Source organism: Candidatus Acidiferrales bacterium, from assembly GCA_035934015.1.
In the GTDB taxonomy this organism is placed as follows: Bacteria; Acidobacteriota; Terriglobia; order Acidiferrales; family UBA7541; genus DAHUXN01.
Window position 1 is genome coordinate 115,343 of the sequence record DASYYH010000020.1, and the last position, 57,671, is coordinate 173,013.

The window sequence follows — 57,671 nt, forward strand, 5'->3', positions numbered from 1 at the left end:
TATGCCGACTCAGCCGAGAATTTCCGTTTTCAGGTAATTGACCGCGCAAATCGCTCGCAAAGGACGCGGATTTTCGGTATAGTTGGGAATTGCGCTGAGTGAGCTGGCCCCACCTGAGCGGGTCTGCCGGGATAATTCGAAATGAGTCGCGTGATTGATAAGGTGCAGGAGTCACAAGTTCGCAAGGATTTGCCGGAGTTTCGTCCGGGAGATACGGTGCGCGTAAATGTGAAGCTGCGCGAGGGCGAGGCGGGAAAAGAAAAAGAGCGCGTGCAGCCGTTCGAGGGCGTGGTGATCAAGCGACGGGGACACACGGCGGGCGCGAGCTTCACGGTGCGGCGTGTGAGCTTTGGAATCGGCGTGGAGCGCATTTTCCCGCTGCATTCGCCGACGATTGCGTCGATTGAAGTGGTGCAGCAAGGCAATGTGCGGCGCGCGAAGCTTTATTACCTGCGCGGACTGAAGGGCAAATCGGCGCGCATCAAGCGCATGGAACGCGAAAAGCAAGCCGAGCCGGCGGAGACAAAGGCCTCGGAATAATTCAACACAATCCGATTTTCGAATGCAGGCCGCCGGAAACGATGAGGCGGCCTTTCTTTTTTTCTGGGATTTTTTTCCACAGAGCCCGGAGAGCCGGTGAATCGCGCCGCGAACGCTGTGATAGAATTCGGCGCGATGACGCGGCTGTGCTCCTCGCGATACGAACGGCTTGCGCGACAAAGCGGATGGATGCGCATCTGCGGAATCGACGAAGCCGGACGCGGATCGCTTTTCGGGCCCGTGGTGGCGGCAGCGGTGGTGCTGAATCCACGGCGGCGAATCGTCGGATTGGACGATTCGAAGAAACTGACACACGACCGGCGAACGGAACTGGCCGGCCGCATTCGCGAACACGCGCTGGCGTGGGCCGTGGCGGAAATCGAGGCCAGCCGGATCGACGCGTGGAACATTTACCAGGCGAGCCGGCAGGCGATGGTGGCGGCGGTCGAAGGAATCCGGCCGACGCCAGATTATCTGCTGGTTGATGCCATGGAATTGCCGCTGTCCATCGAACAGAAATCGCTGATCCATGGAGACGCGCGATCCGTATCGATCGCGGCCGCATCGATTCTGGCGAAAGTGGAACGCGACCGCTTGATGGATGAGTTCGACCAGATGTATCCGCAATACGGCCTCGGTTCCAACCGCGGCTATGGCACGCCGGACCATTTGGAAGCGCTGCAACGATACGGGCCGACGCCGTTGCACCGATTTTCGTTCGCGCCGGTGCGCGAAGCGACCTGCTGGGGCGCGCATGCGACGCAAGAGGCGCTGCCGCTGGCTTCGACTTCTACGGCTCCAACAAATGCGACAGAGCACAACGCTTCTTCCGCCACTTCCCTGAGCGCCGCGGCTGGCGAATAATCCGCCGAAAAATCGCTTTTCAAGCCGATAGAACTAAAGTACCAGATACTTTTTCCTTACACATTCCGCGCAATTTAGCGCGGACCCGCCGGATTCGTGTTTACTGTAGACAGGGACAATATGGACCAGCCCACCAAGCCGAATGGGAGTTCCGCGCCTTCTTCCTCGCGGGCAATGCGCGGGCGCGAGGATAGCCAGAAGACCGTCCTGCTGAGCGACATTCCAGACGCGCAAGCATTGGTCGACGAAGCCGCGGCGACAAGCGCGAAGACGAGCCTGACGACGTCGAGCCTGGCGGCGCTTTCGCAGCGCTACGACATCCTGAGCGAAGCGGGCCACGGAAATATGGGGAATGTCTACAAGGCTCGTGACCGCGAAACGGGCGAGATCGTGGCGCTGAAGCTCATCAAGCCAGAGATCGCGTCAGACCAGGCGATGATGGAGCGGTTCAAGAATGAGCTGCTCTTTGCGCGCAGAATCACGCACAAAAATGTTTGCCGCGTGTACGACTTTAACCGCATCGGCGGCGTGGCGTACACGTCGATGGAATTCGTGGAAGGCGAAAGCCTGCGGTCGGTACTGAACCGGTTCGGCGGGCTGCCAGTGCGCAAAGGGATTGATCTGGCGACGCAGATCTGCTCGGGATTGAAAGAAGCGCACGCGCAGGGGATCGTGCACCGCGACCTGAAGCCGGAAAACGTGATGATCGACAAGCAGGGCAACGTGAAGATCATGGATTTCGGCATCGCGCGTTCTATGGAAGCGGGGACGCGGCTGACGGGAGCAATGATCGGGACGCCGGCGTACATGGCGCCGGAACAGGTGGCGGGAAAGCCGGTTGACTACCGGACGGATATTTATTCCCTGGGTTTGATGCTGTACGAAATGTTCACGGGGTCGGAGACGTTTCACGCGGATACGGCCGTTGCCGTCGCTGTGAAGCAGATGCAGGAAGCGCCAAGGCCGCCGCACGAAATCGATCCGAATATTCCAGTTTTTATTGAGCGCGCAATTTTGAAGTGTCTGGAAAAAGATCCGGCAAAGAGATTTCAGTCGATTGGTGAGTTGGAGACAGCGCTGCGCGCGACGCGCGTGACCGGAGCCACTCCGGCCTCGGCCGTGGCGGCGATCCCCGTGGCCGCCGCAGTCGCGGCGACGCCGATGAGCGGGTTGGTGAAGCACTCGACGGCTGCGACCGTTGCTGTTGCAGGAACTTTGCTCGCCGCGTCACCGAAAGCCAAGAAGACATCGCCGATCGCCTGGGTGCTGGTGGGCGCGGTTCTTGTGCTGGCAACGCTCGGCGGGCTGCGTGCGATGACCGTGGTCAAGACGGCAAAGCAGATTCCCGCGCCAGAGATGGCCGCCGCGCCGACGCCCCCGGCAAAGGCTTTTGTGATTCCGCCGCGGCCAGCGCCGCAGCCGCGCGTTGCAAACGCGGCCGCCGCGGTTCATCCGAAATTGCCTGCGCAACCTCCGGCGACCCCGGTGGTTTTCCCGCATGTGGAATACGCCAATAAGCCAGCGACACACACTCCACAAAAGGAGGCGGCGACAGGGCCGATTTACATCTGGATTGGGCGATTCGAGAAGGAAGAGCGCGCGCAAAACGTTTCCAGGAGAATCGAAAGTCACGGGAATCCGGTGGTTGTGTTGCCGAAGCCGAATCCGAAGGGCGGACAATACTTCGTGGTATTCACCGGCCCCTACAACGAAAAGAAAGCCCAAAATGTGCAGCGGTGGCTTGAAAGCCAGGGATTTTTCTTTGTTCATCAAGTCCGGGCCCCAGCCGTGAATCGCCCTGAAGCCAGATGAGGAGTCAGGGGGAGACTCGAGAAGAGGCGATGAGCGATAGCGCGGGAATCGAATACGGAACGCGAAGCGATACGGGGCGCGTCCGAGAAAACAACGAAGACAGTTTGTGCGTCGCGCCGGAGCTGAATCTCTTTGTGCTTTCTGACGGCATGGGCGGGCAGGCGTCTGGGGAAGTCGCGAGCCGACTGGCGACGGAGACGATCGCGACGCACTGCCGTGACGCGGAGCAAAATCCGTCCCTGCCGCTGATTGGCGAGCGGCTGGAAGGAGTTTCCGACGCTACGAACCGGCTGGTGAGCGCCGTGCGGCTGGCGAATCGAGAGGTCCATAAGGCCGCAGAAGATAACGCGGCGCAAGCAGGAATGGGCGCGACGGTCGTGGCGCTGATGGTTCAGGGTGAACGCGTGAGCCTCGCGCACGTAGGAGACAGCCGCGCCTACCGGTTGCGCAACGGCGAGCTCGAACGGCTGACGCAGGATCATTCGTTTATTGCCGAGCAGGTGCGGCACGGATTGATGAATGAGCAGGATGCCGCGAACAGCAATCTGCAGAACGTGCTGCTGCGCGCGCTGGGCGCCGAGGCGGAGGTCGAGGTCGAGGCCAGCGAAGAAGTTCTGATGGAAGGCGACGCGATTCTGTTGTGCTCGGATGGACTCACCCACGAGCTTTCCGATGCACAGATCGCCGGGGCCCTAGGCGATACGGATGACCCACAAGAGGCAGCCGAGCGGCTGGTGGATCTGGCGAATCAGGCGGGCGGCGAAGATAACGTTACGGTGATCGTGGTGCGCAGCGCGCCAAAGTTGGTTGGGACAATTTCCAGGATTGGCAGGTGGTTCCGGGGCTCCTGAAGTAAGGATTTGAGGGAGGAAAGAAATGCCGAAACTCGTCTTGAAATTCCAAAATTCCGTGCTGAAGGAAGCGCCCGTGGGCGCAAGAGAAGTGAGCATCGGGCGCTCGCCCGATAACGGGCTGGTGATCGACAATCCGGCCGTATCGCACTATCACGCGCGCGTCTTCAACGAAGAAGGCCGGCTGATGATCGAGGATTTCGGCAGTATGAACGGAACTTTCGTGAATGGCCAGCGAGTGAAGATGGTGGCGCTGAAGCCGGGCGATTCCGTGGAGATCGGCAAGCATACGATTTTGGTGGCGGACTCGCGTGAAACGAGCGACCCATTCTTCAAAGGCGGCATGCCGCGGCCCACCGCGCCGAAAATCAATGAGACAGTGATGCTGGATACCAAGGAGCGGCGCGATTTCCTCCAGAAAGTCGCGGCCGTGGGCGAAAGCGCACAGCCGGCGCCGGCACGCGTGAAAGTGGCGACGCTCGTAGTGAAAAATGGCAAGACCAACCAGAAGGAATACACGCTGAGTGACAAACTGACGGTCATCGGCAAATCTGCGATGGCGACGGTGAAATTGAAGGCTTGGTTTGCGCCGAAAGTGGCCGCGCAGATCAATCGCCGCGAGGACAATTCCTACTATATCGGGGGTGCGGAAAAAGTGCCGACCATCAACGGCCAGCCGGTGGTCCATCCGGCGAAATTGTCTTCGGGGGACATCATCGAAGTGGCGGGAATCCAGCTCGAATTCGTTTACCGCGAATAAATGCGGAAAATCAATCTGTCCGCGTCGGCGGGGGAAATTTACAGCCGGAAAGCGCTCCTGCGGGTGTTATCGAGTTCTTATACGGCTGCACGGCAGTTCGTTGACCCCTGTTTTTCGCGTGTGCTACCGTAAATCAGCTTCGGAAAACCGGTCGAAATTTTGCCCTGAGGGGGGCGCTTCCGCGACAGGCGCGCGGGCAGGGGTATCGAAAACGCATGGCCTTGAACAAAGCCAAAGCCATGGAGTCAGCGCTGAAAGCGCTGAACCAGGGGAAAGTCGCTCAGGCGATCCAGGAATATCAGACGATCCTGCGCAGTGATCCGAACGATCAGGTCGTGCTGATGACCGTGGGCGACCTGTTCGTGCGGCAAAACAGCATGCCGCAGGCCGTGGAGTATTTCGAGCGGCTGGCACAGCTCTACCTGAACAACGGCTTCAACAGCAAAGCCATCGCGATTTACAAGAAAATCTCCAAGCTGGCCCCGAACGAAACGGGACCGCTCGAAAAACTCGCCAACCTCTATGTGCAGCAAGGAATTCTGAGCGAAGCGCGGCCCATTTTTCTGCAGCTCGCCGAAGCGCACCTGAAAGGCAATCAAACGGCAAAAGCGGTGGAGGTCCTGCGGCGACTGCTGGATGTCGAGCCGGACAATCCGCGCGTGCAACGGCGGCTGGCGGAATTGTATCTGGCGATGGGCCAGAAGAAAGAGGCGGCGGAGACGTATCTGCATTATTCGCGCTACCTCTATGAGCACGGCGACGCGGCGGAAGCGCAAAAGATGGCCGATGCGGCGTTGGCGGCAGAGCCCAACAACTCGACGGCGCTCCTGCTGAAAGCGCGGATGCTCGGGGCGGCTGGGAACCCGGACGAAGCGCTCGATGCTTTGGCGAAGCTTCCAGACGCGGATTCGAATTCCGAGATGATGACGCTGCAGGTGGATATTTGCCTGAAGGGCGGGAAGACGGATCGCGCGGTGGAATTGGTGCAAAACACAGAGCTCAAAGGGCCGGAGAAGTTCGCCCTAGCGCTGCGCGTGGCTAATGCCCTGATTGATTCCGAGGAAACCGACAAGGCTATGGAGCTCGTCGACGGATTGCGCGGACCGGCGATCTCCGAGGGGCAGCAGGAACATCTCGCGCGAGTCCTCACCACCCTTGCCGAGCGCGCGAGGGACCGAGTGGAATTGCAGGAATGGCTCGTGGATCTCTATCGCCGGACCGCGGACAACAATCTTACCGAAGCGCAGGCGCAGCTGGCCGATACGCTGGCGAATCAGGGACAATTTGCGAGGGCGGAGCAGGTCTTGAGTGAAGTCCTAGAACGCGAGCCGGATAACGAACTGGCCCGGCAACGCCTCGGACAAATCCGAAAAACGATGGGCCAAGCAGCAGGCGGGCCCGCGGAACCTGCCGTTGTGGCGCCAGTCGAGCCGTCACGCGAGCCGCTGATCGGAGCGCCTATTCCGCCTGAGGCCGTGGCGAGCGAATTGGGCCTCGACGACGAAACGCAGCGATTCATCACGCAGGCACTGACGGATGTGGATTTGTTCTCGAGCTACGGGCTTTCGCAGAAGGCCGTGCAACTGCTCGAACATATTCTCGAGCGCGTGCCGGGGCATGCGCTGACACTTGAACGTTTGCTGGACATGACCCTGGGAACAGGCAACGACCGCCGCACGGCGGAACTCGCCGCGCAACTGGAGCAGATTTACGTGCAGCGCGGCGATGCGAAGAGCGCCGAGCGTTTTACGGAGCTTCGCCGCCGGTTCCAGCGAGTCTCGGGTGTGACGGATGAAGAACTCCTTCAAGCCGTGGCCCAGACACCTGGAGCCGTTCCACCGCAAGCTGCCGAAACAACCGCGACCGAGGAACAGGCGGAGGCTCCTGTGGAATTTGCGATTCCAGGAGCCAGGGCTGAACCAGAGACTCCCGCGGCAGAAACGACGCAGCCTGCCACGCGATCCGCGGCGCCAGCGGAACACGAGATCGATCTTTCCGACGAGTGGGCGCAGATTGCGTCGTCCATAGAAACGCAACCCGCACCTGTGAATACGGCTGCACCGCCCGCGGCGGAAAACCCTCCTGCCGCACCTTCGCCGAAGGAAGTCTTTCCCGCCGCGCCGGAATCCGCCGAGACCAAGATCGCCGAATCCGAAGTGGGCGAATTCGAGCTCGAACTCCTCGAAGAGCCGGCGGCGGAAGGCCCGAAAAACGAGGCGGCGACTGAGGAAGCACCCTCAACCGAGAGTTTCCTGGATCAGCTCGTCGCGGAAGTGGAGAGCCAAGAAGCTGGGTCCGCCCAAAAGCCGGCCGCCGAGGAGAAACCGGCGCCGCCGAAACCGGAACCGAAGCCTGCTACGGCAAAGGTTGAGCCGAAGCCTGCGGCCAAACCGGAACCGAAACCTGTTTCGGCAAAGCCAGCTCCGAAGGCCACTCCGCCGCCACCTCCTCCGCCCGCTCCGCAGGTGAGCGAACCCGTCGCGGCGCACGCCGAAGGATCTGCTCCGGTTGTTGCGGGGAGCAATGCCAACGAGCTAAGCGAAGTCTTTCAGGAATTCCGAGCCGAACTCGGAGAAATGAGCGAGAAGGACGAAGAAGAGGATCTCGAGACGCACTATAATCTTGGAATCGCGTATCGCGAGATGGGCCTGCTCGACGAAGCCATTGGCGAATTCCAAAGAGTGGCCAAGGCGGTGGGCGAGGGCCGGCCGTTCCAATATGCGATGCAGTGTTCGACGCTGCTGGCGCTGACGTTCATGGACAAGCAAGAACCGAAAATTGCCGTGCTATGGTATCACCGCGCGCTGGAGATACCGGAACTCGATCCGGAAACTGTGCTCGCCTTGCGGTATGATTTAGGCATAGCCGAGGAGCAAGCTGGAAACTCCAAGGCGGCGCTGGACAGCTTTCGCCAGGTCTACGCTATGAATATCGATTACCGCGACGTGGCCGAACGGATCGCGGCGCTGCAAAAACACTGACGCCGACTTTGACCAATCGCATACTTCGCGTGCTGCTGCTGCTCCTCTGGCTCGAGCTGGGATTGCTCCTCATTGTGATTCCGTGGATGAATGTCTGGGATGCGAACTATTTTCTGAATCGCTATCCGACGCTCATTCCGATATTGCTCAGTCCGTATCTTCGCGGAGCGATTTCGGGGCTGGGTGTGGTTGACGCTGTTTTGGCGGTGGATTCGTTCCGGCACAAACGTCCCGCCATTGCGCCGCGTTCCTGATCTCTCCGAGCACAACATGATTTTGTGCTACGTCACTGACCGGCATCTCTTACATTCCGATTCGCCAACGGAGGATTTGCTTGCGTGCGTGGAACGCGCCTCGGCAGCCGGGCTCGATTGGATACAGATCCGCGAGAAGGATTTGGAAGCACGCGAGTTAATCGATTTGACGCGGCGGGCGATCACAGTGGCAAAGAATGCAGGAGCGGGGCGCGTTTTGGTGAACGACAGACTCGATGTGGCGCTAGCTGCAGGCGCGGATGGAGTTCATCTTGGCGGAGATTCGGTTTCCGCGAAGGAAATTGTGCGCTGGCGGCACGAGCAAAATACAGCGGGCGAATTTCTGATTGGTGTATCGTGCCATCGGCTGGAAGAAGCGAAAGAGGCGGAGGCGGCCGGAGCGAGCTACATTTTCTTCGGGCCGGTTTACGAAACTCCGTCGAAAGCGGCATTTGGCGCGCCGCAAGGCATTGAAAAGCTACGCGAGGTCTGTGCGAGCGCACGCATTCCTGTTCTGGCGATTGGCGGCATCACAGAAGAGAACGCCGAGGCGTGCCTGTGCGCCGGCGCGCAGGGAATCGCCGCCATTCGCCTCTTCCAGCAAGCTCCGGACCTTGCGACTGTGCGGCAGCGCGTCGTGCGACTGCGCGCTCGTTCTTAACGCTCTTCTTTTGAAATCGCGCAGTCTCTCACAGGCGCGCTGCATTAGGCGCCGAGCCACCGGCCGATGGGTTCCCAGTTTTCCACGTGGTCGCAAACAACCTTGATGACCCCCGTGATGGGGATTGCAAGCAGAAGGCCCATTGCTCCCCACAACCATCCCCAGAAAAGAAGCGCAATGGTTACGGCAACTGCATTGAGGTGAACACGCCGGCCGATAAAGGCGGGCAGCAAGTAATTTGCTGCCATAAGATGAAAGAACGCCAGCATCGCACAAATTCCGACGAATGGACCGACGGTGTGAAATTGCCTAATGCCGATGATGAGGGGCGGAAGCCAGGACATCACCAGGCCGATGTAAGGAACCATGTTGGCCAAACTAGAAACAAGAGCAGTCAGGAATGGGAAATCGAGGCCGATGACCCAGAAAAAGACCCAACTGGCGATCACGAGAATGAGCGCGACGAGCGCTGTGCCAACGACATAGCTGCGCAGCATGTTACTGACTTCGGAAAGCGCGAGTTTCACGCGCGTCCGTTCCTTCAAGGGAAACAATTCCATGGTAGCGTGCCAGATTTTTCTTTTGGCAACGAGCATGAAAAATACGAGAAAAGGAATAAAGGTCGCGACGAAAACGACGGTATAAAGTGAGCCGGCGCGCGCCAAGAGAGCATCCTGGACGGGATGCGATTCAGTGACGGCGACAACGCCTTTGGGTTCGCGCGGCGCGGGAGCGATTTCGTTGACGCGAGATTCAATCAAATTAAGCCGCTTTTCGAACGTGCCTACGACGGACCTGAGCGGCGCCCGATATTCCGGCCAGTTTGTGCCGAACTGGTCGAGGCTTCCGACCAGCAACGATCCCGCTGCAAACACGGCTGAAAATGCAAAAAGAAGAACAATCAAAGAACCGAACACACGCGGCAAGCGGAACATTTCCAGCCAGACAACTATGGAATCGAGGAAGTAGGCCGCCAGAATTGCGACAAGAAGAGTGACGACCACGCTCGAAGCGAGATAGCAAAACGCGATCACGATTCCCGCGGCAATGATGCGCGCACTCGTCGTCGCGGGACGCAGTGGCTTCTGCTCCGAATTGTTTCCGGCAATCGTTTCCGGCATTTACCCGACGATACCACAGCCGCAGGGCAAGCGAACAATGGCCAGGCCCCTGCGACGTGGCCAACCTTGCCTGGCAAGCGCCAGGTGGGCTAACTTACATGCCGTGGCTATTGCTCTTGCATTTCCGCTGCGCGCAATTTCCCAGCTTCACCTGCGCGCGGCCATCGACATCATCGTCATCGCGATTATCATTTACTACATCCTGAACCTGCTCAAAGGCACGCGCGCAGTGCAAATGGCCGTCGCGATTATGCTGCTGGTGGCGTTTTATTATGGGGCGCAGTGGGCGCGGCTGGGAATGATCGAGTGGTTGCTGACGACGCTGCTGCCCTATTTCGTTATCGCACTGATCATTCTGTTTCAGCCGGAAATTCGGCGCGCACTTTCGAGGCTGGGACGCACGCCGCTGTGGCGAGCCTTCGGCCCCTATTTTTCGCAGGGCGGAGACGACGACCTGGTGCTGGCCGCGAACTATTTTTCTCAAAACCGCATTGGTGCGCTGATCGTGCTGGAACAGGCGATTGGACTGCGAACGTATGTGGAAAGCGGGATTCCGCTGGACGCGGTCTTAAGTTACGACCTGCTGCTGGCGATTTTCCGGCCGGGCGGCCCGCTGCACGACGGAGCCGTGATCGTTTGCGGAGGACGCCTGGCCGCAGCAGCGTGTTTTTTGCCGCTTTCGCTGAATCCAACGATTTCGAACCAGCTCGGCACGCGCCATCGCGCGGCGATTGGCATCTGCGAAGAGAGCGACGCCGTCGTGCTGATTGTTTCGGAGGAAACCGGTTCGATCGGGCTGGCCACGGGCGGTACAATCGAGATGGATTTGACGGCGGAACGCCTGAGCGAAAGACTGGGCCAACTGACGAAGCGTTCGCGCCGCTTGCCGGTGCTGCCCGCGGCGGCGGAGCGCGCCACGGCGAGGAAATGAATATGCGCTGGTTCCGCAAATGGGTGTTGCACAATTGGAGCTTGAAACTCATGGCGCTACTGATTTCGTTTCTACTCTGGGCGACCTATAGCGCGGAGCCCGTGGCAGAAATTGGGTTCGCGGTGCCGATTGAATTCGTGAATGTGCCCTCGCGGATGGAAATTGCCAACGACGTGCCGACCGTGGTGCATGTTCGCGTGAGGGGACGTTCGGCACTGCTCCGGCGGCTGATCCCGCCGGACCTGGGAGTCGTCCTCGATCTTTCCGGAAGAACGGCGGGAAGCGGAATGGTGGAGCTTGACCCGCAGGAGGTCGATGCACCTTATGGTGTGCAAATCGTGCGCATCGATCCGCAGGAGCTTCGTATCCATTTGGTGCCGCGCGAAAATTCTCCGTGAACAATTCTTCGCATTTCCTGTGCTAGACTGTGAGACCCAGCGAACCTCAGAATTTTTTCGGACTCATGCCCAAAGAGCTCTTCGGCACAGACGGCATTCGCGGAATCCCCGGCAAGTATCCACTCGATGATGCGACGCTCTTTCGCGCCGGCGTGGCGCTGGGGGAGTATCTGGCAAGCCATCGCGACGCGGGCCGGCCGCTGCGCGTGCTGATCGGCATGGATACGCGAGAATCGGGTCCGGGAATGGCCGCGCGCATTGCACAAGGGCTGCGCGCCGGAGGAGCCGAGCCAGTCTCCGCGGGAATTTTGACCACGCCGGGCATCGCGTATCTTGTCCGCACGGAAGATTTTTCGGCGGGAGTGGTCATCTCCGCTTCGCACAATCCCTATCACGACAATGGTGTGAAGCTGATTTCGGCGCGGGGAATGAAATTCCCGGACGAATCTGAAGCGCAGATCGAAGCGCGCATCCTCGCGGCACAGGAAAGCAAATGCCCTGTGCCGGAAACCAAATTCGAGAAAATTTCTACGGAAGCGACCCTTCATGAGGATTATCTCGCGGCGCTGCGGACAAAGCTTTTCGGAAAAAAGGGTCTTCGCGGGATGAAAATCGTGCTGGATTGTGCGAATGGAGCAGCAAGCGCGCTGGCACCGGATCTTTTCCGCTCGCTCGGCGCCGAGGTCACGGCCATTCATAACCATCCGGATGGCCGAAACATCAATGCGGACTGCGGGTCCTTGCACCCAAAGAAGATGCAGGAAAAAACAATCGCGATGGGAGCGGATCTGGGCGTGGCGTTCGATGGCGATGCGGATCGCGCGGTATTTTCCACGGCGAGCGGGCAATACGTGGACGGAGATGGTGTCCTTTTTGCGTGTGCGCGGTACATGAGAAAGACCGCGGCGCTGAAAGGAGATGCCATCGTGGGCACATCGATGGCCAATCTGGGCCTGGAGCGAGCGCTGGAGCGCGAAGGTTTGCGGCTGGTGCGCGTGCCCGTGGGTGATCGGTACGTCCTGGAAGAAATGATTCGCAGTGGCGCGAATCTCGGCGGCGAACAATCCGGACACATCATTTTTCTTGACGATTCGAGCGCGGGCGACGGCATGCTGACGGCAGTCAAAATGGCGTCGCTTGTCTCCATCGAGGGAAAGCTGGATCAACTCGTCTGCGATTTGAAGATTTTCCCGCAGAAAATCGTGAACGTGCGAGTCGGCTCGAAGCCGCCGCTCGACTCACTTCCTGGCGTTTCGCGAGCCATCGCCGAGGCAGCGAAGGCGCTGGGCCACTCGGGGCGCGTCGTGGTGCGATATTCCGGCACGGAACCTCTGGCGCGCGTGATGATTGAAGCGGAGAGCGCGCATGACGTGGAGCGTTATTCCAATTCGATCGCTTCCGCGATCAAGTCCGCGATCGGCGCGAACTGACCACAGCATTTGGATTTTGGCATGCGCGCGGCGCGAGCGAATGGCAACGCTGACGAGATCACCTCAGCCTTCGAGGGGCCAAGTGGATGGCTCGCATTCCTCGCAGGCGACTTCGATCTGTTCGAGAGCCTTCAAAATCGCGGGAATGCCGGGCGGTTCGGTGTTTTTACCGAAGATCCATTTGGCGTAAAGCTCGCCGTAACGATCCGCCACAAAAACCGCTTGGCGTGGCAGTCCGTCAGGATCCATCGCTTCAGCGCCCAAGTAGCGGACGATTGAGCGGCCGGTGGAGTCAATTCCGGCAATGATCTCCGGAGGCAGCGCTGCGGGCAAATTCGCAGAGGGAGCCTTGGAGAATACGATCAGGCCAATGGCGTCCTTGCTCTTCCAATCAGTGGCGTGAGCGACGACGTCGTGAACGAACTTCCAGGAGCTGGGCGACTCGGCGTGGAGAAAGGCGATGACGCGATTGCGCTTTTGTTTGAAATCCCAAGACGAGATGCTGCGACCGTCGAAGGTACGGAGGGTCAAAGCCGGAATCTGATGACGAAGATCGATAGAGTTTTGCATAAATTATCCTAGGCAACATCTAAAGCTTACCATCCTCGGCCACTCGCTGAATTTGAGAAAGAAAAGCCGGTGTCCTCGAAGGAACACCGGCTTGGATTAGGTATCGAAACGAACTGGTTGCCTGGGCCCAGGGCTCAGCTGCAGCCGGAAGTGCTGCCGCAATTCTCGCATTTGTAGCAGCTTCCGTTGGGAGTCATGAGCATGCCGCACTCAGAGCAGGAAGGGGCGTCGTCAATGGCCGCACGCGGGCGAGACTTATCCGCTTCAACCGGCTTTGCGACGACCACGGGCACCTCTGGAACAGCCGCCTTCGGCGCGGGTGCATCTTCGGGCTCATCCGTCTGGACCAGATAGTCGCTGGAGATGAACTTTCCGCCGAGCCAGCGACCGATGTAGTCGATGATCGACTTCGCATAAGGAATCTGGCGATTGCCGGTGAAGCCGGAGGGTTCGAAGCGCGCGTTGACGAATTTATCGATCAGCGCCCGCAGCGGCACGCCGTATTGCAGCGCGATGGAAACAGAGAGCGCGAAGCCGTCCATGATGCCGGAGAGCGTCGAACCTTCCTTGGCCATCTTGATGAAGATCTCGCCGGGGGTTCCGTCGTCGTACATGCCGACGGTCAAGTAGCCCTCGTGGCCGCCGACGTTGAATTTGTGCGTGATGGAACGGCGCTCGTTCGGGAGCTTTTTGCGGCCTGCGCGGAAGAGCTCCTGCTGCGCAGGAATGGCGACCTCTTCCTTTTCCTTTGCCGGCGCTCCGGGCGCGGCAGCAACCGCCGCAGGCGCTTCGGTCTTCTTGCCGCCAGAGGCGGAAAGCGGCTGTGAGCGCTTGGAATTGTCACGGTAGATCGCGACAGCCTTTAATCCGAACTTCCACGATTCGATGTAGGCCTGCATCACGTCTTCCACCGTGGATTCTTCGGGCATGTTGATCGTCTTCGAGATCGCACCGGAGAGGAACGGCTGCGCAGCAGCCATCATTTTCAAATGGCCGCGCCAGGCGATGGAACGTCCGCCGCCCGCGGGAGCAAGCGAGCAATCGAACACAGGCAAATGCTCGAGCTTGAGCGCCGGCGCGCCTTCGATCGTGCCGTGATGATCGATCCAATCGACGATGAGCGACGTTTCCACGTCGGAATACCCGAGGCGCATGAGCGCCATGGGCACAGTGTTGTTGACGATCTTGATCACGCCGCCGCCGACGAGGCGCTTGTGCTTCACGAGCGCGAGGTCCGGCTCGATGCCTGTGGTATCGCAATCCATCATGAAACCGATGGTGCCTGTGGGAGCAAGAACGGAAACCTGCGAATTGCGGTAGCCGAACTTTTCGCCATGCTCGACGGCGTCGTTCCAGGATTCGCGAGCCGCGCGCAGCAACTGCGGCTGCACGTTTTCTTCCTTGATCGGGCGCAGAGAATCGCGGTGCATGCGCATCACGCCGAGCATGGGTTCGCGGTTCTTCGCGTATCCAGAGAACGCACCAAGGCGCTCGGCGACGCGCGAAGATTGCGCATAAGCCTCGCCGGTCATGAGAGCCGTCACGGCGCCGCACATATCGCGGCCCTCATCGGAGTCGTAAGGAATGCCGAGCGAAAGCAGCAGCGCGCCGAGATTCGCGTAGCCAAGGCCAAGCGGCCGGAAATCATGGGAGTTCTGCGCGATTTTTGGCGTCGGATAGCTGGCGTTGTCGACCAGAATTTCCTGAGCCGTGATGGTTACGTCCACCGCATGACGAAAACCTTCGACATCGAATTGGCCGTTCGGTCCGAGGAATTTCAATAGGTTGAGCGAGGCGAGATTGCACGCCGTGTCGTCGAGGAACATGTACTCGGAGCAGGGATTCGAAGCATTGATGCGATCCGTCGTTTTGCACGTGTGCCAGCGATTCACGGTGGTATCGTATTGCATTCCGGGATCGCCGCAATGCCACGCGGAATCAGCCATGCGCTGGAGCAAATCGCGGGCGCGGAATTTTTCCACGGGCTTGCCATCGGTGACGTTGCGCGTCCACCAGTCACGATCTTCCTCGACGGCCTGCATGAACTCGTCAGTGACGCGCACGGAATGATTGGCGTTCTGGAAAAAGATCGAACTGTAGGCTTCACCGTCAATCGCGGGATCGTAGCCTTGCTCGATGAGCACCTGCGCCTTGCGCTCCTCTTTCATCTTGCAGTCGATGAATTCGGTGACGTCCGGATGGTCAACATTGAGGATGACCATCTTCGCGGCGCGGCGCGTCTTGCCGCCGCTCTTGATTACGCCAGCGAAGGCGTCGAAGCCTTTCATGAAGCTCACGGGGCCGGACGCGATCCCGCCGCCAGAAAGAGTTTCCTTGCTGCCGCGGAGAGTCGAGAAATTTGTGCCCGTGCCCGAGCCCCATTTGAAGAGCATGCCCTCCGTCTTGGCCAGGTTCATGATGGAATCCATGCTGTCCTGCACCGAATTGATGAAGCATGCGGAACACTGCGGCTTGGCTTGCACGCCGACGTTGAACCACACGGGCGAATTGAAGGCCATTTTCTGCTCGACGAGCAGGCTGGTCAGCTCGTCGCGAAATGCGGCCTGCGAATCGGCGGAGGCAAAATAACCACCCTGCTCGCCCCAGTGGACAATTGTGTCCACGACGCGGGCGATGAGCTGCCGCACGGAGCCTTCACGCTCTGGTGTGTTGGGCTTGCCGTGAAAATATTTCGACGCGACGATGTTGGTGGCCGTTTGCGACCACGACTTGGGAACTTCGATATTCTCCTGGCGGAAGATGACCTGGCCCTTCTCGTTGCCGATTTGGGCTGTGCGACGCTCCCATTCGACGGCGTCGAACGGCGCCACCCTTCCATCCGTGAAGTAGCGATGGAATTCGAGGCCGCCGGAAACTGCCTTGCGCTCGCGCTGTTCCGTTTCCATTTTTGCCGCCGAAAAACCCGTCAAAGCCGCTCTTGCTTCCGCCATATTCTCCGCCTCCGCGCAGGCAGTGTTGCCGCTGATGTTTTTGCCGGGTCGAGAAAGGCGGTCACTCTGATTCATTATACCGCACTCCATGCACCCGGCGTTTGTTGCGCCAGCAATTCCACTAGCGCCGTGAAACTCGTCCAGAAAGAAAAGGGAAAGCTCCGCCCGCATGGTTCTACACGGCGATTGCGTTCGGGCGACTTGCCCTCTATGTCGTCGGTGATGAACCTGGGTAAGGCGCCGCAGATTTTTTTTCGGTTGCGATGATCTGCGGGCCGTACCGCTATTCCCCGAATCTGGGAGCGCAGTATTACCGGGTTGTGGAAAACGTGTCAAGGGAAAACCGCAACGACACCACAAAAAATTGTGGTTTGGGTGTCGAAGTTGTCTATAGGTGGTGGTTGCGGCGCGAACCTTCTGGCCACTAGCGTGCGCAAAGTTTCTGCGAGACGCCCAAGTGTCTCCTGCCGAACCGAACGGCTGCCTCGTTTGGCTTCGCGGAAATTACTCGTAACGCAGAGCTTCGATGGGATCGAGTTTTGCCGCTTTTATTGCCGGCCAGACGCCGAAGACCAAACCGACACCGACAGAAACGGCGATGCCGACGACAATAGCCCAAATCGGCACAACGGCCTTCATGGACGTGACGTGCGGGATAATCATGACAAGGCCGCTGAAGATCGCCACGCCGAGAACACCACCAGAGCCAGTCAACGTCATCGCTTCAAACAGAAATTGCCAGGTGATGTCGCGGCTGCGCGCACCGATGGCTTTTCGCACGCCGATTTCGCGCGTGCGTTCGGTGACGCTGACGAGCATGATGTTCATCACGCCTACGCCGCCGATTAACAAGCCAATGGAGCTGAGCACAATCAGTACAAGCGCGACGCCGCCGATAATCTGATTGAACTGCTCCTCTTCTTGAACCTGCGTGGTGATGGAAAAATTATCGGGAGCGGTGTAAGCCACCTTGCGGCGGCGGCGCAGGACTTCGCGAGCCTCGTCGACGGCTTGATCCACCTTTCCGTGGCGAGCGAGGATGCGGAAGCCATTATCCTCCGCGGAGGGGAACATCTCCTTGAAGGTGTAATAGGGAATGACCACGCGAACATCCTGATCGTTCATGCCGAAGCCGCCGGGCGGCTTTATGAAAACGCCAATCACACGAAAATCCGAGCCATCGAGCTCGATCAGTTTGCCGACGGCGTCTTCTGCGGTGGGAAAAAGAGCCGTAGCGATGTTTTCGCCGAGGACAACGACTTTTTCACGGTGATCGTTTTCCGATTCGGTGAAGAAGCGTCCGGCACGCAGGGAAGCATTGCCATAGACGTCCATATACGCCGGAAATGTCCCGCGAAAATCCATGTTCTGGACCTGATTCTTGCCGTAGCGAGCAGTATGCGCCTGATGCCAGTTGAAAAGAGAAATGGCGATCTGCTGGACCGAAGGGCAAGACTCAAGGATGGCCTGGCCATCGCCGAGCGTGAGAGGAGGACGCTCGCGCACCTGCTTCGATGGCCGGCCGACTTGCGGGCCCTGATCGAAGCGATCGATATAGGCGGTATCGGCGCCGTATCCCTCGATTGTCTCGTTGATTGTGGCCTTGAAACCGCTAATCAGCGCTGAAACGATGATGATTACCCCCACGCCGATGACGACGCCTAGGACGGCAAGAATGCTGCGCGTCTTGTGGCTGCGCAGCGTATCGAAGGCCAGAGCCAGATTTTCGCGAAGGTCCTGTTTCATTGGACGCTCAAGTTAAGCCTCAGCGCGCAACGCCTCGATGGGATCGAGACGCGACGCGCGGACAGCAGGATAGATTCCGAAAAATAAACCCACACCGGTGGAGAGCGCCAGCGCAATCAGTACGGCCTGAAGTGGCGTGGAAATGGGCAAGGGTGAAAGTGCGCGCACGAGCATGGCGATCCCCAGCGCGAGCAAAACACCGAGTAGTCCGCCAGTCGCAGACAGGATGGATGATTCCATCAAGAATTGCAGCACAATGTGGCGGCGCCGGGCGCCGAGAGATTTGCGCAAACCGATTTCGCGCGTGCGCTCCGTGACGCTGGCGAGCATGATGTTCATAATCACGATGCCACCGACCACGAGGAAAACGCTTGTCAGCCAGACGGCGATTCCAAAAATGTTTCCGGTCAGGCTCTTCCACAAGTCCGTGATGGAAGAAGGCTCGATGATGCCGAAATTGTCCGGATCCTGGACGCGCACATGCCGGCGGGCACGCAAAAGCACGCGCGCTTCGTCTTCGGCAGCGGGCATCGCGTCGGTGGTGATAGCTTCGACAAAAAATGTGACGGAATCGTCGGCGGCCATGAAAACGTTGCGGTAGGTCGTAAGCGGCAGCATCACAAAGCTATCCTGCGTCTGGCCCAGGAGCGTCCCGAGCGGCTTGGCTGTCCCGATCACCTGGCATTGCTGCGAGCCCACGCGCAGTTCGCGGCCAAGCGGGTCAACACCGGGGAAAAGATGCGTGACCAGGTCATTTCCGATGAAGCAGACGGGCGTGCGATGGTCCTCATCGGCTTGGGTGAAGAACCGGCCGCTGGCGATGTCAAAATCGCGAACCTCGGCGAATTCTGGCGTCGCGCCAATGACGGTGACGTCTTCCATCAGTTGTTCATTGCGATGCACATCCTGGATGGTGTTTTCTTCCGCGGCAACTCTGCGTGCGTATTGCAAATTATCTTTGAGCGCATTGTAGTCCTCCATGCGGAGAGGAGGGCGCTTATTGGCCTTCAGGAAGTCGTCGTAGTTGGTGATGATTCCGATGCGGTCAACGACAAAGGCGTTCGAGCCCAGATTGGCGATCTTGGTGGCGACGTAGAGGTTGAGTCCGTTGAGGACGCTCATAACCGAAACGAGCGTCGTGACGGCGAGAATCACGCCCAAGAGCGTCAGGAAGGTCCGCAGCTTGTGCGCGCGCAGCGTATCGAAGGCGAGATTCGTCGCCTCGCGCAGAGATATCGCCGCCTGACTCCAGCCGAGCTTCAGTTTTGAATTGTCCGGCATCCAACCATTATAACGTTTCAGGGAAGGTAAAAGTTCGTCTGAGAGGAGATTTATTTGAGGCCGTGACGCTCTGGCCATCAACCCGTCATGGATCTGATTGGCAGATTCTCGAATTGGATACAATGACTTTGAACGAAGAGATTGAAGAACAGAAGAACATAAGGAAGAACGACCTAATCCTCTTCCACCTAGACATGACGTAAGACGTTTGCACGAGGATGCCAAGAAAAGAATCGATGGGACGTTTGCCCCAATACCGGCTCGCGTTAAGCGCGACGATTCTGACGTCGTGCGCTTTGGCCGTAGCGCAACCGAGATCCGCCATACGCAACATGCCTGCGGCCATCGAGCAATCAGCGGAAACGCCCGATCAAACCCCGCTCTCTGACGCCCAGATTCACGACCTTCTTGCACGGGTTGGGCGCAGTCAACACCGCGACGACCAGGCCCTGGACACATTCGAACGCATGGAGCACGTCGTAGCGCGCAATGGCGGCGCGAATGGGCCGGTCGTGAGCGATAAGACTTTTCGTTTGGTGCCGACGGGCAGCGGCAACCTAAGGCTCCTCGTGCGCCAGGATGGGCAGCCAGTGACGGCGGACGTCTATCGGCGGCAATTGCGCGACTGGGAAAACATCCTTGAAATCGCCATCAATCCCAACGATCCGCGGGAAGCCAGTTCTATGGCAAAACAGCAGCGTAAATGGAAAGATCGCGCGAGACTCATCGACGCTGTTCCCAGCGTTTTTGTCATTCACTGGCAAGCGCGCGAAGACCGCGGCGGCCGCATTCTCGACCAACTGCTTTTCGAGCCCAATCCCAATTATCAGCCGCGCGGCGATTCAACCGATTGGCTGGCTCATGCGCGCGCCACGGTGTGGATTGATGCGCACGCGGCACAGATCGCGCGCGTGGACGCCTACGTCATTCGCGATATTTCCATTGGCGGGGGAATCCTCGGCAAGGTGTATCACGGCACGCATTTCATGATGGAGCAAGCGGCGGTCGCGGAGGGCATCTGGGAGCCCACGAGCCTCCAGTACGACATCATGGGGAGAAAATTCCTATTCGCGTTTGAGTTGCACCAACTCACGACGACCGGCCGATATCGCCTCATCGGCGCCCCTGACAAAGCTCTCGATGTAGCACGGGACGATTTAGCGCGCTGTTGCGAGATTCCGGCGGATCCGTGAAGCTGCGGGCGGTCGAAACTTACCTCGCAAACTTTTTGCGCGCTTCGCTATAAATTGTGGCAAAGAAGCCCGGTGGATTCTGTTCGGCATATGCCGCGTCCGGATCGTAGCTTTCCAGGCCACGGATGATTTCATTGGCGGGCAAGCGGCGAAGCAGATAAACGTAGGGACGATCGTTCGCAGCCGCGACATATTGTTCCGTCTGCACTTGATAGAATTCATTCTGGTAACGGATGGTGAGCGGATATTTCCAGTGCGACTTGGGCTGCGAAGAAGAGATCTTCAAGTCAGACCTCCCCTCACCGAGCATAACTTCGTCTTTGACGCGATGTCGCGCCTTCCACTCGCCATATTTGGCGTAGCGAATGACGCGATCGAGAAGCCGCAAAGGCAATGTGCCCGGAGTTTCGAAGTTGGCGCGAGCGTTGAGCGTACGCAGAATGCCTTCGATCGCGAGATACCAGAGAATCCAAGTGAGCGGGTGCAAAGCGATCAGGAAAAACGTGAGCGAGCCGGTTACACCAGTGTCGGCATGCAAGTCCGGATGCGTCACCAGGGATGCGTGAATGGCTTGGCGAACCCAGTGGTCCACGGAATAGAAATACCAGGCGATGTACCCCCCGACCATAAGGATGGTCTGCACAAGCCCGGAGATAATCCCAGCGCGATGCCAGTCGATAGAGTCGGCAAAGGCTGAATGGCGGCGCCAATCAAGCGGAAGAAGAACCAGGATCGGTGCCGGAAGATTGGTGCGCACGCGTTCCTCTGTTCCAAACAATAGGAGAATTGACCCCCTGCAGCAAGCGCCGCGTCGCAACTGGCAACCAAAGTGGCAATCACTAGCCGAAGGTCTGAGTGACCAGAAATTGCTGGTCGAGAAGCCCTGCAAAAGAGACGATGCCCTTTACTGCATCCCCGAGACAAGAGTAGTCTAGGCGCATATTTCTTCGGACTGTTCGGCTTCGAGGAGGCGCTATGTACGCGCGTCTGACGCAATACCACGTCGTCCCCGAAAGACTTAAGCACTTCCAGGCTTCCTTCCAGACGGCCGTCTCGCATGCGCGCGAACAGCGAGGCTATCGCGCACTCATAGCACTGCGCGGCGACGCCAGCGCAACCTCAGTCGAAGTTCGCATTATCTCCATCTGGAACTCCATCGAAGACCTTCAGGCAGTCGAGCAGAATTTCTATTTCTATCAGGCGCTGGCCAAGGTGATGGCTTCCTCGAAGGGATTTCCGCTGATTGAAGGACAGGAGGTCCTCGCGGCGGACTTTGGAGGCCAACCCGGCACCCGCAACGATCCCAGCATGTCCTCCGAAGAAACACAATTCTAAGAACGCCAGGCACAAGCCTTCGCACTTGTGCCGTCCTTGACCATCCTGCGCGCGGCCAGTAAGCTAGACGTTTCCCGAGAGTGCGGCGAGGGGCACAGGTGAGGTGTAGGCTCCCAGCCGCGGATGCATCACGGATTAACGATGGCAACCCTGCAAATCACGCTGCCCGACGGAGCAAAGCGCGAAGTCTCAAGCGGCACCACGCCCGCGGAAATCGCGCGGCAAATCTCGCCACGACTGGAAAAAGAGGCGCTCGTTGCGCGCGTCGACGGACAACTGTGGGACTTGTCACGCCCGCTCGAAGAAAGCACTTCGCTCGCGATTCTGACTCCCAAGGACCCCGAAGCGATTCAAGTTCTCCGCCATTCCGCGGCGCACCTGATGGCAGCGGCGGTAATCGAGCTTTTCCCTGACGTGAAGCTGGGCATCGGGCCGCCCATCGATAACGGTTTTTTTTACGAATTTCTGCGAAGCGAACCGTTCACTCCGGAGGATCTCGAGCGCATCGAGAAAAAAATGCATGAGCTTGCGGCGAAGGATATTCCCAACGAACGAAAGCTGCTGCCCAAGCCCGAAGCGGTGAAGCTCTATCGCGAGTCGAAACAGGAGTTCAAATGCGAACTCGTGGAGGAGAAGGCTGTCGAGCCGATGGTGTCGTTTTATACGACGGGAAAATTCATCGACTTCTGCCGCGGGCCGCACATTCCTTCGACGGGGCGCATCAAGGCCTTCAAGTTGATGAACGTCGCCGGAGCTTACTGGAAGGGACACGAAGGCAATCCGCAGATGCAGCGCATTTATGCCGCCTGTTTTTATACACAGGCGGAGCTGGACGAGTACCTGCATAAGCTCGAAGAGGCGAAGCGCCGCGACCATCGCAAGCTCGGAGCCGAGCTCGATTTGTTCAGCATCCAAGAAGAAGCCGGACCTGGATTGATTTTCTGGCACCCGAAGGGCGGGCTGGTCCGCACGATCGTGGAAGACTGGCTGCGTGCGGAGCTGCAGCGGCGCGGCTATGATTTGGTTTTTACGCCGCACGTGATGCGCCTCGACTTATGGAAAACCAGCGGGCACACCGGCTTCTATCAGCAGAGCATGTTCAGCCCCATTGAAATCGAAAAGGCCGATTATCAGATCAAGCCGATGAATTGCCCGGGCCATATTTTGATTTACAAGTCGCATCTGCGCAGCTATCGCGAGCTGCCGTTGCGCTTCGCGGAATTGGGCACTGTCTATCGCTATGAGCGCACCGGCGTGCTTCACGGCCTGCTGCGCGTGCGCGGCTTTACGCAAGATGACTCGCACATTTTCTGCCGACCGGATCAAATCGAATCCGAAGTGGAAGGCTGCCTGGATTTCGCATTTGCAGTGATGAAAACTTTCGGCTTCGACCGTTATGAAGTGGAACTTTCGGATTGGGACTCTTTGCATCCGGAAAACTACGCGGGAAAGGCCGAAGATTGGACTCGCGCGACCGCCGCGCTTTCAGACACTCTCCGGCGCATGAAGATTCCCTTCAAGCATATCCCCGGCGAAGCTGCTTTTTACGGCCCGAAAATCGACGTGAAATTGATCGATGCCATCGGCCGCCCGTGGCAGCTCACCACCGTGCAATTCGATTTCAATTTGCCGGCGCGATTTGCACTCGAGTACGTCGGCGAAGATGGCGCGCGGCATCAGCCGCTGATGGTGCATCGCGCGCTTCTTGGTTCTGTCGAGCGGTTTTTCGGGATTCTCATCGAACACTACGCCGGCGCGTTTCCTGCCTGGCTCGCGCCGGTGCAAGCGAGCGTCCTGCCGGTGAGCGGAAAATTCTCGGAGTACGCGAAGTCGGTCGAAGAAAAGCTGCACGGGGCCGGAATTCGCGTGCACCTCGACGATCGAAATGAAAAGCTGCAAGCGAAAATCCGCGACGCACAATTGCAAAAGATTCCCTACATGCTGATTGTTGGCGGCAAGGAAGCGGAATCCGCGTCCGTCTCCGTGCGTCACCGTTCGAAGGGCGACCTCGGCCCGCAGCCGCTTGAGCAATTCGCCGCCGCTCTGCGGAGTGAGATCGAAGGCAAAACGGCGAGCTAAGACAGATTTTTGGGATTCCGCGGAATTTCTATGTCACAGAAGATTCGGATTCGCCGCGCGGAAACGGCCGACATTCCGGCATTGACGGCTCTGATTCAACTCTCCGTTCGCCGCTTGCAAGCGCAAGATTACACGCCCGCTCAAATCGAAGGTGCGTTGAAGACCGTCTATGGCGTGGATACGCAGCTCATCGCTGACGGAACGTATTTCGTGGCCGAAGCCAGGCTCGAAGACAGGGCGAATGCGATCCTCGCGGGCTGCGGTGGCTGGAGCAAACGCAAGACACTCTATGGGTCTGATCATTTCGCAGGACGCGAGGACTCACTGCTCGACCCGCGGCGCGATGCGGCGAAGATTCGCGCCTTCTTTGTACACCCAGATTGGGCGCGCCGAGGCATCGGCACGCTGATCCTGGATGCGTGCGAGGCGGCTGCGCGTCAAGCCGGCTTTACGCGCCTCGAGATGGGAGCCACGCTGACGGGCGTGCCATTCTACCGGTCGAAAGGTTACACGGAGCTGGAACACCTCAGTGCCCCGCTACCCGGCGGCGAATCGCTGCCCATCGTTCGCATGGCCAAGTGAACCACCCGAGGCTTGCCGGACACGGCGGCTGCCATGCTATACTTCATAGCCCATCCTCTCGGGAGGCCATTCTGTGCGACCGAGGGGGCGGCAAGCACAACTGGAGGTGGGTTTATCGCCGAACGTGGTGGGATCAGCGGCCCGCGGGTCAATGAACGCATCCGCGCGCGTGAATTGCGCGTGATCGATGAGCAAGGCAATCAGCTTGGCGTAATGACCTACTTCGACGCCATGAAAGCGGCGCGCGACGTGGGCTTGGATTTGGTCGAGATTTCGCCCAATGCCGTGCCGCCAGTGTGCAAGATCGCCGATTTTGGCAAATACCTGTACGAGCAAAATAAGAAGGCGCACGAAACGCGCAAGCATCAGAAAGGCACGCAAATCAAGGAAGTGAAATTCCGCCCTTCCACCGCGGAACACGATTTTCAGGTGCGCAAGAATCAGATCATCGAGTTTCTGGGCAAGGGCTATAAAGTGAAGGCCATGGTTTTCCACCGTGGACGGGAAATGGCACACCAGGACGTGGGACGTGCGAAGATGACTCGCCTGCTGAAGGAAGTCGAAGATCACGCGCTGGTGGAATTCGGGCCGCGCATGGAAGCGAATATTCTGCTGGCGCTTCTGGCGCCGAAGAAGGGCGCGACGGCATCTCGTCCAGCGCCGGCGACGGGCCAGGCATAAGTTCGAAAATGATTCGGGATTCTGCGGGGGGATTGTGCCAAGAAAACCAAGAGCGAAGATAAAGCTGAAGACGCATCGTGGCGCGGCGAAGCGATTTAAGATCACGTCCACCGGCAAAGTGATGCGCATGCATTCCGGCAAGCGGCACCTGCTCGGAACCAAGAAACCGAAGCGGATGCGGCGTCTCAAGAAACAGATTCAGGTTACGCCGGGCGACGCAGCAAAAGTGCATCGCCAGTTGCCGTACGGCTAGAGCCTCAGCGGCGGATTTTTTGAGATAGATTTTTTCTGCGCCAGGCAGCGCGTCACGGGTGCCTGCCGGCCAGTTACCCCGCGAAGCGGGGCGAATCACAAGCTGTACCCACGAGACAAACCCGTTGCGTCATGCGGCTGTGCGCCGCGTGCGCGGCCTGCTTGTCTCGGTTTGTCTCCCGTGAATTTGATTTCGATTTGAGCGCACAAAGCGCGCAAGAGATCGATAAATTTCGTCTTTAAGGAGCCTTCATTTATGGCAAGAGTGAAACGCGGGACCAAGCGCCGTGCGCGGCGCAAGAAGATTTTGAAACATACCAAAGGGTTTTTCCTGACCAAGAGCAAGCTCTATCGCTCGGCGCGGGAGGCGATGAACCGCTCACTGCGCTATTCCTATCGCGACCGCCGCGCGCGCAAACGCGACTACCGCACGCTATGGATTCAGCGCATCGGCGCGGCCGCGCGCAACAATGGCATTTCGTACAGCCAATTCATGCACGGGCTGAAGAGCGCGGGCGTCGAACTCGACCGCAAGATTCTGGCGGATCTGGCCGTGAACGATGCCGCGGGGTTTACGGCGCTGGTCGCGCAGGCGAAAGAGCATCTCGCCGCACGGCCAGCTCCCGCTTCGGCTTAAATCGCAATCTGATTTTGCTTGAGGCGCAAAGCGAACGCCTTTCCCAATATGTCTAACGCTCTCGAAAAGACGAATGGCGCATTCGACGCGCTCGGGGTGTCCTCCGAAGCCGCTGTCTCCGCGCTTTTCGACGCATTGTTGCGCAGCGCCGAAGAGGAAATGGCTAGCGCGAAAACCGGCGAGGAATTGGAATCTTTTCGCGTGCGCTGGCTGGGGAGAAATAACAGCGTCAAGTCGCGTGTGCAGGAGAATTGGCTGAAGCGCGCGTCTCCGGACACGAAGAAATGGGTCGGAGCGAGCTTCAATGCGTGCTTCCGCAAATTGGAACAGGATTTTGCCGCGCAAAAAGCCAAGCCCGCAGCGACGGGAACATCCGGCCGCATGGATCTTTCGCTTCCCGGCGTCGTGCGGCCGATCGGCACGCGCCATCTGATTCGCCAGACCTACGACGAGATCGAACGGATTTTTCTTTCGCTAGGGTACACCGTTGTCGAAGGGCCGGAAATCGAGACTCCCTATTACAACTTCGAGGCACTGAACATTCCCGAGCATCATCCCGCGCGCGACAATATGGACACGTTTTATCTCGGGAGCGCGCCGGGCTATCTGCTGCGTACGCACACTTCGCCGATGCAAATCCGCACGATGGAAAAACAAAAGCCGCCTGTACGCATCGTCGTGCCCGGGAAAGTCTACCGACGCGACAATCCCGATGCGACGCACTCCTTCATGTTCCACCAGCTCGAAGGGCTCGCCGTCGATGAAGACATTACGTTTTGCGATTTCAAAGGCACGATCGAATATTTCGTGCGCGAGTTTTTCGGCGCTTCGACGAAGACGCGCTTCCGGCCGAGTTACTTTCCGTTCACCGAACCTTCGGCGGAGTTCGACGCGTCGTGCATCTTCTGCGGCGGCAAGGGATGTCGGACGTGCAAGCAGTCGGGCTGGATCGAACTGTTCGGTGCAGGAATGGTGAACCCGGCTGTGTACGGTTTCGTGGGCTACGACGCAAAAAAATTGAACGGCTTCGCCTTTGGAATCGGCGTGGACCGCCTGGCAATGCTGAAGTACGGCCTGGGCGACATTCAAGTTCTTTTTCAGAATGACGCGCGCTTCCTGCGCCAGTTTCCATAGGATGAGGACGCTATGTGGGGTCGCATGCCATTTTGGATTGCCGATAACTACGCCATTGACATCCATGACCTGGGCGCTGCTTGCCAGTGGTACAAAGAAAAGCTTGGTCTGCGGAAGGTCCGTGATGGCAAAGACGACTCCGGCCGACCGTTTGCGGACGTTTGTCTGCTTCGATCTCGAGGGATGGCGGGGATTTGTTCGCTCGTCGAACTCGAGCCCGGCACGGCTACGGAGAAACAACATGTCATCTTCTACGCGAACAACCTGGAAAAAACTCAGCAATGGTTGATCTCCCGTGGAGTAACGACAGAACCCATTACGGTTGACTCGGGCGGAAATCGTTTCTTTCGGTTTCTCGATTTGGACGGGAATGCCATTGAAGTTTGCGTTGAACCAAAATAGCTGTCGCTGACGACATCGGAATTAAGGATGAAAGTTCTCTACAACTGGCTGAAAGAGATCGCCGACTTCGTAGCGGCTCCGGCTGAATTGCGCTCGCGTCTTTCGATGGCCGGTGTCTCCGTCGATTCGATCGAAGAAACTGCGGCCGGCCCTGTGCTCGACGCGGAAATTACGATCAACCGGGCTGATTTGCTCGGCCACGCCGGGATTGCGCGCGAAGTTGCGGCGTTATACCGGCTACGATTGAAGATCATTCAACCGCATTTCAAGGAAAGCGCGGAGTTCGTGGGGAAAGCGGCGCGCGTGGAAATCGAATGTCCGGATCTTTGCGGACGCTACACGGCACGCATCGTTCGCGGCGTAAAGATTCAGCCGTCGCCGGACTGGCTGCGCCAGCGCCTGGAAGCGCTCGGCCAGTCGTCAATCAACAACGTAGTCGACGCCACGAATTACGTCATGCTCGAGCTTGGCCAGCCGCTGCATGCCTTCGATTACGACGAGCTCGCCGAGCATCGCATCATCGTGCGGCGCGCGCGGCCCGGCGAGACGATGCGCACGCTCGATGGAATCGACCGCAGGCTCTCGAAGGATATGTGCCTCATTTGCGATGCGCGCACGCCGGTGGCGATCGGCGGAGTGATGGGCGGAGCGGACAGTGAAATCAGTTTCAGCACGAAGAATCTGCTGATCGAGTCGGCGTGGTTCGATCCGATTTCGATTCGCCGCACGTCGAAAGCGCTCGGTCTGCGCACGGAAGCATCGCTGCGCTTTGAACGCGGCGTGGATCCGGAACTGGCAGAGTTCGCGTCGCGCCGCGCGGCCGAATTGATTCAACAGCTTGCCGGTGGTGAAGTGCTGGCCGGCGTCGTGGACGTGCATCCGCATCGCGAGGAGCAGCGGAAAATTGAACTGTCGCGGCAGGAACTGCTGCGCGTGATGGGCGCTGACGTTCCAGACCGCGCAATCGAAGAAATACTCGGCGCTCTCGGTTTCCATCCGGCACGCGTAGATTCCAGTCGCGGGAGTGCCGAATCGCTTGTGGCGCGATGGGAATGCGAATCGCCTTCGTGGCGCAGGGACGTGTCGCAGCAGATTGACCTCATTGAAGAAATCGCCCGGCACTACGGCTACGATAAATTCCCTCCGCGATTGCCTCCGGCGAAGCGGCCCGCCGCGCGGCGCCCGAACGCACACGAGGAAGACCAGTTGCGCGAACGGCTGGTCGCGCTGGGCTACGAGGAAATTCTGGCGATCCCACTTGTTGATCCCGATCGCGATTCGTTGTTTCGCGATGAGGGAACGAATCCTGCCACGATTGGCAATCCTCTCTCGGAAGACGCCTCTGTCCTGCGCAGCTCGAGCTTGACGAGCATGGTCTCCACGATCGAGTGGAATTTGAATCGCAGCCAGCGCAACCTGCGGCTCTTCGAAGTGGGAAAAAGATACGAAGTGCACAACGGGAAGCCCGTGGAAATGCGCGTGGTGACGATGGGCGCGACCGGGCTGGCTCGCGAGCAATCGATTTACGAGGCGGCGCGCGAATTTTCCTTCGCTGACTTCAAAGGGGATGTCGATCAATTGCTTGCTATTGCGGGCGGCGCACACTGGAAAACCGGCGGTCCGTCTTGGCTGGTGAATGGCTGTGCAAGCGAACTTTTGCTGACGCGAAACGGCAATGAGCGAGTCGGTACAGCAGGAGAGCTTTCGCACGACCTCGCGCACCGTTTCAAAATTCGCCAGGATGTTTTCCTCGCAGAGTTGCGCCTTGAACCGCTCGTAGCGGCCGTGGCTTCGGTGCATGCAGCGTTGCGCTACGAGGCTTTGCCTCGTTTCCCCGCGGTTGAACGCGATTTCTCTCTCGTGCTCACCGAAAGCACAAAATTCTCGCAAATCGAAGACGTGATCCGCGCTCTCGGGATTCCCGAGCTTCGCGGCATCGAAGCCGTTGATTTATTTCGCGGCGGCCAGGTTCCCGCGGGCAAGTATTCGCTCCTTGCGCGCGTGACCCTGCAAAGCGCGGAAGCGACGTTCACCGAAGTGCAGCTCACGGAAATTTCGTCGAAGATCATTGCGGCCCTCGCCGAGAAATTGGGCGCGACGCTTCGCGCCACCTAATTCAGCGCTGCGGTACTTGCCTTGTTCCATCGATTGCCCCAGAATGGCGCCACCATCCCGATGCGCGCAAAATCGCAAAACCTGATCAAGCCACGCGACGCGGCGCAGGTCCTGGGTATCAGCTATCCGACGCTCAAACAATGGATCTATCACGGCAAATTGCGCACGGTGAAGACAGCTGGCGGCCATCATCGCGTTCCCGAATCGGAGATTGACCGTTATCTTTCACGCGCGCTGCGGCGCACAGACGTCGCCGAGCGCCGCAAGACCTTTCGCCGCATCAGCGGGCGAAATCAGCTCGTCGGCCGTGTTGTGGACATCAAGACCAGCGGCCTGATGGCGCAGGTGACGCTTTCGATCGGCGAGCAGCACATCACGGCGATCATCACCGCCGATGCCGTACGGGAAATGCGCCTGCAGAAGGGCGACATGGCCGCGGCGCTGATCAAGTCCACGGAAGTGATGATTCTGCGCGTTTGATTCTTCTCTTTCGCTCCCACGCAACATTCCCTTGCGCTTGCGTTGCCTGCGGCATTGCCCCAGAATGACTGCACCCGCCGGGAGAAACGAAATGAAAATCGAGATTTTCGATCAGACTTACAACATTCAGTCGGAAGACGACGAGAATTACTTGCGCGAGCTGGCGTCGTTCGTTGACGAACGGATGCGCACGATCTCCGAAGCCACGCGGCAGGTGGACTCGATGCGCGTCGCCGTCCTGGCATCGCTCAATATCGCTGACGAGCTTTTCGCGCTGCGCAAACGCCAGAAAGAAATCGAAGGCCCCCTGCGCAAGCGCGTCGAAAAATGTGTGACCTTGGTGGAACGGACGCTCGAAAGTTCACATTGAGTCAGATTGCTTTCCGGATACCGATTCATGGCATCCTCATTGCGCCGCGTGAAGGCCAGCGAAAGCATCGCCTCGACCAATCCTGCTACAATGGTTCGCGGGGTTGGCCTGCAACGCGCGTGTTGCTGCGATGGCCTGTTTGAACCAACACTGAGTCCCGGGGAGCCCTTGTCGTCCTGCCGGTGTGCATGTCCCTCCCGAGCGATCGGGATGGGAAAGCCTGAAGGCAGGCGTTGGGCGCCCACTTTATCCAGGGGTTCAGCGGCCTAGCTGCCACGACGAAGTGGACCGCTCCGCTTGCCTCTTGTTCCACATGGAACGTTTTCTGCCAAGCGGTCTGCTGAGAACCTGCTTCTTTCCCGGCTTTGCAATTACCTGCTCACTTGACCACGGCGCCCAAAGATTCTAGTGGTCTTTTGTAACGTCCAGCCTCTAACATCTAGCCCCTAACTTTATGCGCATCCTTTTCGTAGGTGACGTTGTCGGCTCGCCAGGACGGCGGATCGTAAAAGACCGCCTCGCCGACATTGTCGAGCAGCGAGAAATCGATCTGGCCATCGTCAATTGCGAAAATGCAGCCTCCGGCTTCGGCATCACGCCGCGGCTTGCCGAGGAACTTTTCGCCACGGGAGCCGACGTGCTTTCCGGCGGAAACCACATCTGGGATCGCAAGGAGATTTTCGATTATTTTCCGCAGCAGCCGCGCCTGCTGCGGCCGGCGAATTTTCCCGAAGGCTTGCCCGGCAGCGGACTTTACGCTGGCGCGGCCCGCAACGGCACGGGCTACGCCGTCCTGAATCTGCAAGGCCGGACGTTCATGGCGCCTCTCGACTGTCCTTTTCGCACCGCGGAACGCGAATTAGCGCGCATTCCCAGCGGCGTGAAAGTGATTCTCGTCGACATCCATGCGGAAACTACCTCCGAAAAACAGGCGATGGGCTGGTTTCTCGACGGCAAAGTCTCTGCCGTCGTGGGAACGCACACTCACGTCGCCACAGCGGACGCGCACGTCTTGCCGAAGGGTACAGCTTTCATCACCGATGTGGGCATGACCGGCCCGCATGATTCCATCATCGGCATGACCAAAGAGCCCATCATTGAGCGGTTTCTGAACAGCCTGCCCGCGCGCTTCGAGGTGGCTGAAGGCGACGTGCAGATGCACACCGTGCTGATTGATGTCGACGAAGCCACCGGCCACGCGCGCTCGATTGAGCATCTTGCCTTTCGCGCTGACTAATTCGTGACTCTGGCGGATTGTCCGCAAACCTCAGCGGCTCGGCGTGCATCTCATTTGGGCTGAAATGCCAGGCATTCATTAGCGCGATGAAAATCCAGCCCAGCCGAGTCACGATCCTTTGCGCTGCCGCGCTCCTCTGCGCAGTTTCTTTTCTGTTCGCGGTTGAAATTTCTCCTGCACAAGGGGAGATGGAGACGGAAATCACGGCAAAGGCTCGCCTTTTTCCTGACGTCGGGCCGGGCATCAAGGCCATGAAGCACGATGCCGCGGGCCGCTACTATTTCCTTTCCACGATGGACCACACCGTGCGCATTTACACGGCCGACAACACCTATCTTGGCCAGATCCCGAAAAATGATCAGGGGCCGGCGGGCATCGTGTACGGCGAGGATTTTGCCGTCGACGCTTCTGGTCGCCTGTACGTTGCCGATCGCGGCGCAAACGCCGTCAAAGTGTATACGCGGGATGGATCGCTCGCCTTTTCCATACCCGTGGCGACGCCGATTTCTGTCGTCGCTCTTCCTTCGGGCGACATTGCCGTCGCCAGCCTGGGATCCGCACGGCTCGTGACTATTTACGATAAGAATGGCAAGGACCTTCGCGAGTTCGGCGATTTCTCCGATCTCGCCGATCATGAGTCGCTCAACCGCCTGCTGAATGTCGGCCGCTTGGCGACCGATCCCGCCAACCACATTTATTACGCCTTCACTTACTTGCCAGAGCCGACGGTGCGGAAGTACGACGCTTTCGGCTACGCCTCCTACGAAATCTCGCTGGCCACGATTGACATGTATCCTTCGGCGCAAGCCATGCGCCGCGATATCGCGCGCCTTGATGCGCAGGATACTCCACCGGTTCTTCCGAAAATTATCAATGCCATCGGCGTCGACCCCGCGACGCAAGAGGTTTGGCTGGCACTGGGCGACGAATTAATGAAGTTCGACAAGGACGGCAACCGTAGCGAAGAGTACCGTACGCTGATGCCCAGCGGCGAAGATCTCAACGCGACGGCGATCCTCATCGAGCCGCATCGCATCTTGCTTGCCGATGATCCCCACGGCGTCTTCGAATTCGCGCGCCCCGATCTTCGCAAGGCCCCCACGCCAAAAACCAACTAATTCTTCCGCTGTCGCTCCGCTCGAAAAATGGCGCCGGCCAGAGCGCAGCGCGGATGTAAGGGTCGATCCAGAGTTCACGGCGAATCGCCGCAGAGTGCCTCAACTTGCTGCTCTAGCGGCGCATCCATTTGTGCGCCCGTGTGGCTGGCTGTGGAGCAGACTTGCATGGCTGTGAGCGTCAGGGCTCCGCGCAGATCGGCATTATCCAGATTCGCGCCGTGAAGATCCGCGTCGCTGAGAATTGCGCTTTGAAATATGGCTCCGCGCAAACTCGCGCCGCGCAAATCGGCGCTATCGAGGAATGCTTCGCTGAGCTGCGCACCGTCGAGTTGCGCATTTTCCAATTTCGCGGAGCCAAGGTAGGCGCCCTGCAGGTCTGTTTGATTCATCTCCGCCGATCGCAGAATTGCGCCGCGCAGGTCGGCTTTCACGATGCTGGCTCGTGCGAGTTGCGCGCCGGTCATCTGCGCGTCGTAAAAATTAGCGACATCCAGCCTGGCTCCGGCAAGGATGGCATTCTCGAGAGATGCGTACATCAAATCCGCTGCGCGCAAGTCCGCGCGGGAAAGATTCGCAGACGCAAGGCTGCTATTCGAAAGATTCGCTCCACGAAAGTCCGCCTCAGCCAGATACGCAGCCTTGAGGTCCGCGCCCTGCATTCGCGACTTGGCGAAAAACGCGCGATAGGCTTGTGCGTACCGTAGACTCGCATTCTCCAGTCGCGCGCCTTTCACTGCACTCAAATCATCCAGCCCTGTCCATCCCTGCGGCGGCGAGGAAATCTCCGCCTCGGTCAGGTTGGGAAAGGGATCGTAGCCGATGACCCAAAAAGCATTGGCGGTCCAGCGGCGCACGTCGGAACGTTTGAGCTCCGGCGCGCGGCTGACGTCGTGCGGTGCGCCGAGAATCGCTCCGACGGAAAGCAAAACGAGCAGGATGCATCCGCTGAGAGCCGTGATCGTAAGCCAATTCGTTCGCCAGGGTCCTGCATGGCCATTCGCATGCTGTTCGCTCGAGCGCGCGGGACCGAAAATGCTGTTTGTCTTGCCGGGAAGAAAACCGCTCATCGCCGCAGCCGCGAGGATGAAAAAGATCTGCAACAGGCTGCCGCGCCAATCCTGCTCCGCCAGGTAACGCGCCCAGACCAATAACAATGTCGCGGGAACCATCCAGTAGGCGATCGCTTTAAAAATCAATCGCTGCAGAAAGCGAAACGCAGAGCGCTCTGAATTCGTTTCTGCGAGGCGCACGGGCGCAAGCGCAATCATGGAAAGAGGCACGCACTCAGTCAGCCGCCGTCCGTCGGGAAACACGGCGGGCAATTCGCCCAGCGCGTCCCATAGCCGTTGCAAATAGAAATGGAAGCAAATGTAAATGCCGGCGAGTAGCATCGGCGCAATCAGGTAAAACGCAAGCATCGGGATCGCGCCGCCGACAACAGGAACTGGAGCGAACGGAGAGTTTTTCAGCAGTTGCGCGTCTTTTGTTTTCGCCACGACGATGCAGACGCCCGCGCAGATCGCCGCCATCCCCGCCAGGAGGATCCGTAGCACCTTCGCAACGGCCGTGGTCTCGGCAAGTCCCTCGAACGGGTAAAGGGATTCGGGCACCGAAGCGCCAAACAGGCTCGCGCCGGCGAGTTGCCGCGCCACAAGCCCCGTTGCTGTCGCCAGATTCGCGCCCAGCAGACTCGCCCCGCGAAGATTTGTGCTGACCAGGTTCGCCTCGCTCAGGTCCGCCTCAATCAAGCACGCGCCGCGCAGATCCGCAAGGAGCAAGTCTGCGCCTTTCAAATTTGCGCGCATCAGATTGGCGCCTTGCAGTGGAGCGCCCATCAAATCGGCGCCTTCGAAATTCGCGCCGGTCAGGTCGGCCTTCCTGCCGGATTCCCCGCGCGACTCTACCCACGCGCGATGTTCCTCGACGATCTCGTCGAGCTCGGGATCGCCAAATTTCCGGCACCAATACGTCAGCGTTGCGTCGCCTTTGGCTTCCTGCTCGGCAGTCACGGCCTCGTCGCGCTCTTCTGCCCAAGGTCCGAAGTGGAATTTCAGTTTCATTCAATTACCGCGTCATGATTCTGCTGTGCCGCTCAATCCCTGGTCCGTGCTGGAGAAGACCATGTTCGCGAGAACAAATGGGAAAGCGGAGACGGAATCACCCATGCTGCGTCCGAGCCCCATGCCGCAATCAGAGTAACGGCTTTCGCCGCACAAGTTCGGCCATCATAGGTCGGGTGACGCGAAGAAATCTCCTGTCCTGAGGGTCAGGCACGCAGGCGCTGTTTGTGGCCGTGAAAAATCAGCGCCTTTCTATTTCTTCGCCTGTTTTGGGGTTGGTTTTTTGAAAGCTTGCTTATGCCACTTCAAATCCGCATGGGCATGACAACGTACCGATAGCGGCTGGACTCATCGGCGAGCGGGCGCATCTGACCTGCGGACTGATCATCCTTCAGTTCCACGGAAATCGGTCCATCCGCAGTGGCGGCGAGAAAATCCAGCAGATATTGCGCGTTGAAGCCTATTGTGATCGGCTCGCCTTTATATTCCTTTTCGATGGCTTCCTTCGCTTCGCCGTATTCCGGGCTTGAAGCGGAAATCTCAATCGCTTCCTTGGCCAGCATGAATTTCACGGCATGCGACCGCTGGTCGGCGAGCTGTGAGACGCGCCGCAGCGCGTCCTGGAGCTCGTTGCGCTCCAAAACCACTGTCTTACTGACGTCGCGTGGTAGCACGGCCTCGTAATTCGGAAATGTGCCCGTCAGTTTTCGCGAAGTGAGCAGGCGTCCGCCGAACTGAAAGAAGAGGTGGCTTTCGTCTTGCGCGAACTCGATTTCGCCGTCGTCGCCCGCCTCACCGCACAGCCGTTGCACCTCGGTCATCGCTTTCTTCGGAACGAGCACGCGAACCTCACCGGGGAGCCCGCTCAGTTTGTGCGGCATTTCCACCATGGCTAGGCGGTGGCCGTCGGTGGCCACCATGGTGATCGCAGCTGAATTCAGCACGAGCAGCGCACCGTTCAGCGTGTACCGCGACTCTTCCTGTGAGATGGCGAATATGGTCTTGGAAATAAGGCTTGCAAACAATTTCGACGGAATCTTCACCAGGGTCTGCGGGAAGGCGGGCAGCGCCGGAAAATTGTCCTTCGACATTCCGACCAACTTGTAAGTCTTCCGGTCGCAGACGATCTGCACCCAGTGGTTGTCGAGTAGCTTGAATTTGATCTCTTCTTCCGGCAACAAGCGCACCAAATCCAATAGTTTCTTGGCGGGGATGGTTCCCGCGCCCTCCTTTTTGACCTTCGCTTCGCACGATGTGCGGATGCTGAGTTCCAGGTCCGTCGCTGTGATGTACAGGCGGTTGCCCTTCGCTTCGCACAGCAGGTTCGACAGAATGGGAATCGTTGTCTTGCGCTCAATCACACCCTGTGTCAGATTGAGCTCTTCCACTAGGTCGAACTTTTTTACGCTAAATTCCATCGCGTGCTTCCCCCACGGGTCGCTTTTACCGGAGCAGGTACTTTACTTCTTTTCTTCAAATGAATAAATAGAGGAAATACCGTCGTAGCCGCCGCATCTGTGGATTTTTCGGAAAAATCGCCATCCCTTTACCATTCGCTGCCTTACCGCATTTCTTCGCCTGTGAATCGCCGCGCGCCCCATCGGAAATTCTGCGCTGCTGTTAGTCGGAGAGAGAAAAATTGCACAGAACTCACAGGCCACAGTGGCCGTGCCTGCGGAAAAGCCACGTATCTCTATCCAAATGAATCGAGTAGCCTGTTGATGGTCTTGTTCAATTCCTTGTCGGTGTGGCGTAAGGTCTCGATCTTGTGAATCGAGTGCAGTACTGTCGTGTGATGTTTCCCGCCGAATTGTCGGCCGATTTCCGGCAGGGATGCGGACGTGAGCTGCTTCACCATATACATCGCGATTTGTCGCGGGAACGCGATCGCTTTAGAGTTGCTCCGCACCTTTAAATCCTGCCCACGAAGTCCAAAATGTTCTCCCACGCGGCGCTGTATTTGATCGATCGAAACTTTTTTCTCTGCGGTATCGATGAGATTCTTCAGCACCTGCTGCGCCGTCGAAACGCTCAGCTCGATCCCCGTCAGCGACGTGTACGCCAGCAACCGAATCAGCGCGCCCTCAAGCTCTCGGATATTCGATTTGATCGATCGCGCGATGAATTCCGCGACGTCCTCGGCCAGCTTGACGTGTTCCGTCTCTGCTTTGCGCTGCAGGATGGCAATCTTCGTTTCCAAATCCGGCGGCTGAATGTCGGCGATCAATCCCCACTCGAAGCGCGACCGCAGCCGCTCTTCGATCGCGGAAATCTCTTTCGGCGGGCAGTCGGAGGAAATCACAATTTGCTTTTGTTGATCGTAGAGCGCGTTAAAGGTGTGGAAGAATTCCTCTTGCGTGCGTTCTTTGGCGGCGATGAACTGGATATCGTCCACCAGCAGCACATCCATCGTGCGAAAGCGATCGCGGAAGCTGCTCATGCGGTCGAAACGAACCGCAGCGATCACTTCATTCGTGAATTTTTCCGCGCTCACGTAGGTCAGCCGCGCCGCTGGATTGCGCCGCTTGATCGCATGGCCGATGGCTTGCATCAAATGGGTTTTTCCGAGCCCCACTCCGCCGTAAAGAAAAAGTGGGTTATACGACTTCGACGGCTGTTCCGCCACAGCCTGAGCCGCCGCGTGCGCAAACTGATTGCTGCTGCCCACGACGAAGTTCTCGAATGTGTAGCGTCCATTGAGTTGATGGTTTGCGGAATCGAAATCCAACCGTGCCTGGGCCGGCGGTGCCACGGCCTCACTCTCCGTTTCGGCGCACACGAAATCCAACTGCGTCTCGCGCATGTTCAGTTCCGCCAGGACCGCCTCGAGCAAGTCCCCGTAAGTTTGCGTCAGCCGCTTGCGGAAGAGCGCCGTGGGGACTCGAATTGCCAGGCGGCCGTCTTCCGCGGCTTCGAGGCGCGTCGGTCGAAACCAGGTCGAAAAACTGTGGGCGTTAACCCGCCGCTCCATGCGTTGAAGAATTTTATCCCAGACGTTCACAGCAATATAGACCCCTGCAATTTCCACACCAGTGGAAATTGTGTGGAAAACCCCTTCATCAAAGGGGGAGTGATTAAGCTTCCCTTACGATTCAGTCCCGATTCGGATGCGTGCCCTATACGGTCCAGCCACGAAGCCTTGAGGAGTGCAAGTCCATCGCACTGACCACAAGTGCGAGGGCGGATTCTGCCTAAATAAAACGACGGGAGCAAGAGAAAATTGAGCGAACATGATCAACATCATTCACAGCTCATCCACAGTTTTTCCACAGCACAAAAGTACGACGGATTTCTGAACAAAACCCTTGACTTCCGAAATTTCTGCGTTTCGCCACAAGTTCTCCATGCCCTCTCACATTTTCGTCCGTGCAGAATCGCGTTGGCAGCGTGCGATAGCCATCCTGCTGCTTACTTACTGTGGCGTCGCCCCGGAGTCACGCAGCAATACAACGTCGGAATCAGTACGGAAGCGGCGAACCCCTAGCATCTCGCCTTTCGGCGACCAATGAAATTCGAAAATTTGCTGCGAGTTGTAATTTGTTATCTGGCGGCCTTTTGATCCGTCGAGCGGCTGAATCCACACATTATCCACTCCGTTTTCGCGGACAACGTATGCCAACGCCTTACCATCCGGTGTAAATTGTGGTCCCGGCGGTCCGGCAATGTTCGCGTTGGGCTCCAGAAGGCGAAGTGTGGAGTTCACGCCTGAACCCACGGCGAGGATCGCGATCTTCTGCTGGCCTTTGCGAGTTACCGGATTCGTTACGGACGCAAGGAACGCTATCAGATGGCCGTCGTTGGACACTGCGGGCGCGCCGCCAGCGTAGATCCCGTTCGGGACTGCGGCCCCCGGAACCCTCTGCGAAAGGCCGCCTTCTAAAGGCACGCGCATGAGCTCATCAGCGTCAAAGGCTAGGTAATATACCCACTTCCCGTCCGGAGAGCAGATGGGGGACACATCATTCTTTCCATTCGTTAATTGAATAGCGTTTGAACCCTCCGCGTCCGCGCGCCAGACGTTCCTCGCGTTCGAGCCTCCGGGGGAAAAACGCGCATAGACGAGGGAGCGTGCATCTGGACAGGCTGAGGGTGAGTCAACTCGTGAGGCAGGATCACTGACGAGCATTCTTCGCGCGCTGCCGTCTGCACCAATCTTTACAATCTGGCCATTTTCATCGAGCAATAAAGACCCATCCGCTGCCCAATTGAAGCCGTTTATCGGCTGCTCCTGCGCAAGCGCCTGGCTGGGCGCACTTTCGCGGCTCCCCGAGCCGGGCAGCAGGTCTAACTCTCGCGTAACCTTTCCCTGAACTGTGGCGAGACTCTTGCCATCCGCAGAAAGAGTAAGAGTCCGATAAGCATTCGTATCCTGCGTAACTGTCTGGAACTTCCAACCTGCAGCAGAAACGAATCCGATCTGCCCTCGGCCGTTTTTTGCCGAACGGTAAACCATCAATACGCCGCGACCGTCCGGTAACCACGCCAGTTCTGTCCCTGATTTGTCGCTAAATCGGACCGCCGGACGAGTCTTCTTTTCCGCCAAATCGAAAAGGTCGATCCCTCCAAGAGCATTGTCAGGCTGAAACAGGTCTTCGGCGATTTCGGTCCCATCCGGTGACCATGCCAAGTACTGCGACGGATTCTCGCCCGATTCAATCTGGAGGACTGTTTCGTTGCTCCCGTCGATATTCGCCATAAGCAAACGCCATTTTCCCACGTCGGGATCGTTTGCGCGCACATATGCCATGCGCCTCCCATCCGGTGAAAATGTCACGCCGCTATCGATGTCGCGCACGATCTCCTGCGGCATCCCGCCGAGCACCGGGGCGCGATACAGATTGAATTCCGTGCTGACATTTGATTCCGCCTCGCGAAAATAAATGTAATTGCCATCCGGCAAGAATGCGAGCGTCTGGTACGACACAGCCCCGGGAGCGATGATTTGCGTATTGCTCGAGGTTGGCACATTGCGCAACCACAGGCTTTGCTTCCCGTTGTCGTTTTGCACGTTTAAGATGTACTTGCCATCGGGCGAGATGGCGGCAAGCAGGGCCCTGCCCGAGTTCGTCGCCTGATTGATACTGAAATTTTGGAACGGCGCCGGGCGCGCACGGTTTAGAAACGCATAGATTCCATAGCTCGCTCCCACAACCAAAATCAGAACAATCAAGACAATGACGCTCAGACTCAATTTATGCTCGCGCGCCACAGCGCCCACTGCTGAGGATCCTGACGTGTGCGTACGCGCCGTTCCACTGGACCCCGCGGCTGCCGGAAGAGATGGGTTGGATGGAACTCCGAAGGCCGCACCTGGCGAAATCGGAGTCGTCACCTGCAGCGCCGAATCCGTCGCGGTTTGGACGCGCCGCCCGGAATCCGAGTCGCGTTTCAGCCGCTGCAAATCCGCGCGCAAATCCGCCGCGTGCTGATAGCGCAGCGCCGCATCCTTCTCGATTGCTTTATTGATGATGCGTTCGAATTCCGCGGGAATCTCCGGATTGAGCCGTACCGGCGCGATCGGCGCGCGATTCAAGATTCCATCGAAGACCTCCGCGGACGTGCTCCCCGAAAAAGCCTGGCGTCCCGTCGCCATCTCGTAGAGTACGACACCGAATGAGAAAATGTCGGTGCGCACATCGAGCTCGCGGCCTCGCGCTTGTTCGGGTGACATATACGCCACAGTCCCTAGTGTCATGCCGGGACTCGTCAAGTTCGCATCGTCTTGTGTCCGCGTCGCTCCCGCTGTCATCGAATTTCCGGGCGTCCGCGCGATGACCTTCGCCAGCCCGAAGTCGAGCATTTTCGCCTGTCCGCGGTCCGTGACGAAGATGTTCGCCGGCTTGATATCGCGATGGATAATTCCTTCGCCGTGTGCTGCGTCCAGCGCATCCGCTACTTGGATTCCGATCTCGATCAATAGCTCGAGCGGCAGCGGGCCTGCATCAATTCGGTGCTTTAGCGTCGCACCCTTCAGGAATTCCATGGCGATAAAAGGCTGGCCATCGCATTCATCGATGTCGTAAATCGTGCAGATGTTCGGATGATTCAGTGCGGAGGCAGCCTGAGCTTCGCGTTCGAAGCGGTCAAGCGACGTGCGGTCCTTGATCACATCGGCGGGAAGGAACTTCAACGCCACAAAGCGACGCAGCTTCGTGTCCTCTGCCTTGTAGACCACTCCCATTCCGCCGCCGCCGAGTTTTTCGGAGATGCGGTAGTGCGAAACGGTTCGGCCAATAAAACCTTGTAAATCCGTCATGCGCCTCGGTCACGGTTCAACTCGTGTTCGGCAACCGCAGCGCATATTAGGCTGCGCCTCTGTGCAAGTCAACTTTTCTGGGCATGAGTGTCAACGCGGTCTGCCCTTGATTCTGAGCGACTGATCGATACTCGTGGCGCTGCTCCCAGTCTGCTTCAGCGCTGCTTGGGAGCCCTCTTGCAAAGGGGACTCGGCGATCCCTCGCCGGCAGATATTGTCGGCGCTCGCTTCCACTTAACTTATGTTAATACTATTAGATACATACGTTTCAAGAAGCAGAATTGCCTTGTCGCTTAGCCCGAATTCCGCTACAATTCGTGTGTAACTCAGGCACGTTTTGCTAGGGCTTTTGTGCCGGTCGGTCTCCAGACCGGCGCTTGGACCAAGCAAGGCCGGTCCCGCTTTCTTTCGTTCGCGCCAGAACGCAGTGGGAACGGCCAGCCAGTTTAGGCCCGCAATGGGCCAAGAAGTCTTCGCCGCGCTGCACCGGATTTCGGAATGCAGCGGGATGAAGCGAAAACCCTTCGAGCCCCAGCTCGCGCAAAGCAAGGGAACGCGCTGTGGCCAATGGGCAAGGCAAGTGTCGAGCTGATCCGCGCGACTCGCCTTCCCGACTCGAAAACCAGGAGCACGTCAGAATGGCTGAAAAAGAAAATACGCCTGCCAAAGGCTCGGGGCATAAGTACGACGCGACTTCCATCAAAGTTCTCGGCGGCATTGAAGCCGTGCGCAAGCGTCCCGCGATGTACATTGGTTCAACCGGCGAGCTTGGCCTGCATCACCTCGTCTGGGAAGTCGTCGACAATTCCGTCGACGAAGCGCTGGCTGGTTATTGCGACGAAATCAACGTTGTCGTTCACGACGACAACTCCGTCACTGTCACTGACAACGGCCGCGGCATTCCAGTGGACATGCACGCCACGGAGAAAAAGCCCGCCGCCGAAGTCGTCATGACCGTGTTGCACGCCGGCGGAAAGTTCGACAGTGACACTTACAAAGTCTCCGGCGGCTTGCACGGCGTGGGCGTCTCCGTCGTCAACGCGCTCTCGGACTGGCTGGACCTCGAAATCTGGCGCGACGGCCAGGTTTGGGAGCAGAGCTATGAAAAGGGCCAGCCCACATCAAAACTGAAAGACACAGGCAAGACAAAAAAAACTGGCACCAAAATCACGTTTCATCCCGACCCAGCAATTTTCAGCGCCACCACTTATAGTTACGATACGCTCTCGCAGCGCCTTCGCGAACTCGCCTTCCTCAATAAAGGCCTGAAAATCACCCTCGAAGACGAGCGCAGCGGCAAGAAAGCGGAATTTCGCTTCACCGGTGGCATCGCCGAATTTGTGAAGCACCTCAATCGCGGCAAAGAAACTCTGCACGATTCTCCGATCTATATGGAAGGCAAGCGCGACACGGTCGAGATGGAAATCGCGCTGCAATACAACGACAGCTACGCCGAAAATATTTTTGCCTTCGCCAACACCATCAATACCGTCGACGGCGGCACGCATCTTTCCGGGTTTCGTTCCGCGCTCACGCGCACGATTAATTATTACGCTGGCTCTTTCGGCATGCTTCGCGAACAGAAAGACCAAATCTCCATCACTGGCGATGATGTCCGTGAGGGTCTAGTCGCCGTAGTCTCCGTCAAGCTGCCTCAGCCGCAGTTCGAAGGCCAGACGAAGGGCAAGCTGAATAGCGACATCAAAGGCGTCGTCGAGCAGCTCGTCAACGAGAGGCTCGGCGAATATTTTGACAAGCATTCCTCGATCGCGCGAAGAATCATCGGCAAATGCATTGACGCCGCGCGCGCGCGCGAAGCCGCGCGCAAGGCTCGCGAGCTGACGCGCCGCAAATCTGCGCTCGATTCGAGCGGACTGCCGGGAAAATTGGCGGATTGCCAGGAACGCGACCCGGCGCGCTGCGAATTGTTCGTCGTCGAAGGCGAATCGGCCGGCGGCTCGGCCAAGCAGGGCCGCGACCGCAAATATCAGGCCATTCTGCCGCTCAAGGGCAAAATCCTCAACGTTGAAAAGGCTCGTTACGACAAAATGCTCGGCCACGAGGAGATTCGCGCCATCATTACGGCCCTCGGTACGGGCATCGGCAAGGACGATTTCGACGCCGCCAAGCTCCGCTATCACAAAATCATTTTGATGACCGACGCCGACGTCGACGGCAGCCACATTCGCACGCTGCTGCTCACGTTTTTCTTCCGGCACATGCGCGAGCTGATCGAAAAGGATCATGTCTATATCGCCCAGCCGCCGCTCTATCGCGTCAAGCGCGGCAAAATGGACCGCTACATCCGTGACGAGCGCGATTTCTCGCGCGAATTGATGAAGCGCGCCACGGAAGACCACGTCGTCAAGCGCAAGGACGGCAAACAGCTCGAAGGCGGCGATCTGACGCAGTTTCTTCTCAACGTCCAGGAATATGAGCAAATGTCCGCAAAGCTGGCGCGGCGCCTGCGCGATCCGAAGCTAATTGAGCTATTGGCCGAATGCGATCTCGACAAGAAAACCGACTTCGTCGAAAAGAGAAAATTGCAGGAGCTGCTCGAGGAAATCGAGAAGGCCAAACTGAAGCTCGAGGCCAAGCTCGAATTCGACGAAGAGCACAGCCTGCACGAAATCGTCCTGCGCAATGGCACAGCCGACCGCAAAATCAACTGGGCGCTCGCCGCCACGCCGGAATACAAGCGCTTCCGCACATTGCGCGCGGCCATTGCTGAAAACGACAAGCCCCCTTTCGTCATCACCCACAATGGCGACAAAGTGACCAAGGAAAATGCGCTCGGCGTGCTCGGTTATGTTCTCGAAGACGCGAAAAAAGAATTCACCATCACGCGCTTCAAGGGGCTTGGCGAAATGAATCCCGAGCAGCTCTGGGAAACGACCATGAACGCCGACACGCGCACTCTGCTCAAGGTTCGCCTCGAGGATGCCGTCGCCGCCGAAGACATTTTCTCAACACTCATGGGCGAAAACGTCGAGGAGCGCCGCAAATTTATTCAGGACAATGCCCTCGAAGTCGTGAACCTGGATATCTAAATGCGAGGCCCTAACTAAGGGGCGAGAATGGCTACCTCGTTACCAGCAGACTTGTGTTGTCATTCCGAGCGGAGTGACCGGCGCATTTGTTTTTGCCGGTCACGCAGAGAGAAATCTGCAGTTCGCTTTTAAAGTTTTATGGAGCGCCAGTATTTTGTGTACATCATGTCCAGCCGCTCGCGGAATCTTTACACGGGTGTGACCAACAATCTGTTTCGCCGAACGGCTGAACACAAACTCGGTTCGATGAGCGGTTTTACGTCGAGATACAAGATCCAGAGGCTCATTTACTTTGAACCTTTCTCTGACATTCGCTCCGCTATCGCGAGGGAGAAGCAAATCAAATCTTGGAGTCGCGCGAAGAAGATTGTGCTGATTATGCAAATGAATGAGACGTGGAAAGACTTGCCCGAGGCATGGTTTTCGAAGCGAAGCCGAACTGCAGATTCCTCGCTCCGCTCGGAATGACAACAGGCGGGCTGGGGCGGCGCACAGAAGGGAAACTTGCTTTACCAGTTGAGTTGGCAAACATTGCCGGGATTGAAAGGCCTGAGCTGCTCGAATTTTCGCGCTGTGGCGACGGACGCGCCGGATAGAGATCGCGGCGTGGCCTTTGAATGCGCGAGCGAAGCCGAATGTGCGGATTTGCTGAGGAAGCTCGAAGCTCATTTCGCCGCACAGCGGTTTTCAAACAATGCTGCCGCCTTCGAGGCGGTCAAGGCCCAGGTCTTGGAATTGAGCACAAGGCGAAGCTAAAGGAGTTCTAACAGAATGACTGGTCGCTTGCCGAGGCGAATTCGGGGGCTCCCCAGGTCTCGAGGTAGAGTTCGATGGCTTCGCGGAGATTGGCGCGCGCTGATTCCACGTCTTTGCCCTGTGTCGTTACATCAAGTTCAGGGCAGCGCGCGATGTACCAGTCGTCTTCTTTCGTAATCAACGCGGAGAAACGATAGTTCATGAGACGATGCTAGCGGAAGCGGGCGGAGGAAGCAAGTAAGGGGGGCAATTTGAATGTCTGAGCAATCGTTACAAATGGCATAGGGAGCAAGGGCAAGAGCGCTCACGGTGCCGCGAGCCATTGGCTCGAGTGAGGTCATACAGAAAAGTCTAATCGGGACAGAAAATTATTAGAAATGGCTGTAAGTTATTGAAAACACTAGGCGGAGTAGCGTTCTAATCGGGACAAATTTGCACTCTTCAAAAAGCTGATTTATGGGGAAAACGGAATGGCTGACGAGCAATCACAACAGATTCTGACTCCGGTCGATATCGAATCGGAGATGAAGAAGTCGTACCTCGATTACGCCATGAGCGTGATCATCGGGCGCGCGCTGCCTGACGTGCGCGACGGCTTGAAGCCCGTCCATCGCCGCATTCTTTATGCCATGTACGACATGGGCCTGCTTGCTGGCCGCAAGCGCTCGAAATCGGCCGGCGTCGTTGGCGAAGTGCTCAAGAAATATCACCCGCACGGCGACGTTCCCGTCTACGACGCACTGGTTCGCCTCGCGCAAACGTTCAACATGCGCTATCCGCTCGTCGATGGCCAGGGCAACTTCGGCTCTGTCGATGGTGATCCTCCCGCAGCCATGCGTTATACGGAGGCGCAGCTTTCCCGCATTGCCGCGGAGATGCTTGCGGACATCGAGAAAGAAACCGTTGATTTCGTTCCCAACTACGACGAGAGCACGCAGGAGCCCGTCGTCCTGCCGACGAAGATTCCCAATTTGCTTGTCAATGGTTCAAGCGGCATCGCCGTCGGCATGGCCACGAATATTCCGCCGCATAACCTGAAAGAAATCCTCACGGCGACGGTTGCGTTGATTGAAGATCCGGAAACGAATCTGAAAAAAGTGATGAAGATCGTGCCCGGTCCGGATTTTCCGACCGGCGGCTATATCTACGGCCGCGAGGGAATCGAGCAGGCGTACAAAACGGGCCGCGGAACTTTCCAGGTGCGCGCCAAAGCGGCCATCGAACAGGCCGGAAAAGACCGCGAAAATATCGTCATCACCGAGCTGCCCTACCAAGTCAATAAATCGCGGCTCATCGCGCACATCGCCGATCTGGTGCAGAACAAGAAAATTCAGGGCATCAGCGACATTCGCGACGAAAGCGACCGCGACGGCATGCGCATCGTCATCGAGGTGAAGCGCGACGAAGAGCCGCAGCTCATTCTGAATCACCTCTTCAAGCAGACGCAGATGCAGGAATCTTTCGGCATGATCCTGCTCGCCATTGTCGCGGGCCAGCCGCGCGAGCTGGGCCTCGTCGAACTCATCAAGCTTTTCATCGAGCACCGCATCGAAGTGGTCCGTCGCCGCACGCAATACGATTTGCGCAAGGCCGAAGAGCGCGAACACATCCTGCTCGGTTTCAAGAAAGCTCTGGAAGTTCTCGACGAACTGATCAAGCTGATTCGCCGCTCGAAGTCGCCCAAGGAAGCCAAAGAAGGAATGATCGAGCGGTGGAAATTCACGGAGCGCCAGGCGCAGGCGATTTTGGATTTGCAACTCCATCGCCTCACGCAGATGGAGCGCGAGAAGATCGCCGAGGAACTGAAGCAAGTTCAGGTGCGCATCGCAGAACTGAAAGAAATCCTCGGCAGCGATAAAAAACTGCGCGGCGTCATCGTCGCGGAGCTGAAGGAAATCGAAAAAGATTATGGCGATGACCGCCGCACGCAAATTGTGGACCGCGTCGAAGAGATCAAGCTCGAAGACTTGATCAAAGAAGAAGAAATGGCCATCACGGTGAGTCACGCGGGCTACGTGAAGCGCACGCCGGTGGATGTCTATCGCCATCAATCGCGCGGCGGCAAGGGCCGCATCGGCGCGAAGACGCGCGAAGAGGATTTCGTCGAGCATTTGTTCGTCGCCTCGACGCACACCTACATTTTGCTCTTCACTTCGAAGGGCCGCGTCTATTGGCTCAAGGTCTATGAAATTCCCGAAGCGGCGGCGGCCACGCGCGGCAAGGCCATCAACAGCCTGGTCCATTTCCAAGAGGGCGAAAAGCTGACGGCCGTGGTTGCAGCGCGGAATCTCGAGGAGGAGGGCCGCTACGTTTTTCTGGCTACAAAGCAAGGCACGGTGAAAAAGACCGGCCTCGCGGAATTTTCCAATCCGCGGCCAAGCGGCATCATTGCCATCAATCTCGATGGCAGCGATGAACTCATCGGCGCGAAATTGACCGACGGCAAGCAGATGATTTTCCTCGCCAGCCACGACGGCCAGGCCATTCTCTTCCGCGAAACGGAAGTGCGCGCGATGGGCCGCCAGGCCGCCGGTGTAAACGGCATGGATCTCGCCAAGGACGATTACGTTGTCTCCATGGACGCTGTGCAGCCCGATTTCGAAATCATCAAGAAGGAATTCAAGAAAGAGACGCAAGACCTCGACGATCTCGAAAGCGATCAGATCCGCGAATCGCTCACGTCGCTGATGCTTACGGTCGCCGAGAAAGGCTACGGCAAGCGCACGCCGCTCGCCGAATATCGCGTCACGTCGCGCGGGGGCAAAGGCGTCATCAATTTGAAGACCACCGACCGCAATGGCTCGGTCGTTGCCGCCCTACAGGTGAAGGAAGATTCCGACGTGATGATCATCACCGGCCAGGGCAAAGTGATTCGCGTGCACTCAGCGGAAATTCGCGAAGCGGGCCGCTCGACGCAAGGCGTGCGCCTGCTGCGCCTCGATGAAGGCGACCGCATCGCCGCTGCCGCTTCCATCCTCGAAGAAGAAGAGGCCGGAGCGCCCGGTGAAGGTTCACAGGGCTGAATTCGAGCGGCGAAGGCGCATCGTTCAGCCAGAAGGAAGGGTTATTCGTTTGGCGGGGCGATGAAGTAGCCGGGGCGCGTGCGGATTTTCAGGCTCGGTTCCGTGACGCGCACTTCGATGTTGTGATACCCGTAGGCCGTATTGCTCGGCGGACGGTAAGCCAGCAAATAATCGCCATGAAGATCGTTGCCGATGGAGTTCATGGCGCGCTGAATGGAATTGTCTTTGAATGTTCCTTCGTGCAAACCTCCCGTAGCTGTACTGGCGAGCACGAGTGCATTCTTGCCCACGGCGTTCGCGCCGTGCTGCACGAGCCAGGCAATCAACGGCAGGAACGACACGCTGTCCTCATTTCCCATCTGCTCTTCGACCGTGCTCGGTGTTTGCATCGTACCCGTCGGTGGATTCATGGGATAGGTTCCCGGAGGCCCGGTTTCCACGGGCCGTGGCCGCTCCGGCGCCTTGCGAAATTCAGCCGCCGTGCTGCTCAGGCCGATGGTGTAAATCGAAGTGTTGTCGAGCTGCGCGCGGCGAAGCACCTGGCCGAGTTTGGTCTCGCTGCCTTTGTCATTTTTTTCGCCCACGACAACGATGATGCGGCGGCGCTCCGAAGGTTCTTTCTCGAGAATGTCTTCCGCGCGATTGAGCGCGTCATAGAGACGCGCCCCGGACAATCCGGGTTGAACATGCTCGATCGTTTTCAGAACGGCATCGGAGTCCGTGGTCATCGGGCACAAAATATCCACTTCGTCGTTGTAGCCGATCACCGTGGCTTCGCCTGTGGCCGCCATCACCATCTGCGTGAAAATGATTCCGGTTTTTTGCACGGCAGGAAGCAACGGAGCGACGCGGGAACTGGTTTCGAGCACGAGGACAATCGAGAGCGGATCTCCTCCCTGGTCGAAGCGGATAATCTGCTGCGGTTTCCCATCCTCGAAAACCTGAAAGTCTTTTTGCGTGAGATTCAGCACGAGATTATGCGAACGGTCGGAGACGGCAACCGGCAGCGTGACCACCTTGACCTGAATCACCACGCGCCCCGTTTGCTGGCTTGACTGCTGCCCCGTCTGCGCCCCCAGTTTTACTTGGATCGGTCCGGACGGCTGGCTCTGTCCAAAGGCTGGCGCTGCCGCGGCCAAAAGGAGTGCCAGCGAGCGCATGGTCAGCTTGGCGGCGGTTGTCATGATTACCTAATCTATCTGATTCCGGATTTCCAGTCGACGTTGTAATTGAATTCGCGGAGCTTGCAGGGTGGCCAACAGGAGTCGCCGCCGGGTATTCGGCCCAGTACCATCGCACAAGAATCATATTCCATTCGAATCGAACCGAACTAGAATGCTGGATTCGCACTCTTACGCACAGGAGAACACATGAAGTCGCGAGCCTATTTGCCCATGGCCAAGCTGGCCTATCACGATGCGCACTTTACCGAGAGTCCCGCGGCACGCCCGCTGCGGATTCTGGCCGAATACTTGGACCCGGCAAAACGGCTGCGCGACGAGAGGATCGGCGACACGATTGTCATGTTCGGATCGGCGCGAATCATGCCGCGCGAGCGGGCCATCGCGAAGCTGGAACGGTTGAAGCGCAACCGCCGCGCGGCAAAAAACCCCGCGCGGCGCGAAGAAGTGCGCATGGCGCGAGCGACGCTCGAAATGTCGCGCTATTACGAGGAAGCGCGCGAACTGGCGCGGCGAATCACGGCGTGGTCCATGTCTCTCGGCGAGCACCCGCGGCGATTCGTCATTTGTTCCGGCGGCGGCCCCGGAATCATGGAAGCAGCCAATCGCGGCGCATCGGAAGCGGGAGGGTCTACTGTGGGGCTGAGCATTCAGCTTCCACACGAGCAGCGGCCCAATCGCTATATCACGCCGGAATTGAATTTTTGTTTCCATTACTTCTTCATGCGCAAGCTCTGGTTCGCGCAACTGGCGAAAGCTCTGATCGTTTTCCCCGGCGGCTTTGGCACGATGGATGAGCTATGGGAAATGCTCACTCTGATGCAAACCGGCAAATTGCCCGAGCATCACCTGATTCTGATTTACGGCAGAAAATATTGGGACAAAGTACTGAACTGGCGCACCATGGTCAATTCAGGAACCATCAGCAAGCGCGAATTCAATCTGCTGCAGTTCGCGGACACAGTTGATGAGGCTTTCGTGCGCATTCGCACCGGTCTCGAACAGTATCATTTGGTGCTGGACGCAGATTGGGAAGGATAGGCCGCAGCTGATTTGCTGCGAAGTGAGTCCTTTGCCTTCGATGAATCATCCGATGGAAAAGCGGAGCCGCGTATCGGGATAAAGGAGGAGTCATGCAAGAGAGACATTTTCTGGAAACGACAATCGAGCAGTTTCGCGGGCAAAAAAAGCTTGCGGACAAGGCCATGGACCAACTGAACGACGAGCAATTTTTTGCGTCGCTCGGCGCGGAATCAAACAGCATCGCCCTAATCCTGAAACACGTTGCGGGAAACCTGCGGTCACGATGGACGGATTTCCTGACGACCGATGGAGATAAATCCGATCGAAACCGCGACACGGAATTTTTGAACGAAGAGCGAGACACACGCGCGAGCCTGGTGGAGCGCTGGGAAGCCGCATGGCAAGTAACGCAGGACGCGCTGGAAGAACTGACGCCGGCGGACCTGGATAAGACGGTCACGATCCGCTCCGAGCCGCATACCGTGGTGAGAGCGATTCAGCGGTCGCTGGCGCATACAGCGCAGCATGTGGGACAAATTATTTTGCTCGCGAAGCATTATGCCGGGGCTCAATGGCAAACGCTGAGTATTCCTCGCGGAAAGTCGCAGGAATTCCAAAAACAATTGGAGAAGAAACACGGAGCATGAAGCGCGGCACAAACTGTGATAATCCAGATTGAGCCGCGCCGCCGTGAATTGCGAGATTTAATTTAGGGATGCGGGTACAAGCTCGGTTTCGAAAAAGGCCTCGAAGCGCCGCTTTTCATCCTGATCGTGCAACATCACCACAGGCGAGATGTGCAGCGAACGCTTGCATCCGCGGCACGTGGTCGTCTCGCCTTGCAAGTCTTGCACAAACCCATCGGTGAAGTGATATTCCGCGTGCGAACGCCGCGCCGGCTTGCTGCCGACTGTGCCGCAATGCGGACAGGTAAACTCCAGCCGGTCATCCTGCGGATCGCGATCGAGCGCCGCGCGGCCCGTATACCGAACGCCAAGTGTTTCCAAACTGCTCTTACTCATGATGATTGCCTCCGTATGAGTCCCAAGGGCCCATTTTCACCCGATTGGATGCACAAACCCGCCGCAATGATGCCGGACACGCCTAGTGCATCTAAGTAATTCTTTTTCTTAGACTTAAGATCAAATGGAGCTTTTTAGGGCATTTGAGGGAGCCAGTTTGAGGAACTTCCCTCGCCAACCGGTGTCCATAATCGCAGAGGTCGCGCGATCTCGCAAATAGAACTTTCGTACGGCTGAATTTCATCCGTGCGCGAGGATTCTTGACTCGAAAAAACGACTTGCGAGGGGTGCGTCCATGCGAGGCGAGCGATTTCTGAAAACATGTTTGGTGGAAGGCGACTCGGAGACAGAGGGGCGCGCGAAACGGCGCCGCCGCGGCGCTCTAAGTGCCGCTCTGGCAGTTGAAGTCCTGACGATAGCAGTCCTCGTGATATTGCCGCTCATGAACACGAGCGCATTGCCACCGCAATTTATCTTCCTGCCACACATTCCGTTTTCTGGCACGCCTGCGGTGAGGCCAGCCGTAATTCATGCCCGCGAAACTGCGAACGCGTCGCAGGTGTTTGTGCCATTGAATCCGAATCTTTCGCCAACGCGGGTATCGCGCATAGCGGCCGTTACGCCTTCTTCTGCGCCTGAGATTCCAGGCAGTCCTCAAAGTTTTTCGGATCAGCCACTGGGAATTTTTGACGCATCAGTAGACACGCCGTTGCTTCAGCAGCCCCGCCCCGCGCCGCCGCAAATCATTCGACGAAGCGAAAGCGTGCAGGAAGGGCTTCTGGCAAACCGTGTTCAACCGCAGTATCCGGAAATCGCGCGAATGGCAAGGATTTCGGGAACGGTCGAGCTGCGGGCCATCATCGGGCGCGACGGACGCGTGCGCTCCGTGGAAGTCCTGAGCGGCAGCCCGCTACTTGCTCCGGCCGCCGTGTCCGCCGTACGCCAATGGCGCTACCGCCCCACTCTGCTCGATGGCGAAGCGGTCGAGGTCGAGACGCACGTTACCGTGCGATTCCTCTTGGATCCGTAAGTCGTTGTGTCGCGTTCCGCCGCCATCGCCGATATTTTGCTCGCCGGGAAAAGCGAAAGGCCGGCAGGGCATCTGCCGGCCTTTCGCACAGGGATTCACTAATTATCCGCGGCGTTCGTCAGAATCGGAAATCGATTCCAACGGAATAGCGCAGGTTATTTTGCCCCGATCCGCCGAAACCCGTATGGATGTAATCGATCTGCAGCGGCCGAAAGGACAGGAAATGCCCTTCATGAATATCAACACCGCCGCCGATTGCCGTGGCGAACGATGTGTCGGAAGAGCCTCCGCCGCTGACGTGCGCGCCTCCAATCATGATGCGCGCGAAGGGCGAGATCGTGGAGGGGAAGCGCACTTCGGGTCCGACCAGAAACGTATGCAACGTGGAGCTGACGCCGCTGATCTTGCCGTAGTCGCCCCCGAGATCAGCGGTAACCCCGAATACCTTGAAGAAGTTGTCGGTGAAGGACAGATCGTAGCCATTGAGGCTCGATGTGTCCGGAGAACTGTCCAGACGGAAATAGGAATAGCCGCCGTAAGCGTCAAAGCCCTGCGCGTGCGCAGCCAGCGGCAAAAGGAAAATGACTCCGAGCAGAAGGGCGAGTTTTCGCATCAAAAATTCCTCCGAATTGGAATGGGAAGGCGAGCGTTGAAACTGGCGCGACCGCTCGCGCGCAAAGACCGAGCCCGATTCCCGCCAACTCCCGTAACACGGTTCGGCTCCGGTTTTCAGCCTTCCAGGCTGGCCGATACTTTAGATGTCACAATCCAGGCATCGGTTGGCAATTCGCAAAGAGGATTGCACAATCAGCTATCTCTTGCAGCCATGCCCCGTGCGGCGATAACATCTGGCTGGAATCGAGATCGCTTCTTGTAGCTCTGGCTTTCCGCGAGGTGCCCCATGGCCAAAAAGAGAAAACCTCTTTTCATCGCTTTGATTGTCATTGTTGTGATTTTTTTGATTCTGATCATCACGCCGTTTTTCATCGACGCCGACCGTTTCCGCCCGCAGATCGAGAATGCGCTGAGCGGAGAGCTTGGCCGGAAAGTCGAGATCGGGCACCTGAGCGTTTCTTTGCTCTCGGGCAGCCTGAAGGCCGACGAGATTTCCATCGCGGACGATGCGGCATTCAGCAAAGAGGATTTTTTGACCGCGAAATCGCTGGCCATCGGCATCGACGTGATGCCACTGATTCTTTCGCGGCAGTTGCACGTCCATTCGCTCGACATCAACGATCCGCAGCTCCAATTGCTGCGCACCGCGGCTGGCCAATGGAATTTCTCGACGCTGGGGGGCGCAGCTCCGGCAAACGCCAAACCGGCAGCGGCGACCGCGAATGATCCTCCCAGCGACCCGCCTGCCGATCCGCCCGCTACTCCAGCGACGACAACTTCGATGGCGAACAGCATCACCGTGGACAGCTTGAAGATCTCCGGCGCCACAGTTTCTTTGCGGCGCGTAGGCGAAGCTATGTCGGCTACGAACGTCTATCAGAACGTGAATATCGCCGCGCAGAATATCTCCGAGGCCTCGGCGTTTCCCTTTCAATTCGACGCCAAGACTCCCACCGGCGGCAAGCTGAACCTCACGGGCAAAGTCGGGCCGCTCGGCAATGGAGACGCGAATCATTTGCCATTTGACGGCGAGTTGAAAGCGCACAGCGTGCCCGCCGAGGACATCGAAAATCTTCTGGCCGTGTTGGGATATGCGTTGCCAAGCGGATCGTCGCTCAAGGGCGGCACGCTCGAAGCGAATTTGGCGTTGCGCGGGCCTCTCGAAGGATTTGTGTCTCAAGGGCCGGTCAGCTTGAATAATGTCACGCTCGCCGGTTACAGCTTGGGATCGAAACTCGCCGGCGCTTTGGGGCAGTCCAGCGCGCAGACGGGCAACGATACGCTGGTCAAAGTGGCAAGCTCGAATGTGAGCTATGGACCCGCGGGCGTTCGCGCGGAGAGCGTAAACGTGGAAATTCCCGGAATCGGCGACGTCACCGGTTCAGGAACGGTCAGCGCGAACAACGCTCTGGATTTTCACCTAATCGCAAAACTCGAAGGCTCGAGCCCGCTTGCAAAACTGACGCAACTACCGTTTTTCAATCAGGGCGGCGGCATACCGTTCCACGTGGATGGAACGACGTCCGATCCGCACGTGACCGCAGACATCGCCGGACTGAATAAGACGCCTCTCAACCAGCTGAAAGTTCCGACGAAGGGCCAGCTGGGAGGCATGCTCGGCGGACTGCTGAAAAGGAAGAAGCCGCAATAGCGCGCGCCTATTTTTTGCGCGCGGCTTCGAGGGCATCCCATGCGGCGTCGGGGAAATCGGCGAAGTCGTTGAATTCGCCCGCGCCGCGGAGCCACAGACCACCATCGATGACCACGCACTCGCCGTTGATGTATTCCGATAAATCGCTGAGCAAATAGGCGGCAAGATTGGCCAGCTCTTCATGGCGGCCAAAGCGCTTCATGGGATGCGCCTGCCGCGCGCGCTCTTCCAATTCTTTGGATGGCAGGAGACGCGACCACGCGCCTTCGGTCGGAAACGGACCGGGCGCGATAGCATTCATGCGGATGCGGTAGCGCGCCCATTCCACGGCGAGCGAACGCGTCATGGCCAGCACGCCGGCCTTGGCGCACGCGGAGGGAACGACGAATCCGGAGCCGGAAGCAACCGCGGCGTACGTGGCGGCGATGTTGAGCACATTGCCAGGCTGTTTTGCAGCGATCCATTTTCGCCCGAGCGCCAGCGTGCAATGAAATGTTCCCTGCAGCACGATGTCCACCACGGCATGGAAGGCATTGACGGAAAGTTTCTCTGTTCGCGCGATAAAATTGCCGGCGGCATTGTTGACGAGCGTGTCGACGCGCTGGAATTCCTTCTCCGCCGCCGCTATAGCTTCTTCTACGGCCGCGAAATCGCGGACATCGCACATGGCATACGCCGCGCGAGCCTTCTTAGCGCGGATTTCTTCGCAGGTTTTCGCGAGCGGTTCTTCGCGCCGGCCAATTAAAAATAAATTTGCGCCGAGCTCCGCGAAGCGCAGAGCCATGGATCGGCCCAGGCCGGTGCCGCCTCCGGTAATCAATATGGTTCTTCCCTTCAGCAAGTCCGTCTGAAACATCGCGGCTCTCCCCGAATCCCCATTTCACTGGCGTGCCCGGCAAGCGCGAGCGTCCGCCGCGGCGAAATCAATGCGCGCGCGGCAAAAATTCCTTGGGCAAGGGCATCGAGGCAGTTTCCTCCTGCCAGTAGATCGTGACGATCCACCAGCGCGTTCCGTCGAAAAATAACTGCACGCCATTGACGCCGCGCGCGAACGGCTTGGGATCGTTCGCGGCGTGGCGAGATTCATACGTGCTGAAAACCTGCATGATGCCGCCGAAGCGTTCCGACTTGCGCGCAACCTCGCGTTCGAAAAATCCGCTCTTTTCGAAATAGGCCTGCCCTCGGCTGGCGTAGTCGTCCGGCGTAAGCACGCGCGTGGTTTCTCCTCCACCCGGCTTTGGAACTGTCGGAATCAAGCGCGCACCGGGAGTGAAGAGCGAACGGAAGCGATTCCAGTCGCGCTGCTTTCCAGCCGGGCCGGAGATGACGTCATACATCGCGGCGAGGATTTCGTTCGCCGTCGAGACGTCGGCGGGATTCGCCGCCGGCAAATTGGCCGGAGCTTGCGAAGCCGGAGATTGCTGGGCGAAAGCCGTCGCCGCAAAACCAGCGCCGGAAAGAGCGAACCAGGCCCAGAACAAAAGGCGGACAAACCTTCGAAGCATGGATTGCCTCCCACATACGAAACCGCGGAATTACAGGCGTACGAGCTTACCTTTTTTCAGCTTCCAAATGGCGAAAGATATGTCGCGCAAGAATAAGAACTGGATGCATAATTGTCGCTGCAATTTTTTGAGCACCGAGGCGTGTGGGTCGCAGCGCGATCGGCAGCCGGAAGGAGATTCGAGCTGTGAAAAAATTCATTTTGGGGATCCTTGTGGGATTCGCAATCGTTTTTGCGGGAGCGTATGTTTACTTCAGCTACGGCCTTGCTCCTGTGGCGACGTCGGACAGCCCCATGCCCATGGAAAGGTATTTTGCGCGGAAAGCGTTGCACGCCAGAATCAGTCGTGAAGCTCCCAAGCGAGATGCTTCGACGTTCACGACGGCGGACCTCACCGACGGAGCGACCGTCTATCAGATGAATTGCGTCTTTTGTCATGGTCTTCCAGGGCAGCAAGAAAGCGCGGCCGCCAAAGGGATGTTCCCCGATCCGCCGCAGCTCTTCACGCCCGACGGCACGGTGACCGACGACCCGGTGGGCGTTACCTACTGGAAAGTGAAAAACGGCATACGCCTGACCGGCATGCCGGGATTCCACGCGTCGCTAAAGGATGATGAAATGTGGCACGTCAGCGCGCTCCTTGCCCGCGCCGATAAGCTTCCGCCGGAAGCTGCCTCCATTCTCAAGCTGCCTGCGGGAGATCCGCCAGCATCAACGACGTCAAGCGCATCCGCTCCGGCGAGCACGCCGGATTGGAAAGACGCGCGGCAGATTTCGCCCGAGGCTCTGGCCGCGAAGCTCGCCGGGCCGAAGGCCGAGCGCCCAATGGTGCTTCAAGTCGGCGCGCGCGCCCTCTATGAGGGAGGACATATTCCCGGAGCCATCTACGCTGGAATGGCTTCGACGCCATCCGGCCTGGCAAACCTGAAAGCAGAAGCGGCCAAACTTTCCAAGAATCAGCAAATCGTGATTTATTGCGGCTGCTGTCCCTGGGAGAACTGCCCGAACGTCCATCCGGCGTACGACGAGCTGCGCAAAATGGGATTTACGCGGTTGGTCGTCCTTCTGCTCCCGCAGGACTTCGCGCACGATTGGGTCGCGCAGGGTTATCCCGTAGCGCGAGGAAACAAGTAACACCGGATTCGGCCTCGCCGTTTGGCGCGCAGCGCGAATGCGCGAGCCGAACGCACCGCTTTCAAAAATCCACGTGCGCGCGCACGCCGGGAACGAGCACCGGCCCGCGGTCCTGGTTGTAGCCGGGATTGTTGATGTGCTGCAGATCGAAAGAAACAAATGTCCCGCGCCAGATATGCGCTGTGTAATACGTCTCCACGATTTTCTCATGCGCGTAATTCAGAGAGCCGTCGCCGAGCAAAAAGCCGTCGCCTCCCAGGGCGAGATAGCGCGCGTGATCGCCGGAGATTCCGTTGAGCGAAAAAGCGAAGCCCGCGCGGTCGTTCTTGCGCCGCCACGAATCGCCGCTGTTGTCGGCCCCCAGTTCGAGCGTGCGATCCACTTCCGTGTAAACAAATGATTCGTTGTGTCCGTCGCTCCAGCCCCAGCGGCCAAAGGCGCGAAGCTGGCCCGTTAGATTTTGCTCGAAATTCAATCCGAAGCCGTACTTGTGGCGTCCTTGCCGGCGCGTGGCAGTGATGGTGGGCTTTGAAGTGTCCCCGGCAAGAAATTCTTCGATAGCTTCGCGATAATTCCCCATGTCCGCATGATTCAAATACG

General features: G+C 58.1%; 49 protein-coding genes and 1 other RNA gene (1 of these 50 cut by a window edge). 33 read left to right on the forward strand and 17 right to left on the reverse strand.

The features are described 5' to 3' along the window. Positions 1-141: 141 nt before the first annotated feature. The 8 genes from rplS (at position 142) to thiE (ending at position 8,723) form a co-directional block, all read left to right on the forward strand. A complete protein-coding gene (rplS, locus tag VGR81_10130; protein HEV2289298.1) occupies positions 142-540 on the forward strand; it encodes a 50S ribosomal protein L19 in 399 nt (132 codons plus the stop codon). 96 nt (positions 541-636) lie between these two features. Continuing rightward, entirely contained in the window at positions 637-1,404 is a 768-nt protein-coding gene (locus VGR81_10135) for a ribonuclease HII (GenBank protein HEV2289299.1), read from the forward strand. Positions 1,405-1,524: 120 nt separating this feature from the next. Beyond that, positions 1,525-3,216 (forward strand): protein kinase, encoded by a 1,692-nt coding sequence (locus VGR81_10140; protein ID HEV2289300.1) that lies wholly within the window; start codon positions 1,525-1,527, stop codon positions 3,214-3,216. Positions 3,217-3,245: 29 nt separating this feature from the next. Continuing rightward, entirely contained in the window at positions 3,246-4,067 is an 822-nt protein-coding gene (locus VGR81_10145; GenBank protein HEV2289301.1) for a Stp1/IreP family PP2C-type Ser/Thr phosphatase, read from the forward strand. Positions 4,068-4,092: 25 nt separating this feature from the next. Then, positions 4,093-4,827 (forward strand): FHA domain-containing protein, encoded by a 735-nt coding sequence (locus tag VGR81_10150; GenBank protein HEV2289302.1) that lies wholly within the window; start codon positions 4,093-4,095, stop codon positions 4,825-4,827. Between the two features lie 215 nt (positions 4,828-5,042). After that, on the forward strand, positions 5,043-7,808 hold the full coding sequence (locus VGR81_10155; protein HEV2289303.1) for a tetratricopeptide repeat protein: 2,766 nt from the start codon (positions 5,043-5,045) through the stop codon (positions 7,806-7,808). An 8-nt stretch (positions 7,809-7,816) separates the two neighbouring features. Continuing rightward, positions 7,817-8,062, forward strand: a complete 246-nt coding sequence (locus VGR81_10160) for a hypothetical protein (GenBank protein HEV2289304.1) — start codon at positions 7,817-7,819, stop codon at positions 8,060-8,062. Then, on the forward strand, positions 8,046-8,723 hold the full coding sequence (thiE, locus tag VGR81_10165; protein ID HEV2289305.1) for a thiamine phosphate synthase: 678 nt from the start codon (positions 8,046-8,048) through the stop codon (positions 8,721-8,723). The genes VGR81_10160 and thiE overlap by 17 nt, the downstream gene beginning before the upstream one ends. Positions 8,724-8,767: 44 nt before the next feature. Here thiE and VGR81_10170 read toward each other — a convergent pair whose 3' ends face one another. Beyond that, positions 8,768-9,844, reverse strand: a complete 1,077-nt coding sequence (locus tag VGR81_10170) for an AI-2E family transporter (protein ID HEV2289306.1) — start codon at positions 9,842-9,844, stop codon at positions 8,768-8,770. 103 nt (positions 9,845-9,947) lie between these two features. Between VGR81_10170 and cdaA the strand changes: the two genes are divergently transcribed. From cdaA to glmM, 3 genes are all read left to right on the forward strand, one after another. Beyond that, a complete protein-coding gene (gene cdaA, locus VGR81_10175) occupies positions 9,948-10,775 on the forward strand; it encodes a diadenylate cyclase CdaA (protein ID HEV2289307.1) in 828 nt (275 codons plus the stop codon). A 2-nt stretch (positions 10,776-10,777) separates the two neighbouring features. Beyond that, positions 10,778-11,173 carry a hypothetical protein gene (locus VGR81_10180; GenBank protein HEV2289308.1) on the forward strand — a complete coding sequence of 132 codons (396 nt, stop codon included), beginning with the start codon at positions 10,778-10,780 and terminating at the stop codon, positions 11,171-11,173. Positions 11,174-11,238: 65 nt separating this feature from the next. Continuing rightward, positions 11,239-12,603 carry a phosphoglucosamine mutase gene (gene glmM, locus VGR81_10185; GenBank protein HEV2289309.1) on the forward strand — a complete coding sequence of 455 codons (1,365 nt, stop codon included), beginning with the start codon at positions 11,239-11,241 and terminating at the stop codon, positions 12,601-12,603. Positions 12,604-12,666: 63 nt separating this feature from the next. Here glmM and VGR81_10190 read toward each other — a convergent pair whose 3' ends face one another. The 4 genes from VGR81_10190 to VGR81_10205 form a co-directional block, all read right to left on the reverse strand. After that, entirely contained in the window at positions 12,667-13,173 is a 507-nt protein-coding gene (locus tag VGR81_10190; protein ID HEV2289310.1) for a hypothetical protein, read from the reverse strand. 134 nt (positions 13,174-13,307) lie between these two features. Next, positions 13,308-16,124, reverse strand: coding sequence for a vitamin B12-dependent ribonucleotide reductase (locus VGR81_10195; GenBank protein HEV2289311.1), 2,817 nt, complete (start codon positions 16,122-16,124; stop codon positions 13,308-13,310). Positions 16,125-16,628: 504 nt separating this feature from the next. Continuing rightward, positions 16,629-17,870 carry an ABC transporter permease gene (locus VGR81_10200; protein HEV2289312.1) on the reverse strand — a complete coding sequence of 414 codons (1,242 nt, stop codon included), beginning with the start codon at positions 17,868-17,870 and terminating at the stop codon, positions 16,629-16,631. Between the two features lie 12 nt (positions 17,871-17,882). Then, entirely contained in the window at positions 17,883-19,151 is a 1,269-nt protein-coding gene (locus VGR81_10205) for an ABC transporter permease (protein HEV2289313.1), read from the reverse strand. A gap of 236 nt (positions 19,152-19,387) precedes the next feature. Between VGR81_10205 and VGR81_10210 the strand changes: the two genes are divergently transcribed. Continuing rightward, positions 19,388-20,344, forward strand: coding sequence for a hypothetical protein (locus VGR81_10210; GenBank protein ID HEV2289314.1), 957 nt, complete (start codon positions 19,388-19,390; stop codon positions 20,342-20,344). 19 nt (positions 20,345-20,363) lie between these two features. Here the strand turns inward: VGR81_10210 and VGR81_10215 are convergent, their stop codons facing one another. Beyond that, positions 20,364-21,101, reverse strand: a complete 738-nt coding sequence (locus VGR81_10215) for a hypothetical protein (GenBank protein ID HEV2289315.1) — start codon at positions 21,099-21,101, stop codon at positions 20,364-20,366. Positions 21,102-21,319: 218 nt separating this feature from the next. Between VGR81_10215 and VGR81_10220 the strand changes: the two genes are divergently transcribed. From VGR81_10220 to VGR81_10285, 14 genes are all read left to right on the forward strand, one after another. Next, positions 21,320-21,679: an antibiotic biosynthesis monooxygenase gene (locus VGR81_10220; GenBank protein ID HEV2289316.1), complete on the forward strand. Its 360-nt coding sequence runs from the start codon at positions 21,320-21,322 to the stop codon at positions 21,677-21,679. Between the two features lie 141 nt (positions 21,680-21,820). Then, positions 21,821-23,758: a threonine--tRNA ligase gene (gene thrS, locus VGR81_10225; protein HEV2289317.1), complete on the forward strand. Its 1,938-nt coding sequence runs from the start codon at positions 21,821-21,823 to the stop codon at positions 23,756-23,758. Positions 23,759-23,788: 30 nt separating this feature from the next. Continuing rightward, on the forward strand, positions 23,789-24,340 hold the full coding sequence (locus VGR81_10230; protein HEV2289318.1) for a GNAT family N-acetyltransferase: 552 nt from the start codon (positions 23,789-23,791) through the stop codon (positions 24,338-24,340). A gap of 33 nt (positions 24,341-24,373) precedes the next feature. Continuing rightward, positions 24,374-25,021 (forward strand): translation initiation factor IF-3, encoded by a 648-nt coding sequence (infC, locus tag VGR81_10235; GenBank protein HEV2289319.1) that lies wholly within the window; start codon positions 24,374-24,376, stop codon positions 25,019-25,021. A 34-nt stretch (positions 25,022-25,055) separates the two neighbouring features. After that, a complete protein-coding gene (gene rpmI / locus VGR81_10240; protein HEV2289320.1) occupies positions 25,056-25,274 on the forward strand; it encodes a 50S ribosomal protein L35 in 219 nt (72 codons plus the stop codon). 255 nt (positions 25,275-25,529) lie between these two features. Then, positions 25,530-25,910: a 50S ribosomal protein L20 gene (rplT, locus tag VGR81_10245; GenBank protein HEV2289321.1), complete on the forward strand. Its 381-nt coding sequence runs from the start codon at positions 25,530-25,532 to the stop codon at positions 25,908-25,910. Positions 25,911-25,958: 48 nt separating this feature from the next. Further along, on the forward strand, positions 25,959-27,044 hold the full coding sequence (gene pheS, locus VGR81_10250) for a phenylalanine--tRNA ligase subunit alpha (protein ID HEV2289322.1): 1,086 nt from the start codon (positions 25,959-25,961) through the stop codon (positions 27,042-27,044). A gap of 24 nt (positions 27,045-27,068) precedes the next feature. Next, entirely contained in the window at positions 27,069-27,446 is a 378-nt protein-coding gene (locus VGR81_10255) for a VOC family protein (GenBank protein HEV2289323.1), read from the forward strand. A gap of 27 nt (positions 27,447-27,473) precedes the next feature. After that, on the forward strand, positions 27,474-29,561 hold the full coding sequence (gene pheT, locus VGR81_10260) for a phenylalanine--tRNA ligase subunit beta (GenBank protein HEV2289324.1): 2,088 nt from the start codon (positions 27,474-27,476) through the stop codon (positions 29,559-29,561). Positions 29,562-29,621: 60 nt separating this feature from the next. Continuing rightward, positions 29,622-30,041, forward strand: coding sequence for a helix-turn-helix transcriptional regulator (locus tag VGR81_10265; GenBank protein ID HEV2289325.1), 420 nt, complete (start codon positions 29,622-29,624; stop codon positions 30,039-30,041). Positions 30,042-30,132: 91 nt separating this feature from the next. Then, positions 30,133-30,411, forward strand: coding sequence for a cell division protein ZapA (locus tag VGR81_10270; GenBank protein ID HEV2289326.1), 279 nt, complete (start codon positions 30,133-30,135; stop codon positions 30,409-30,411). Between the two features lie 102 nt (positions 30,412-30,513). Next, positions 30,514-30,705, forward strand: a non-coding RNA gene (gene ssrS / locus VGR81_10275) — 6S RNA. Between the two features lie 160 nt (positions 30,706-30,865). Further along, positions 30,866-31,648: a TIGR00282 family metallophosphoesterase gene (locus VGR81_10280; GenBank protein HEV2289327.1), complete on the forward strand. Its 783-nt coding sequence runs from the start codon at positions 30,866-30,868 to the stop codon at positions 31,646-31,648. A gap of 188 nt (positions 31,649-31,836) precedes the next feature. After that, entirely contained in the window at positions 31,837-32,766 is a 930-nt protein-coding gene (locus VGR81_10285; protein HEV2289328.1) for a hypothetical protein, read from the forward strand. Positions 32,767-32,840: 74 nt separating this feature from the next. On the opposite strand, the gene VGR81_10290 is transcribed toward VGR81_10285, so the two are convergent. The 4 genes from VGR81_10290 to VGR81_10305 all read right to left on the reverse strand — a co-directional run bounded on the left by VGR81_10290 (position 32,841) and on the right by VGR81_10305 (position 41,082). Next, on the reverse strand, positions 32,841-34,826 hold the full coding sequence (locus tag VGR81_10290; protein ID HEV2289329.1) for a pentapeptide repeat-containing protein: 1,986 nt from the start codon (positions 34,824-34,826) through the stop codon (positions 32,841-32,843). A 305-nt stretch (positions 34,827-35,131) separates the two neighbouring features. Further along, positions 35,132-36,244 (reverse strand): DNA polymerase III subunit beta, encoded by a 1,113-nt coding sequence (gene dnaN, locus VGR81_10295; GenBank protein ID HEV2289330.1) that lies wholly within the window; start codon positions 36,242-36,244, stop codon positions 35,132-35,134. 275 nt (positions 36,245-36,519) lie between these two features. Then, complete coding sequence (gene dnaA / locus VGR81_10300) at positions 36,520-37,854, reverse strand: chromosomal replication initiator protein DnaA (GenBank protein HEV2289331.1); 1,335 nt, start codon at positions 37,852-37,854, stop codon at positions 36,520-36,522. A 384-nt stretch (positions 37,855-38,238) separates the two neighbouring features. Beyond that, entirely contained in the window at positions 38,239-41,082 is a 2,844-nt protein-coding gene (locus tag VGR81_10305) for a protein kinase (protein HEV2289332.1), read from the reverse strand. A 638-nt stretch (positions 41,083-41,720) separates the two neighbouring features. On the opposite strand from VGR81_10305, the gene gyrB reads away from it, so the two are divergent. Continuing rightward, positions 41,721-44,132, forward strand: coding sequence for a DNA topoisomerase (ATP-hydrolyzing) subunit B (gene gyrB / locus VGR81_10310; protein ID HEV2289333.1), 2,412 nt, complete (start codon positions 41,721-41,723; stop codon positions 44,130-44,132). 763 nt (positions 44,133-44,895) lie between these two features. Here the strand turns inward: gyrB and VGR81_10315 are convergent. Next, a complete protein-coding gene (locus VGR81_10315; GenBank protein HEV2289334.1) occupies positions 44,896-45,090 on the reverse strand; it encodes a type II toxin-antitoxin system HicB family antitoxin in 195 nt (64 codons plus the stop codon). Between the two features lie 268 nt (positions 45,091-45,358). Between VGR81_10315 and gyrA the strand changes: the two genes are divergently transcribed. After that, positions 45,359-47,911, forward strand: coding sequence for a DNA gyrase subunit A (gene gyrA / locus VGR81_10320; protein HEV2289335.1), 2,553 nt, complete (start codon positions 45,359-45,361; stop codon positions 47,909-47,911). A 41-nt stretch (positions 47,912-47,952) separates the two neighbouring features. Here the strand turns inward: gyrA and VGR81_10325 are convergent, their stop codons facing one another. Then, positions 47,953-49,095, reverse strand: a complete 1,143-nt coding sequence (locus tag VGR81_10325; GenBank protein HEV2289336.1) for a VWA domain-containing protein — start codon at positions 49,093-49,095, stop codon at positions 47,953-47,955. 186 nt (positions 49,096-49,281) lie between these two features. Here VGR81_10325 and VGR81_10330 point away from each other — a divergent pair, with 186 nt between their 5' ends. Both VGR81_10330 and VGR81_10335 read left to right on the forward strand, forming a co-directional pair. Then, positions 49,282-50,133 (forward strand): TIGR00730 family Rossman fold protein, encoded by an 852-nt coding sequence (locus VGR81_10330; protein HEV2289337.1) that lies wholly within the window; start codon positions 49,282-49,284, stop codon positions 50,131-50,133. A gap of 92 nt (positions 50,134-50,225) precedes the next feature. Beyond that, on the forward strand, positions 50,226-50,762 hold the full coding sequence (locus VGR81_10335; protein ID HEV2289338.1) for a DinB family protein: 537 nt from the start codon (positions 50,226-50,228) through the stop codon (positions 50,760-50,762). 57 nt (positions 50,763-50,819) lie between these two features. Here the strand turns inward: VGR81_10335 and VGR81_10340 are convergent, their stop codons facing one another. Next, positions 50,820-51,137, reverse strand: a complete 318-nt coding sequence (locus VGR81_10340; protein ID HEV2289339.1) for a hypothetical protein — start codon at positions 51,135-51,137, stop codon at positions 50,820-50,822. Between the two features lie 295 nt (positions 51,138-51,432). Here VGR81_10340 and VGR81_10345 point away from each other — a divergent pair, with 295 nt between their 5' ends. After that, positions 51,433-52,167, forward strand: a complete 735-nt coding sequence (locus VGR81_10345) for an energy transducer TonB (GenBank protein ID HEV2289340.1) — start codon at positions 51,433-51,435, stop codon at positions 52,165-52,167. Positions 52,168-52,285: 118 nt separating this feature from the next. Here VGR81_10345 and VGR81_10350 read toward each other — a convergent pair whose 3' ends face one another. Beyond that, positions 52,286-52,780 (reverse strand): hypothetical protein, encoded by a 495-nt coding sequence (locus VGR81_10350; protein ID HEV2289341.1) that lies wholly within the window; start codon positions 52,778-52,780, stop codon positions 52,286-52,288. A 288-nt stretch (positions 52,781-53,068) separates the two neighbouring features. Between VGR81_10350 and VGR81_10355 the strand changes: the two genes are divergently transcribed. Further along, on the forward strand, positions 53,069-54,433 hold the full coding sequence (locus VGR81_10355) for an AsmA family protein (GenBank protein ID HEV2289342.1): 1,365 nt from the start codon (positions 53,069-53,071) through the stop codon (positions 54,431-54,433). Between the two features lie 7 nt (positions 54,434-54,440). Here the strand turns inward: VGR81_10355 and VGR81_10360 are convergent, their stop codons facing one another. Further along, entirely contained in the window at positions 54,441-55,289 is an 849-nt protein-coding gene (locus tag VGR81_10360; protein ID HEV2289343.1) for an SDR family oxidoreductase, read from the reverse strand. Between the two features lie 67 nt (positions 55,290-55,356). Next, positions 55,357-55,938 carry a hypothetical protein gene (locus tag VGR81_10365; protein ID HEV2289344.1) on the reverse strand — a complete coding sequence of 194 codons (582 nt, stop codon included), beginning with the start codon at positions 55,936-55,938 and terminating at the stop codon, positions 55,357-55,359. 185 nt (positions 55,939-56,123) lie between these two features. On the opposite strand from VGR81_10365, the gene VGR81_10370 reads away from it, so the two are divergent. Then, positions 56,124-57,071, forward strand: coding sequence for a c-type cytochrome (locus VGR81_10370; protein HEV2289345.1), 948 nt, complete (start codon positions 56,124-56,126; stop codon positions 57,069-57,071). Between the two features lie 61 nt (positions 57,072-57,132). Here the strand turns inward: VGR81_10370 and VGR81_10375 are convergent, their stop codons facing one another. After that, on the reverse strand, positions 57,133-57,671 hold the final stretch of the coding sequence (locus VGR81_10375; protein ID HEV2289346.1) for a carbohydrate porin. Its footprint extends 940 nt past the window's final position; the window shows 539 of its 1,479 coding nt (coding positions 941-1,479); the start codon falls outside the window, past its right edge; the stop codon is at positions 57,133-57,135.

What these genes read in the sequence shown, in the direction of transcription:
- rplS (HEV2289298.1), top strand. Translation starts at nt 142, where the DNA reads ATGAGTCGCGTGATTGATAAGGTGCAGGAGTCACAAGTTCGCAAGGAT.
- VGR81_10140 (HEV2289300.1), top strand. Translation starts at nt 1,525, where the DNA reads ATGGACCAGCCCACCAAGCCGAATGGGAGTTCCGCGCCTTCTTCCTCG.
- VGR81_10145 (HEV2289301.1), top strand. Translation starts at nt 3,246, where the DNA reads ATGAGCGATAGCGCGGGAATCGAATACGGAACGCGAAGCGATACGGGG.
- VGR81_10150 (HEV2289302.1), top strand. Translation starts at nt 4,093, where the DNA reads ATGCCGAAACTCGTCTTGAAATTCCAAAATTCCGTGCTGAAGGAAGCG.
- VGR81_10155 (HEV2289303.1), top strand. Translation starts at nt 5,043, where the DNA reads ATGGCCTTGAACAAAGCCAAAGCCATGGAGTCAGCGCTGAAAGCGCTG.
- VGR81_10170 (HEV2289306.1), bottom strand. Translation starts at nt 9,844, where the DNA reads ATGCCGGAAACGATTGCCGGAAACAATTCGGAGCAGAAGCCACTGCGT.
- VGR81_10180 (HEV2289308.1), top strand. Translation starts at nt 10,778, where the DNA reads ATGCGCTGGTTCCGCAAATGGGTGTTGCACAATTGGAGCTTGAAACTC.
- glmM (HEV2289309.1), top strand. Translation starts at nt 11,239, where the DNA reads ATGCCCAAAGAGCTCTTCGGCACAGACGGCATTCGCGGAATCCCCGGC.
- VGR81_10190 (HEV2289310.1), bottom strand. Translation starts at nt 13,173, where the DNA reads ATGCAAAACTCTATCGATCTTCGTCATCAGATTCCGGCTTTGACCCTC.
- VGR81_10195 (HEV2289311.1), bottom strand. Translation starts at nt 16,124, where the DNA reads ATGGCGGAAGCAAGAGCGGCTTTGACGGGTTTTTCGGCGGCAAAAATG.
- VGR81_10200 (HEV2289312.1), bottom strand. Translation starts at nt 17,870, where the DNA reads ATGAAACAGGACCTTCGCGAAAATCTGGCTCTGGCCTTCGATACGCTG.
- VGR81_10205 (HEV2289313.1), bottom strand. Translation starts at nt 19,151, where the DNA reads ATGCCGGACAATTCAAAACTGAAGCTCGGCTGGAGTCAGGCGGCGATA.
- VGR81_10210 (HEV2289314.1), top strand. Translation starts at nt 19,388, where the DNA reads ATGGGACGTTTGCCCCAATACCGGCTCGCGTTAAGCGCGACGATTCTG.
- VGR81_10220 (HEV2289316.1), top strand. Translation starts at nt 21,320, where the DNA reads ATGTACGCGCGTCTGACGCAATACCACGTCGTCCCCGAAAGACTTAAG.
- thrS (HEV2289317.1), top strand. Translation starts at nt 21,821, where the DNA reads ATGGCAACCCTGCAAATCACGCTGCCCGACGGAGCAAAGCGCGAAGTC.
- VGR81_10230 (HEV2289318.1), top strand. Translation starts at nt 23,789, where the DNA reads ATGTCACAGAAGATTCGGATTCGCCGCGCGGAAACGGCCGACATTCCG.
- infC (HEV2289319.1), top strand. Translation starts at nt 24,374, where the DNA reads ATGCTATACTTCATAGCCCATCCTCTCGGGAGGCCATTCTGTGCGACC.
- rplT (HEV2289321.1), top strand. Translation starts at nt 25,530, where the DNA reads ATGGCAAGAGTGAAACGCGGGACCAAGCGCCGTGCGCGGCGCAAGAAG.
- pheS (HEV2289322.1), top strand. Translation starts at nt 25,959, where the DNA reads ATGTCTAACGCTCTCGAAAAGACGAATGGCGCATTCGACGCGCTCGGG.
- VGR81_10255 (HEV2289323.1), top strand. Translation starts at nt 27,069, where the DNA reads ATGCCATTTTGGATTGCCGATAACTACGCCATTGACATCCATGACCTG.
- pheT (HEV2289324.1), top strand. Translation starts at nt 27,474, where the DNA reads ATGAAAGTTCTCTACAACTGGCTGAAAGAGATCGCCGACTTCGTAGCG.
- VGR81_10265 (HEV2289325.1), top strand. Translation starts at nt 29,622, where the DNA reads ATGCGCGCAAAATCGCAAAACCTGATCAAGCCACGCGACGCGGCGCAG.
- VGR81_10270 (HEV2289326.1), top strand. Translation starts at nt 30,133, where the DNA reads ATGAAAATCGAGATTTTCGATCAGACTTACAACATTCAGTCGGAAGAC.
- VGR81_10280 (HEV2289327.1), top strand. Translation starts at nt 30,866, where the DNA reads ATGCGCATCCTTTTCGTAGGTGACGTTGTCGGCTCGCCAGGACGGCGG.
- VGR81_10285 (HEV2289328.1), top strand. Translation starts at nt 31,837, where the DNA reads ATGGAGACGGAAATCACGGCAAAGGCTCGCCTTTTTCCTGACGTCGGG.
- VGR81_10290 (HEV2289329.1), bottom strand. Translation starts at nt 34,826, where the DNA reads ATGAAACTGAAATTCCACTTCGGACCTTGGGCAGAAGAGCGCGACGAG.
- dnaN (HEV2289330.1), bottom strand. Translation starts at nt 36,244, where the DNA reads ATGGAATTTAGCGTAAAAAAGTTCGACCTAGTGGAAGAGCTCAATCTG.
- VGR81_10305 (HEV2289332.1), bottom strand. Translation starts at nt 41,082, where the DNA reads ATGACGGATTTACAAGGTTTTATTGGCCGAACCGTTTCGCACTACCGC.
- gyrB (HEV2289333.1), top strand. Translation starts at nt 41,721, where the DNA reads ATGGCTGAAAAAGAAAATACGCCTGCCAAAGGCTCGGGGCATAAGTAC.
- VGR81_10315 (HEV2289334.1), bottom strand. Translation starts at nt 45,090, where the DNA reads ATGAACTATCGTTTCTCCGCGTTGATTACGAAAGAAGACGACTGGTAC.
- gyrA (HEV2289335.1), top strand. Translation starts at nt 45,359, where the DNA reads ATGGCTGACGAGCAATCACAACAGATTCTGACTCCGGTCGATATCGAA.
- VGR81_10325 (HEV2289336.1), bottom strand. Translation starts at nt 49,095, where the DNA reads ATGACAACCGCCGCCAAGCTGACCATGCGCTCGCTGGCACTCCTTTTG.
- VGR81_10330 (HEV2289337.1), top strand. Translation starts at nt 49,282, where the DNA reads ATGAAGTCGCGAGCCTATTTGCCCATGGCCAAGCTGGCCTATCACGAT.
- VGR81_10335 (HEV2289338.1), top strand. Translation starts at nt 50,226, where the DNA reads ATGCAAGAGAGACATTTTCTGGAAACGACAATCGAGCAGTTTCGCGGG.
- VGR81_10340 (HEV2289339.1), bottom strand. Translation starts at nt 51,137, where the DNA reads ATGAGTAAGAGCAGTTTGGAAACACTTGGCGTTCGGTATACGGGCCGC.
- VGR81_10345 (HEV2289340.1), top strand. Translation starts at nt 51,433, where the DNA reads ATGCGAGGCGAGCGATTTCTGAAAACATGTTTGGTGGAAGGCGACTCG.
- VGR81_10350 (HEV2289341.1), bottom strand. Translation starts at nt 52,780, where the DNA reads ATGCGAAAACTCGCCCTTCTGCTCGGAGTCATTTTCCTTTTGCCGCTG.
- VGR81_10355 (HEV2289342.1), top strand. Translation starts at nt 53,069, where the DNA reads ATGGCCAAAAAGAGAAAACCTCTTTTCATCGCTTTGATTGTCATTGTT.
- VGR81_10360 (HEV2289343.1), bottom strand. Translation starts at nt 55,289, where the DNA reads ATGTTTCAGACGGACTTGCTGAAGGGAAGAACCATATTGATTACCGGA.
- VGR81_10365 (HEV2289344.1), bottom strand. Translation starts at nt 55,938, where the DNA reads ATGCTTCGAAGGTTTGTCCGCCTTTTGTTCTGGGCCTGGTTCGCTCTT.